Annotated in this window: 52 protein-coding genes (1 of these 52 running past the window's edge); 3 read left to right on the forward strand and 49 right to left on the reverse strand. The window is 38.7% G+C overall.

The window, feature by feature from the left end; translation table 11 throughout:
• The coding region (locus tag ACTQ45_RS08795) for a coiled-coil domain-containing protein (RefSeq protein ID WP_441763473.1) at positions 1-1,062 on the reverse strand (1,062 nt) is incomplete at its 3' end.
• Positions 1,063-1,766: 704 nt separating this feature from the next.
• Here ACTQ45_RS08795 and tyrS point away from each other — a divergent pair.
• Positions 1,767-3,035, forward strand: a complete 1,269-nt coding sequence (gene tyrS, locus ACTQ45_RS08800; RefSeq protein ID WP_441763474.1) for a tyrosine--tRNA ligase — start codon at positions 1,767-1,769, stop codon at positions 3,033-3,035.
• A 110-nt stretch (positions 3,036-3,145) separates the two neighbouring features.
• Here tyrS and ACTQ45_RS08805 read toward each other — a convergent pair whose 3' ends face one another.
• The 38 genes from ACTQ45_RS08805 to ACTQ45_RS08990 all read right to left on the reverse strand — a co-directional run bounded on the left by ACTQ45_RS08805 (position 3,146) and on the right by ACTQ45_RS08990 (position 46,194).
• Positions 3,146-4,054: an ABC transporter ATP-binding protein gene (locus ACTQ45_RS08805; protein ID WP_441752966.1), complete on the reverse strand. Its 909-nt coding sequence runs from the start codon at positions 4,052-4,054 to the stop codon at positions 3,146-3,148.
• Positions 4,047-5,108, reverse strand: a complete 1,062-nt coding sequence (locus ACTQ45_RS08810; protein ID WP_441763475.1) for an ABC transporter ATP-binding protein — start codon at positions 5,106-5,108, stop codon at positions 4,047-4,049. Before ACTQ45_RS08810 ends, ACTQ45_RS08805 begins: the two co-directional genes overlap by 8 nt.
• A gap of 11 nt (positions 5,109-5,119) precedes the next feature.
• Complete coding sequence (locus tag ACTQ45_RS08815; RefSeq protein WP_441752970.1) at positions 5,120-6,043, reverse strand: ABC transporter permease; 924 nt, start codon at positions 6,041-6,043, stop codon at positions 5,120-5,122.
• Positions 6,044-6,976: an ABC transporter permease gene (locus ACTQ45_RS08820; RefSeq protein ID WP_441752972.1), complete on the reverse strand. Its 933-nt coding sequence runs from the start codon at positions 6,974-6,976 to the stop codon at positions 6,044-6,046.
• Between the two features lie 349 nt (positions 6,977-7,325).
• Positions 7,326-8,951: a peptide ABC transporter substrate-binding protein gene (locus ACTQ45_RS08825; protein WP_441763476.1), complete on the reverse strand. Its 1,626-nt coding sequence runs from the start codon at positions 8,949-8,951 to the stop codon at positions 7,326-7,328.
• A 158-nt stretch (positions 8,952-9,109) separates the two neighbouring features.
• Positions 9,110-9,289 carry a hypothetical protein gene (locus ACTQ45_RS08830; RefSeq protein ID WP_441752975.1) on the reverse strand — a complete coding sequence of 60 codons (180 nt, stop codon included), beginning with the start codon at positions 9,287-9,289 and terminating at the stop codon, positions 9,110-9,112.
• Between the two features lie 10 nt (positions 9,290-9,299).
• Complete coding sequence (locus tag ACTQ45_RS08835) at positions 9,300-10,001, reverse strand: NAD(P)H-dependent oxidoreductase (RefSeq protein WP_441752977.1); 702 nt, start codon at positions 9,999-10,001, stop codon at positions 9,300-9,302.
• Positions 10,002-10,161: 160 nt separating this feature from the next.
• A complete protein-coding gene (locus tag ACTQ45_RS08840) occupies positions 10,162-11,319 on the reverse strand; it encodes a hypothetical protein (RefSeq protein WP_441763477.1) in 1,158 nt (385 codons plus the stop codon).
• Between the two features lie 180 nt (positions 11,320-11,499).
• On the reverse strand, positions 11,500-12,915 hold the full coding sequence (locus ACTQ45_RS08845) for an ATP-binding protein (protein WP_441763478.1): 1,416 nt from the start codon (positions 12,913-12,915) through the stop codon (positions 11,500-11,502).
• Positions 12,915-13,628: a response regulator transcription factor gene (locus ACTQ45_RS08850; protein ID WP_441753167.1), complete on the reverse strand. Its 714-nt coding sequence runs from the start codon at positions 13,626-13,628 to the stop codon at positions 12,915-12,917. The genes ACTQ45_RS08845 and ACTQ45_RS08850 overlap by 1 nt, the downstream gene beginning before the upstream one ends.
• A gap of 221 nt (positions 13,629-13,849) precedes the next feature.
• Complete coding sequence (locus ACTQ45_RS08855; protein ID WP_441752983.1) at positions 13,850-14,239, reverse strand: single-stranded DNA-binding protein; 390 nt, start codon at positions 14,237-14,239, stop codon at positions 13,850-13,852.
• Positions 14,240-14,330: 91 nt separating this feature from the next.
• Positions 14,331-15,260 (reverse strand): DNA-binding protein WhiA, encoded by a 930-nt coding sequence (gene whiA / locus ACTQ45_RS08860; protein WP_441752984.1) that lies wholly within the window; start codon positions 15,258-15,260, stop codon positions 14,331-14,333.
• Positions 15,261-15,296: 36 nt separating this feature from the next.
• On the reverse strand, positions 15,297-16,319 hold the full coding sequence (locus tag ACTQ45_RS08865; RefSeq protein ID WP_441752986.1) for a gluconeogenesis factor YvcK family protein: 1,023 nt from the start codon (positions 16,317-16,319) through the stop codon (positions 15,297-15,299).
• Positions 16,319-17,206 (reverse strand): RNase adapter RapZ, encoded by an 888-nt coding sequence (gene rapZ, locus ACTQ45_RS08870; RefSeq protein WP_441752988.1) that lies wholly within the window; start codon positions 17,204-17,206, stop codon positions 16,319-16,321. The genes ACTQ45_RS08865 and rapZ overlap by 1 nt, the downstream gene beginning before the upstream one ends.
• A 375-nt stretch (positions 17,207-17,581) precedes the next feature.
• Positions 17,582-19,303: a phospho-sugar mutase gene (locus ACTQ45_RS08875; protein WP_441763479.1), complete on the reverse strand. Its 1,722-nt coding sequence runs from the start codon at positions 19,301-19,303 to the stop codon at positions 17,582-17,584.
• A gap of 300 nt (positions 19,304-19,603) precedes the next feature.
• Positions 19,604-20,548: a thioredoxin-disulfide reductase gene (gene trxB, locus ACTQ45_RS08880; RefSeq protein ID WP_441752990.1), complete on the reverse strand. Its 945-nt coding sequence runs from the start codon at positions 20,546-20,548 to the stop codon at positions 19,604-19,606.
• A gap of 96 nt (positions 20,549-20,644) precedes the next feature.
• On the reverse strand, positions 20,645-21,676 hold the full coding sequence (locus ACTQ45_RS08885) for an NAD(P)H-dependent glycerol-3-phosphate dehydrogenase (RefSeq protein WP_441752992.1): 1,032 nt from the start codon (positions 21,674-21,676) through the stop codon (positions 20,645-20,647).
• An 11-nt stretch (positions 21,677-21,687) separates the two neighbouring features.
• Entirely contained in the window at positions 21,688-22,539 is an 852-nt protein-coding gene (gene lgt / locus ACTQ45_RS08890) for a prolipoprotein diacylglyceryl transferase (RefSeq protein ID WP_441752994.1), read from the reverse strand.
• A 5-nt stretch (positions 22,540-22,544) separates the two neighbouring features.
• Complete coding sequence (gene hprK, locus ACTQ45_RS08895; protein WP_441752996.1) at positions 22,545-23,477, reverse strand: HPr(Ser) kinase/phosphatase; 933 nt, start codon at positions 23,475-23,477, stop codon at positions 22,545-22,547.
• A gap of 198 nt (positions 23,478-23,675) precedes the next feature.
• Positions 23,676-24,011, reverse strand: coding sequence for a phage holin family protein (locus ACTQ45_RS08900; RefSeq protein WP_441752997.1), 336 nt, complete (start codon positions 24,009-24,011; stop codon positions 23,676-23,678).
• A gap of 31 nt (positions 24,012-24,042) precedes the next feature.
• Positions 24,043-24,348, reverse strand: coding sequence for a PspC domain-containing protein (locus ACTQ45_RS08905; RefSeq protein WP_441763480.1), 306 nt, complete (start codon positions 24,346-24,348; stop codon positions 24,043-24,045).
• A gap of 30 nt (positions 24,349-24,378) precedes the next feature.
• Positions 24,379-24,561 carry a PspC domain-containing protein gene (locus ACTQ45_RS08910; protein WP_441753001.1) on the reverse strand — a complete coding sequence of 61 codons (183 nt, stop codon included), beginning with the start codon at positions 24,559-24,561 and terminating at the stop codon, positions 24,379-24,381.
• A gap of 101 nt (positions 24,562-24,662) precedes the next feature.
• A complete protein-coding gene (locus ACTQ45_RS08915) occupies positions 24,663-26,573 on the reverse strand; it encodes a DUF4097 family beta strand repeat-containing protein (protein WP_441763481.1) in 1,911 nt (636 codons plus the stop codon).
• Between the two features lie 298 nt (positions 26,574-26,871).
• On the reverse strand, positions 26,872-29,700 hold the full coding sequence (uvrA, locus tag ACTQ45_RS08920) for an excinuclease ABC subunit UvrA (protein WP_441763482.1): 2,829 nt from the start codon (positions 29,698-29,700) through the stop codon (positions 26,872-26,874).
• Between the two features lie 258 nt (positions 29,701-29,958).
• Positions 29,959-30,879 carry a substrate-binding domain-containing protein gene (locus tag ACTQ45_RS08925; protein ID WP_441763483.1) on the reverse strand — a complete coding sequence of 307 codons (921 nt, stop codon included), beginning with the start codon at positions 30,877-30,879 and terminating at the stop codon, positions 29,959-29,961.
• Between the two features lie 354 nt (positions 30,880-31,233).
• Positions 31,234-31,884 carry a phosphate signaling complex protein PhoU gene (phoU, locus tag ACTQ45_RS08930; RefSeq protein ID WP_441753169.1) on the reverse strand — a complete coding sequence of 217 codons (651 nt, stop codon included), beginning with the start codon at positions 31,882-31,884 and terminating at the stop codon, positions 31,234-31,236.
• 41 nt (positions 31,885-31,925) lie between these two features.
• On the reverse strand, positions 31,926-32,729 hold the full coding sequence (pstB, locus tag ACTQ45_RS08935; RefSeq protein ID WP_441753170.1) for a phosphate ABC transporter ATP-binding protein PstB: 804 nt from the start codon (positions 32,727-32,729) through the stop codon (positions 31,926-31,928).
• A gap of 13 nt (positions 32,730-32,742) precedes the next feature.
• Positions 32,743-33,561 (reverse strand): phosphate ABC transporter permease PstA, encoded by an 819-nt coding sequence (pstA, locus tag ACTQ45_RS08940; protein ID WP_441753008.1) that lies wholly within the window; start codon positions 33,559-33,561, stop codon positions 32,743-32,745.
• Positions 33,561-34,472, reverse strand: a complete 912-nt coding sequence (gene pstC, locus ACTQ45_RS08945; protein ID WP_441753009.1) for a phosphate ABC transporter permease subunit PstC — start codon at positions 34,470-34,472, stop codon at positions 33,561-33,563. The genes pstA and pstC overlap by 1 nt, the downstream gene beginning before the upstream one ends.
• Before the next feature lie 295 nt (positions 34,473-34,767).
• Positions 34,768-36,537: a two-component system histidine kinase PnpS gene (gene pnpS / locus ACTQ45_RS08950; RefSeq protein WP_441753011.1), complete on the reverse strand. Its 1,770-nt coding sequence runs from the start codon at positions 36,535-36,537 to the stop codon at positions 34,768-34,770.
• A complete protein-coding gene (locus ACTQ45_RS08955) occupies positions 36,534-37,301 on the reverse strand; it encodes a response regulator (protein WP_441753012.1) in 768 nt (255 codons plus the stop codon). Before ACTQ45_RS08955 ends, pnpS begins: the two co-directional genes overlap by 4 nt.
• Positions 37,302-37,492: 191 nt before the next feature.
• Positions 37,493-38,383 carry a permease-like cell division protein FtsX gene (ftsX, locus tag ACTQ45_RS08960; RefSeq protein ID WP_441763484.1) on the reverse strand — a complete coding sequence of 297 codons (891 nt, stop codon included), beginning with the start codon at positions 38,381-38,383 and terminating at the stop codon, positions 37,493-37,495.
• Positions 38,370-39,056 carry a cell division ATP-binding protein FtsE gene (gene ftsE / locus ACTQ45_RS08965; RefSeq protein WP_441763485.1) on the reverse strand — a complete coding sequence of 229 codons (687 nt, stop codon included), beginning with the start codon at positions 39,054-39,056 and terminating at the stop codon, positions 38,370-38,372. Before ftsE ends, ftsX begins: the two co-directional genes overlap by 14 nt.
• A gap of 119 nt (positions 39,057-39,175) precedes the next feature.
• A protein-coding gene (prfB, locus tag ACTQ45_RS08970; RefSeq protein ID WP_441753017.1) for a peptide chain release factor 2 occupies positions 39,176-40,286 on the reverse strand; the annotation gives its coding sequence in 2 pieces (ribosomal slippage) (positions 39,176-40,213 and positions 40,215-40,286; 1,110 coding nt in all).
• A gap of 133 nt (positions 40,287-40,419) precedes the next feature.
• Positions 40,420-42,864 carry a preprotein translocase subunit SecA gene (secA, locus tag ACTQ45_RS08975; protein WP_441753018.1) on the reverse strand — a complete coding sequence of 815 codons (2,445 nt, stop codon included), beginning with the start codon at positions 42,862-42,864 and terminating at the stop codon, positions 40,420-40,422.
• Between the two features lie 237 nt (positions 42,865-43,101).
• Positions 43,102-43,671: a ribosome hibernation-promoting factor, HPF/YfiA family gene (gene hpf / locus ACTQ45_RS08980; RefSeq protein WP_441753020.1), complete on the reverse strand. Its 570-nt coding sequence runs from the start codon at positions 43,669-43,671 to the stop codon at positions 43,102-43,104.
• Between the two features lie 241 nt (positions 43,672-43,912).
• A complete protein-coding gene (locus ACTQ45_RS08985) occupies positions 43,913-44,554 on the reverse strand; it encodes a ComF family protein (RefSeq protein ID WP_441763486.1) in 642 nt (213 codons plus the stop codon).
• Positions 44,555-44,754: 200 nt separating this feature from the next.
• Complete coding sequence (locus tag ACTQ45_RS08990; protein WP_441763539.1) at positions 44,755-46,194, reverse strand: DEAD/DEAH box helicase; 1,440 nt, start codon at positions 46,192-46,194, stop codon at positions 44,755-44,757.
• 189 nt (positions 46,195-46,383) lie between these two features.
• On the opposite strand from ACTQ45_RS08990, the gene ACTQ45_RS08995 reads away from it, so the two are divergent.
• Positions 46,384-47,739 (forward strand): FAD-binding oxidoreductase, encoded by a 1,356-nt coding sequence (locus ACTQ45_RS08995; protein ID WP_441753023.1) that lies wholly within the window; start codon positions 46,384-46,386, stop codon positions 47,737-47,739.
• A gap of 58 nt (positions 47,740-47,797) precedes the next feature.
• Here the strand turns inward: ACTQ45_RS08995 and ACTQ45_RS09000 are convergent, their stop codons facing one another.
• The 5 genes from ACTQ45_RS09000 to ACTQ45_RS09020 all read right to left on the reverse strand — a co-directional run bounded on the left by ACTQ45_RS09000 (position 47,798) and on the right by ACTQ45_RS09020 (position 51,913).
• Positions 47,798-48,007: a hypothetical protein gene (locus tag ACTQ45_RS09000; protein ID WP_441753024.1), complete on the reverse strand. Its 210-nt coding sequence runs from the start codon at positions 48,005-48,007 to the stop codon at positions 47,798-47,800.
• Between the two features lie 36 nt (positions 48,008-48,043).
• The gene (locus tag ACTQ45_RS09005; protein WP_441753026.1) at positions 48,044-48,610 is read right to left on the reverse strand and encodes an NADPH-dependent FMN reductase; all 567 of its coding nucleotides are present in this window, start codon (positions 48,608-48,610) and stop codon (positions 48,044-48,046) included.
• 12 nt (positions 48,611-48,622) lie between these two features.
• Positions 48,623-49,702 carry an LLM class flavin-dependent oxidoreductase gene (locus ACTQ45_RS09010; protein ID WP_441753028.1) on the reverse strand — a complete coding sequence of 360 codons (1,080 nt, stop codon included), beginning with the start codon at positions 49,700-49,702 and terminating at the stop codon, positions 48,623-48,625.
• Positions 49,703-49,959: 257 nt separating this feature from the next.
• Positions 49,960-50,829, reverse strand: coding sequence for a DegV family protein (locus tag ACTQ45_RS09015; protein ID WP_441753030.1), 870 nt, complete (start codon positions 50,827-50,829; stop codon positions 49,960-49,962).
• Between the two features lie 79 nt (positions 50,830-50,908).
• Positions 50,909-51,913 (reverse strand): nucleoside hydrolase, encoded by a 1,005-nt coding sequence (locus ACTQ45_RS09020; protein WP_441763487.1) that lies wholly within the window; start codon positions 51,911-51,913, stop codon positions 50,909-50,911.
• A 121-nt stretch (positions 51,914-52,034) separates the two neighbouring features.
• Here ACTQ45_RS09020 and ACTQ45_RS09025 point away from each other — a divergent pair, with 121 nt between their 5' ends.
• Positions 52,035-52,670, forward strand: coding sequence for a YigZ family protein (locus ACTQ45_RS09025; RefSeq protein WP_441763488.1), 636 nt, complete (start codon positions 52,035-52,037; stop codon positions 52,668-52,670).
• A gap of 59 nt (positions 52,671-52,729) precedes the next feature.
• Here the strand turns inward: ACTQ45_RS09025 and ACTQ45_RS09030 are convergent, their stop codons facing one another.
• From ACTQ45_RS09030 to ACTQ45_RS09050, 5 genes are all read right to left on the reverse strand, one after another.
• The gene (locus ACTQ45_RS09030; protein ID WP_441763489.1) at positions 52,730-53,623 is read right to left on the reverse strand and encodes a DegV family protein; all 894 of its coding nucleotides are present in this window, start codon (positions 53,621-53,623) and stop codon (positions 52,730-52,732) included.
• 85 nt (positions 53,624-53,708) lie between these two features.
• The gene (locus ACTQ45_RS09035) at positions 53,709-54,734 is read right to left on the reverse strand and encodes an MraY family glycosyltransferase (RefSeq protein ID WP_441763490.1); all 1,026 of its coding nucleotides are present in this window, start codon (positions 54,732-54,734) and stop codon (positions 53,709-53,711) included.
• Positions 54,735-54,751: 17 nt separating this feature from the next.
• Positions 54,752-55,582, reverse strand: coding sequence for an ammonia-dependent NAD(+) synthetase (gene nadE / locus ACTQ45_RS09040; protein ID WP_441763491.1), 831 nt, complete (start codon positions 55,580-55,582; stop codon positions 54,752-54,754).
• A 32-nt stretch (positions 55,583-55,614) separates the two neighbouring features.
• Positions 55,615-57,099, reverse strand: coding sequence for a nicotinate phosphoribosyltransferase (locus tag ACTQ45_RS09045; RefSeq protein ID WP_441753039.1), 1,485 nt, complete (start codon positions 57,097-57,099; stop codon positions 55,615-55,617).
• Between the two features lie 205 nt (positions 57,100-57,304).
• A protein-coding gene (locus ACTQ45_RS09050) for a hypothetical protein (protein WP_441763492.1) crosses the window boundary here: on the reverse strand, positions 57,305-57,671 show its end. Its footprint extends 719 nt past the window's final position; only the last 367 of its 1,086 coding nucleotides appear in the window; the start codon falls outside the window, past its right edge; the stop codon is at positions 57,305-57,307.

A 57,671-nucleotide genomic window follows, 5' to 3' on the forward strand; every position in this document is an offset into this window, starting at 1 on the left:
TTCAGGTACTTCTACGACTGGAGTTTCTTCTACTGGCACTTCAACTTCAGGTACTTCTACGACTGGAGTTTCTTCTACTGGCACTTCAACTTCAGGTACTTCTACGACTGGAGTTTCTTCTACTGGCACTTCAACTTCAGGTACTTCTACGACTGGCGCTTCAACAACTTCGCCACCTGCTGCATTTTCTGCTGCTTGTGCTGCTGCATCTGCTGCCGCTTGGGCTTGAGCTGCTGCAATCGCATCAGCTTCCGCTTGTGCTTGTGCGTCTGCTGCTGCTTGAGCTGCCGCCACTGCTTCGGCTTGTGCTTGTGCTTGCGCCGCTGCTGCCGCTTGAGCTGCTGCTGCTTGTTCAGCTGCGATTCTTTGCGCTTCTTCGAAAGCTGCTTTTTCAGCGATTAACGCATCGCGGTTAGCTGCTGCTAAACTAATATCGTTTGTTAGTTGATCATAAACTACTTCTGCTTGTGCAGAACTTACTTCTAATTCATTTTTTAAAGCTTCAAGTTCAACTTTTTTGTCGACTTTAGCTTGTTTAGCTGATTCTGCTTCAACTTTTTTCGTTTCAACTACAGCTTTATCTACTTTTTGAACATCTAATAAGTCTTTGTGTGCTGTAACCATTTTACGTACAACATCTAAACGACCTACAAAGTCACTTACTGATTCTGATGAAGCTACTGCATTTAAATAGTTTGAAGTTCCACCATTCATTTGAATTGAAACTGCTTGTTCAGCAATTAATTCTTGACGTTTTGCGATAATGCTTTCTAGTTCAGAAACTTCTGTTTCTAAGCCATAAATTGTTTCGTCATCTTCGTTGATGTTTTCTAATAAAGTTGTTACCTCTGTTTGTAACACTTCAATTTCAGCGTAAGCTGATGCTAATTCTGCGTATAATACAGTCTGCTCAGCTGACAAGCTATCAATAGCCCATTGTGTTTCACCAATTAAATCGTCATAGCTTTGAGCTGACGCTGCAACTGGTGATGCAACTGATCCTAAAATTACAGCTGATGTCAATAAAGTTTTGAATACGCCTTTACCTAAAGTCTTCTTCATAGTTTATTTGCTCTCCTTGTTTGTTACCTCGAATGTGTTTCGTCTCAATGTTTAAATTCAAAGTTTATTCATAAAATCTTAGAGATAAAATCTTCTAAAATTTTGCCTGAATGTAATATACCATATCCCATAGGACTTTAGGCTGAATTATTCAATTCGTATATGTTCTGTAACACTACTGTAAAGATGTTCCTTTCCCTATGAATTTGAATTTTTTGTGAATAATTCGCATTAACTTTATTCGCTTGTGCACCTTTTTTTTCACTACTGTCATACGAAATTCACCCTCCCCTTATAAAGGTTGATACAATAACGTTTATAGACATTTCAACACTTGCTTGATTTTTTTAATTATGTTAATATGTTCTTAACCTAGTGAAAAGGAGAAAAGACCATGCAACTTTCTATTTGCGCAATGTTACACGCATATTATTATTACTTTTACGCTAATTTTGGTAAAGGTGATTTGTGTTGTGCACAATAGGACGAAATGTAGAGTTTTTCTCGCACTCTCAGACCTAGCAACGCTTGTCATTTGATTGACTCGCCGTGCTAGGTTTTTTTATACGGTTCTGTCATTTTAAATTTGAAGCTGTTCAATGCATTTTACAAGAAACAAAGAAGAGAGAGTTAGGCCGTTGCGTAACTAAGGATTAATGAATATAATTGTAATAATTGAATTTAAAAAAAGAGGAGTGTTTGGCTTGTCAATTTTGAAAGAATTAGAATGGCGTGGTGCCATTAATCAACAAACCAATGCAGAAGGCTTAGAAAAGTTATTAAGTGAGAAAGCTGTCGGTTTATATTGTGGAGTCGACCCGACAGGTGATTCGATGCATATCGGACACTTGATTCCTTTTATGATTTTAAAAAGATTCCAATTAGCAGGCCATAAACCCTTAGTTGTTATTGGTGGTGCGACTGGTTCAATTGGTGACCCAAGTGGTCGTAACAGCGAACGTACGTTACAAACAATGGAAACAATCCAAGAGAACGCTCGTAAACTAACCGCTCAAATGGACAAACTATTCTTAAAAGGTGATGTTGAAGCAAGTGGCTTTAGAATTGTGAATAACTACGATTGGTTGAGTGAATTTTCATTATTAGGTTTCCTACGTGATTATGGAAAACACTTCAATGTTAACCAAATGTTAGCCAAAGATGTTGTTGCAAGTCGTTTAGAATTTGGTATCTCATTCACTGAATTTACTTACCAAATTTTACAATCAATCGACTTCCATCACTTATTCAAGTCAGAAAATATCCAAGTGCAAATTGGTGGCGCTGACCAGTGGGGGAATATCACTGCAGGCCTTGACTTCATTCGCCGTGTTGAAGGTTCTGAAGCTGAAGCTTACGGCTTTACCATTCCATTGATGTTAAAATCAGATGGTACTAAATTTGGTAAATCTGCTGGGGGAGCTATTTGGTTAGACCCAGAACAAACCACTCCTTATGAATTTTATCAATTCTGGTTAAACCAACAGGATGGTGACGTTGTTAAGTTCTTGAAATACTTTACTTTCTTATCTATTGAAGAAATTGAAACTTTAGAAAAAGAAGTGGCTGAGCAACCGCATTTGCGTAATGGTCAAAAACATTTAGCTGAAGAAATTACTCGTTTTGTTCATGGACAAGAAGCTTTAGACGAAGCTTTATTGATTACTGAGGCATTATTTACTGGAAACGTTAAAGACTTAAGCACTAAGCAAATTGCAGAAGGTTTCAAAAACATGCCACACTACACTGCGCCACGCGTCGCTCAAAACTTAGCGATTTGGTTAGTAGATATCGGTTTAATTAGCTCACGTCGCCAAGCACGCGAATTTGTTCAGAATGGGGCAATTTCAATTAATGGGGACAAAATAGCAGATTTAGATTTCGAGATCAGTCCAGAACATGCGATTGGTGAACGATATATTATCGTGCGTCGTGGTAAGAAAAATTACTACTTAGTTACTTTTGAAGATTAAATACTTTTAGCCCTTCTGGCTTTTGCATTCCTTGTAAGCTTTGAAGTCATATTTTGCAAGAAAAAAACCTTCTGACACAGTTCAAACTTGAACTGGTCAGAAGGTTTTTTTTATTTAGTCCATTTGGTGATTTGTTCTTTGGTTGCGAAAACGAAATGTTGCGGGCTTACTTCAATTTCTTCTAAAGTTCCCGTTACTACTTCAGGGACGTATTCTACTCGAGTACGTTTGCTCTCGCTAATTGGATCTGGTTGAGGCACTGCAGATAGCAATGATTTCGTATATGGGTGAACCGGATTTGCATAAATTTCAGCGGCAGGGCCCAATTCGACAATCTTACCATGATGCATTACGGCAATACGATCACTAATGTATTTAACCATGGATAAATCATGGGCAATAAATAGGTAGGTCAGATTTTGCTCGCGTTGCAGTGTCTTTAATAAGTTCACAACTTGCGCTTGAATCGACACATCTAGTGCTGAAATCGGTTCGTCAGCGATGATGAATTTTGGTTTTAAAGAAAGCGCACGGGCAATTCCGATACGTTGTCGTTGTCCACCTGAGAATTCATGCGCATAACGGGTTGCATGCTCACGGTTCAAGCCGACTGATTCAAGTAATTCAGCGATTCGTTCATATCGTTCCTGTTTATTCTTATATAAACCATGGATATCAAAGCCTTCTCCAATGATTTCACTAACCGTCATACGTGGGTTTAACGACGCATAAGGATCTTGGAAAATCATTTGAATACTTTTAGCTAACTCTTTACGTTCTTGTGCAGATTTTTGGTCACTAATCGTTTGTCCTTGATAGACAATCTCGCCATCTGTGATGTCATAAAGACCGATAATTGAACGCCCAGTTGTGGACTTTCCACTACCAGACTCTCCGACCAAACCAAGTACTTCCCCTTCGTAAATATCGAAAGTGATACCATCTACAGCTTTAATTGGAGCTGAACTCTTACCAAAGTATTGCTTTAAGTTTTTAACTTCTAGTAATTTATTAGTCATTGACAGCCCCTCCTTCTAGTTCCAAGTAACGGTTAATTCGTCTTTGAATAACCTCAGGCACTTCGACTTTCGGTGAGTCTGGATGTAATAACCATGTTTTTGCATAATGATTCTCTTTAACTTTATACATTGGTGGTTCCTTTTCATAATCAACAGCCATTGCGTAACGGTTACGCGCCGCAAAAGCGTCTCCTTTTGGAGGGTTAATCATATTCGGTGGGGCACCTGGAATGGTGTATAATTCGTCATTATCATCACTTTCCAAGTCAGGCATTGAGCCTAATAAGCCCCACGTATAAGGATGTTTTGGATTATAGAAAATCTCATTAACATCGCCATACTCCACAATTTGTCCAGCATACATTACCGCTACTTTATCAGCAATGTTGGCTACTACCCCTAAGTCATGGGTAATAAAGATAATTGAGTTTTCATTGCGTGCTTGAATCTCTTTCATTAACTCGATAATTTGCGCTTGAATCGTCACATCTAATGCTGTTGTGGGTTCATCCGCAATTAATAATTTAGGTTCTGCAGCCAAGGCAATCGCAATCACGACACGCTGGCGCATCCCACCTGAGAATTCATGGGGATATTGTTTAAATCGTTGCTCTGGCATCGCAATTCCAACTTCATCTAACAATTCAATTGCGCGCTTTTCAGCTGCTCCACGTGAAATCGATTTGTCGTGAATACGGATGGCTTCAACGATTTGATTTCCGACACGAATGGTTGGGTTTAACGCCGTCATTGGGTCTTGGAAAATCATCGCAATATCATTCCCACGAATTTTCGTCATTTCTTCTTCCGTCTTATCAAGAATATTGACACCGTTTAATAAGATTTCTCCTGCATCATATTGTCCAGGCGGTTCTGGAATTAAGCGCATTAAAGCATTGGCCGTGACACTTTTTCCTGAACCTGACTCTCCAACAATCGCTAACGTTTCACCTTTATTTAAAGTGAAGTTCACGCCACGAACCGCTTGAACCAAACCAGCGTAAGTTTTGAAAGACACGCGTAAATCTTTAACTTCTAATAATAATTCTGACATGTACTTTCCTCCTACTTACGTAATTTTGGATCTAATGCGTCACGCAAGCCGTCGCCGACTGCATTAAAGGCAAAGATCGTGATTGAGATTAATAAAGCTGGGAAAAACAGACGCCAAGGCGCAGTTAAAATTGCTTCGTTACCCTCTGATGCCATCGTACCCCAACTTGCTGTTGGTGGCGTCACACCTAAACCAATATAACTTAAAAATGCCTCAGCAAAGATAGCGCCAGGAATTGTTAATGTCATTGTTACAATAATTGAACCCATTGCATTCGGGATCAAGTGTTTAAAGATTAAGTGATTTGTATTGGCGCCTAAAGTTCTAGCGGCTAATACATATTCTTGATTTTTAATAGATAACACTTCACCACGTACAATCCGAGCCATTCTCACCCAACCAGTAATTGATAAGGCAATAATCATCGTAAATAAACCTTGTTCCATAACGACTAGTAACATAATAACGACTAGAAGGTTTGGAATAGCTGTTAGAATATCACAAATACGCATCATAATGTTGTCTGTTTGTCCGCCTAAAACGCCAGCAACACTCCCATATAACACTCCGATAACAACATCAATTGCTGCTGCGGATAGACCAATTAATAAGGAAATACGCGCACCATACCATGCTCTAACAAAGACATCACGCCCTAGGTTATCAGTTCCAAACCAGTTGGTCATAGTTGGGGCTGCGTTATAGACGCCTGTTTGTTCACTAAATGAATACGGCGATAAAATTGGCACAAAAAGAGCCATGAAAAAGATAATAACTAATAATACTAAGCCAAAAATAGCTAGCTTATTGCGAATAAACGTTTGGAAAACTTCTCCCCAAAAGGAAATTGTTTTCTCACTCAGGACATCCGTTTCATCTTCTTTTATGCCGACAATTCTAAAGTCTTCTGCATTCAATACTTCTTGCTCTTGCATTTAGCTGTCAGCTCCTTCCAATTTAATTCTAGGATCGATCATTACGTAAAGAATGTCTACGACTAATACGGCTATTAATAATAGAATAGCGTAGAAGACAGTTGTTCCCATAATGACCGTGTAGTCACGGTTATTGATACTTGTGACAAAGTGACGACCTAATCCAGGAATTGCAAAGACATTTTCAATAACAAAGCTACCTGTTAAAATCCCCGCTGTTAATGGGCCTAAGTAGCTTACAACCGGTAATAAAGCATTACGCAGTGAATGTTTAAAGACAACTGACCATTTTCTCAACCCTTTAGCTCGTGCCAATTTAACATACTCCGATGTGTTTTGTTCTAATAAACTCGAACGCGTCATTTTAGCAATGTTACCCATATAACTGATTCCTAAAGCAACTGACGGTAGGACAGTACTTGAAAAGTCTCTCCACCCACTAATCGGGAACCAACCTAGTTTTAAACCTAGTGAGTATTGTAATAAACCAGCTAAAACGAAAGAAGGAATCGAGATACCTAAGACAGCGATAATCGTTGCTAGATAATCTCCAGCACGGTTATGATTCATTGCTGAAATTACACCTAATGTAATCCCGCCCCCAATTGCTATCAGTAAGGCCTGACCTCCTAAGACTAATGAAACTGGGAATGATTCAAAAATCATGTCATTCGTTGAACGACCGCGATATTTCATTGATTCCCCGAAATCAAATTTAAGAACATCTACTAAATAATCACGGTATTGGATATACCACGGATTACTTAAACCATATTGCTCATTTAATTGATCTTGAATTGCCTGCGTCATGACTGTTTGCTCACTTGCAAATGGGTTACCTGGTGCTAACCTCATTAGGAAGAAAGTTGCTGTCACGATAAAGAACAATGCAATCGCAATGTAAACAAGGCGCTTTAATACGTATTTTGTCATTGTGTCCTCCTCGTATATTTAAACATCAAAAAACCGCTCCTAAGGAACAGCTTTAGAGATAACATGAATTCGCTAAGTTATAGGTAATATAAATCGCTTCGTTCAAACATTATAAATAATAACTAAGCAAATCTTTTAATTATTCTAATTTATGAGTCAGTAAAATGAAAAAAGTTCATCTTATCTTAATTGATGTCACATAATAAAATCACATAGTAAAATTTAGCTTATTTTATAATCAATGTCAACCACACTGAGCAAATATTAGTCTATTCTGTCAATTCCCTGATTTACATTATAAAAAAGAGAGCTTACTCGCAATGAATAAGCTCTCTTGTGTTAGCAAAATCTATTCACCAGAAGAAATCGATACATCTTTAAGGTTAATGTTTCCTAATGCGTCTGGCGCCATGTTTTCAACATGATCATGAATAACAAATAAGTTAGTGTAGTAATATAAAGGAATAACTGGCATATCTTCCATCATTACTGCTTCAGCTTGTACAAGTAAGTCAGTTCTTGCATCTACATCTTGCTCTGCTGCAGCTTCATCAATTAAAGATTTGAATTCTTCATTTTCCCAACCAGTATCGTTATTACCAGAATCAGCTGTACGATACATATCTAAGAATGAAGAAGCGTCATTAAAGTCTGCAATCCAACCCATACGAGCTGCTTGGAAGTCTAGAACGTTTAGACGCTCTAAGTATACTTGCCATTCAGTGTTATCAATAGCCGCATTGATGCCTAAGTTTTGTGCCCATCCTTCTTGGATAAATTGAGCGATTGTTGAGTGAGCTTCACTTGTGTTGATTGAAATGTTAATAGTTAATTCACTTGGATCAGCTAAGCCTAACTCTTCTAATCCAGCTGCTAAATATTCTTTAGCTAATTCATAATCAGCATCTGCCATATAACCACGGTCTTCTTCAAAACCAGCACTTGTTGGAGGAACTAAACCTAAGGCAGGTAATTGTCCACCTTTAGTTACGTTATCAACTAAAGCTTGACGGTCAACTGCTAAAGCTAAGGCTTTACGGATGTTCACATTAGACATTACTTCGTCTGTTGTGTTCAATTTGTACCAGTAAATCGCTGCATATGGTGCAACGTTTAACTCATCATTTGCTCTATATAAATCAATCGCATCTAATGAAACAGTACTGTAAGGCGCGCCTAGGTAGTCAATACCACCCGCTTGGAATTCAGCGTTTGCTGTAGATTCGGCTTCGATGATTTGTACGTTAACTGTATCTAAAGAAACATTTTCTGTATCCCAGTAGCTGTCACTCTTAACAAGTACATAGTGACTACTGTGTGCCCACTCTGATAATGAGAATGGTCCGTTTGTTACATAAGCGTCACCAGCGTCTAATGCCCAGTCAGCGTCTGCTTCAACTGTTGCTTGGTGAACTGGCATATAGGTATAGAAAGCTGTTAATTCCAAGAAGTATGAAGTAGGGTTAGCTAATTTAACTTCTAATGTTGAATCGTCAACTGCAGTTACACCAACAGCGTCTGCTTCGCCTTCGCCAGCGTTATAAGCTTCTGCACCTTCAAGTACATAAAGAATTGAAGCATATTGTGAAGCTGTTTCAGGATTCAATACACGTTTCCATGCATACTCAAAGTCACTTGCTTTTACAGGGTCACCATTTGACCAAGTGTTACCTTCACGTAATTTGAACGTATACGTTAAACCATCTTCGCTGACTTCCCATGATTCAGCAGCTGCAGGTAAAATTTCACCTTCGTTATCCATTGCTGTTAATCCTTCAAATACGTTTTTAATAATCGCACCTGATGTTGAGTCTGTTGCTAAAGCCGGATCAATTGTTGGTGGTTCAGAACCAATTGCTAAGTTTAGTACTTGTTCTTCCTGAGCGGATACCATTGCTGTTGATAAACTAGTGACTGGACCAAATGCTAACAGTGCCGCACCTAAGATAACAACTTTTTTTAAGAATTTTTTCATAAAATTCCTCCTAAAAATATTTTACCATTACTCCGAATCAGAATGCCCTTTTCGTATTAATAGCTTTTCTAATACTAAATTTAATCCATTTTTATGAGAAAGTCAAATGATTTTCTTAGAAAAGATTAATTATCTTGTTACCATTCTAACATTTAGTGTTAGCTTTCCTTCCATTGCTCAGGACTCCACATCCAACCATCTAAAGTCCCGCGCTCATTTTCGAGCCGACGCTTTTGTTCAGCATAGATAATTGCTGCAGTATGTAACAAAGCTTTAGTCGGATATGTCTTTGCTTGTTCAATCCATTTAGGGATAATTTCTTTTTGCCAAGAATCCATTATATTCCTCCTACCATAAGTCATTTAAATCGTTCAATTCATCTAAATCATCCGCTTGATTAATCAGTTCATTAGTAAACATATCAAACAATAATTGATCGGTTTCAGATAATGCTAATTCATCTTCCGTTAAATTTCCTAACTTTCCAATAATGTAATGTTGAAGCGCAGTAAAACTATTCGCCGCTCCAGTTTCAAGAAAACAGGCATAGCGCATCATCAAGTCAAACTTCATCGCTTCGTCCATGTAATGAAACTGATGAACCGCAAAGGGCATTAAATAAGTCATGCCGAAATGACGAGCAAATAATTCATACGGAGATAAGAGTTCCGATAGAGTCCGCCCTTCTCTTCCTCCTGCTTGATAGTGTTCTACTTTCACTCCTGCAATCACAACCAGTCCCAAACGTTTCCCCTTTAATTCTTGACGAAAGCGTTCGTCATAGAAGTCTGTATCGAATACAATATCTAGCCATATCTTCATTATGGCCGGTGCTTGATACCAATGTAATTGAAACTGAAAAATTATTTGATCAAATGCCAACAAACGTTGACGTTCTGCCTGGACATTAAAGGTTGCACCTTGTTGTTGAAACTCTTCACTTAAGTCAACAAACACCGCTTCAGTATTTGCTTTACCTGAACTCAATAAAAACTGGTGGCTACTCGATTGATCAATATCAGGATGAGCCATATAAACGATCGTACGCATACAAAAAATCTCCTTTATAAAGTTGTTAATTAAAGTTTGTTAGCCTAATGCGGTTAATTAACCGACATATTTATAAAAAAAGCGTACCACATTCCCTTTGAACATGACAATGAAGATGTTCGGGTGGATGTGATACGCTATAGTGTTTATTTAGTCATAGTTAGTCAGTGCTGCTAACCAAATCAGTTTCTCCAGGATTCGGTTCTGGATCCGGTGTATTTGGTGGAGTTGACGATTCCGGCGGAGTTGACGATTCCGGCGGAGTTGACGACTCTGGTGGTGTCGATGACTCTGGTGGCGTCGATGACTCCGGTGGTGTCGATGACTCTGGTGGCGTCCAAGACTCTTCAGGTGGTGTCCAAGTATCTTCTGGCTCAGACCATTCTTCTTCGATGACTGGCGCTTCTGATGACTCTTCAGACGACTCCTCAGAACTTTCTTCAACTGGATTCAATAATGCTTGATTTTCAAGCATAGCCGCTGTCAATAATTGTGAAGGCTCAACAGCTGTTAGAGCTAATTCATAATATTGTGGGATGCTTGTGGTTAATACTTGCATTTCTTGAATAAAGCTTTGAATATATTCTTGAGCTGCTTTTGTTAATTCTTCTTTAGCTGCTGGTAATTTAACGGCTTCTAAAGCAGTTTCGAATCGAGCCATTGCTTGAGCGATGGTGCCAATTTGGCCATCTTCAACAGGCAGTGCTTTCACTTCTTCTAATGCTTTTTTAGCGACATCATATGAACCAAATCCTTCTAAAGCATAATCAATATGCGAATTGATTGCTACTTGGAAAGAATCCAACGTTTCGACTGGTTCTTCTTCAGTTTCTTCTGTTTGAACAGAGTCTGAAGCTGGAACCTCTTCTGCAACAAAGTAGTATGTTTCTTTAGCTACTTGAACGTCTTCAATGGTTAATCCATCTTTAAATGCCAGATTCTCAGCTACTTGATCCTCTTTAATTGCTGGCGTGTCTTCAGGGTAAAAAGCGTTGACTGCTTCTTTAGCTTCCACACGATGAACAATATCATCTAATTGACGATTCAATACGTTTTTATCTAGAGTTGACTCATTTAAATCATCAATTTCATTTCTTAATTCTTCTACATATTCTTCAGTTATCTCTTCACGGACAAAGCCGGTCTGTTCATCAATGTAAAGCCCAGAAATTTTCTCCTGTACGGTTTGACTCACATTGTTTGTAATCGTTGGTTGCTCACTTGTAGAACTGGATTCTAAGAATGTATATAGATTTAAGACAGCTACTAGTATGACAACTAATGCTGCAATAATTAAAATTTTAACCTTATTACTCATCTAGTTTGTTGCTCCTTTTTTCAGAATAGATTGATTTCGTAAAAGTTATATTTACACCATTTCATATATTACCACATAACCTAGTGATTTGAATAGCTAATTATGCATTCAAACGCGATTCTTAGTAAAAACTAATAAAATTCAATGGGTCGTTTTAATTTAAGCTTGATTTTATTCAGTTTATGTAGAGGGTCTATGAGGTAACTTAATGGTGAAAGTAGAACCTTTCTCAAGTTCACTTTCGACTTCAATGCTTCCTTCATGCGCATCTACTAAAGAGTGAACCACCGCTAAACCAATACCTGACTCCCCAAATTGTGTATTCTTGCGCGAGACGTCGACTTTATAAAACCTCTCCCAAATACTTTCAATTTGCTGGGTGTCAATACCGATTCCTGAATCGATGACTTTCAAGATAACAGAATCTTTCGACATTTCACCACTTAGGATAACGTCACTGTTTTCAGAAAACTGAATCGCATTGGTGACTAGGTTAATCAGGATTTGAACAATTCGATCATAATCAGCCCAAATCTCTAAATCATCTGACGCACTAACAATAATATGATTATTTTTTTGTTCCGCTTTGCCACTTAATTGTTCTTTTATTTGATTCAATAAGGGGGAACCTTTAATCACTTGCTTCTTCAAAGTGATTTGACGGCTACGAATCTTCTCGTAATCTAAGTTCTCATTTACCAGACGCGTTAAGCGTTTCGTCTCTTTACTAATCAATTCAAGACTACGTCCGCGTTGCGCTTCTGGAATCATATCATATTGTAGCCCTTCTAACAGCCCACTCATGGTCGTTAAAGGGGTTCGCATTTCATGAGCCGCATCCATCATAAATTGGCGGCGCAAATTCTCTTGACGCTTAATCTCTTCTTGAGAGTGACGCAGTGACTCTGACATCACATCAAAGTCTCGCGCTAAATCGCCAAACTCATCCGCACTTCCCGTATCGACAAGCACCTCATAGTTACCTGACGCAATTTCACGCGTTGCTTGTTGAAGCTTCTTAATTTTACGCGTTTGAACCATCGCATAAAAAACACTCATCACAATTCCAACAATCGTCGCGATGATAAATGACACAAGAATATGATTTTGCGACAGCGTGACTTGTTCCTCTAAGGACTCTAAAGGGGCTCCTAAACTAATAAAACCAGCGGGGAAACCCGCCACTTCGTTTTGAGCTAAAGGAATATAAACGGTTGTCATTTGTAGTTGCGTATCTGGATCAATAAACCGTTGGGCATATTGAAGACCTAAACTAGCCCCTTCTGATATTCTGACTAAATCAGTCTCACTGAGATTGGACCCAAAACGTTGGTCATAGGTTGGATAAATGATACGACCATCTTGTAAATAAACTTGAATGACAATATTCTCGCTGGCTAATAATTGAGACGCCCGAACTAAGTCCGGACGCGTAAAATTATTCGATACTATATTGCGACCGTACTGCAGCAATTGCGCTTCGCGCTCTTTGTAAATTTGAGTCGTCAAATAATTCGAATTACGATAGGCACTAATGGCTAAGGCTGTAATAATAACAATTAAAAAGCCTAAAATCTGTTGCCATAAAAACTTCATTAGGCCTCACCTGGGTCCTCGAATTTATAGCCCACGCCCCAAACGGTTTGAATTAATTGCGGGCCAACCGTTTCAATTTTCTGACGTAATTTTTTAATATGCGCATCCACCGTTCGCTCATCCCCGTAAAAAGGATCTTCCCAAATGCTCTTCAATAACTGATCCCGACTAAAGACACGCTTCGGATTTTTAGAAAACATTACTAACAAATCAAATTCTTTCGGCGTTAAATTCTCAATCGGTTGTTCTAGATAGTATGCCTCACGCGTCACTGTATTAATTTTTACAGTCCCTGCTTCAACATTAAAGGCCGACTCAGCACCATCTTCTGCTTCACTCGGTGCAATTTGAGCACGACGGTGGAGGGCTTTCATTCTTGCTAATAAAGTCAAAGGACTAAAAGGTTTCGTCACATAATCATCTGCGCCCATTTCCAGACCAATCACTTGGTCACTTTCTGAATCTTGAGCAGTTAACATAATAATCGGTGTCTCTTTAGAAATTTCACGCATTTTACGACAAATGGTCATTCCATCCATTGACGGTAAGTTCAAATCTAGAATCACAATATCCCACTCATGCGGCGAATTCTTATAAGCTTCGAAACCCTCAGCACCATCGTGATGAAAAGTCGAAGCAAAGGCTTCTTTCTCGAAAAACATCGACATCATTTCACAAACAGACTCATTATCTTCAATCATTAAAACTTTCATCAACTAAAAACCTCCTTATTTACAATACTCTGCCTCTATAAAACCGGCAGTCACAACACCATTATACAATAATTATCCGATAATAGTTTAACGAAACGATGAAGATTGTGTGAGTTCCCACTACCTGATAGCCGCCTAAGTCACACCCATTGAATCCAAAAAAACCTTAAGCACGCTCGGTGAGGAGCAATTGCTTAAGGCTTCGAATAATGTTTTAGTCGTTAAACTGCTTGTGTTTCTTTTGATACCGGGATATCCTTAGGCACGATTTTTTGATTGTTATCTGTGGCGCGCGTCTTGCGATCAATTAAGGTCACATCCGTTACGAGACATTCCACAACATAAATCGTTTGGTTTTCCTTATTGGTATAATTACGACTTTGCATAATACCGGACAAACTAACTAAAGAACCTTTCTGTGTGTAAGTATCCAACAAATCGGCTAAATGGTCCCAAGCGACAAAGGGAATATAATCAGAAACAACTTCCCCATTACGATCACGGTGCGCACGATTAATAGCAATTGTATTATTCATGACACGATGACTTTCATTAACATTACGAACAGAAACATCTCGACAGAGACGACCAACAAATACAGCTTGATTCATTTTTTTCACTCCTTTTTATGTGTTACTACTAAATACGCAAAAAGGGTGGCAAATCTATTTTTTAAAAGTGAATCTTAACGAAAACTTAATTTTATCGCTCAGTTAAGCGTTCAGCTGTTTCCACGATTTTACGCAAACGATGGTTTACGCCCGACTTTGAAATCGGACCACCGGGGACTTGTTCGCCTAATTCCTTTAAACTTAAGTCTGGATTTTCCAATCGGAAACGAGCCATCACTTGCAGTTTTTGAGGTAGAACCGATAGCCCTTGTGTCGAATCAATTAATCGAATCGCTTCAAGTTGACGCTGCGCCGCATCAATCGTCTTATTTAAGTTAGCGTTCTCCATATTAACCAATCGGTTAACAGAATTGCGCATATCGCGAATAATCCGGATGTCTTCAAACTTCAACATGGCTCTATTGGCCCCGATAACCGCTAGAAATTCAGCGATTTTCTCCGCTTCTTTGATATATGTAATGTACCCGTTACGACGGACAATCGTTTTCGCATTCAAGTTAAAGTCATTCATCATATGACACAAATCATCATTATGCGTTTCGTAATTCGAATAGATTTCTAAATGGTAACTACTGGCTTCCGGGTTATTCACCGATCCGCCTGCTAAAAAAGCCCCCCTTAAATAAGAGCGTTTCTTCTGTTCGTTGGTCATAATTTCTTCGGCGACGTTCGTGTTAATCGATAAGCCGTCAAAAATTCCTAAATCTGATAATAGTTCTTGAACTTTCTGACGACAACGCACAATATAAACGTTATTCTTCTTTAACTTCATTTTCCGACGAACAATCAATTCACTTTCCATTTGATAATGGTCCTTCATTAAGGTGTAAATTCGACGAGCAATGGCGGCGTTTTCACTTTGCACATTCAATATAAAGCGCTGTTGGTACAAACTAACAGCCCCATTCATACGAATAAGGGCAGCTAGTTCAGCTTTAGCGTGTTCTTTGTGTACTTCGAGCAAAGTACATTCTTTCTTGACGTCAGAAGCAAATGTCACCAACGTCACCTCCTATAGTTAATGAACCATCGACTCTTAGTAGGCAATCGAATCTGTCATGTTTTTACGATGTAATTTCGTTGTATTCAGTATATGGCCTAACTCTTCGACGACACGAGCTGTATCGTGGTAAGCTCCTCCGTATTTCATACTTAAAAAATCGCTAGAAATCACACGACAGCCTGCATTACGTAAGCCTTTAAAGTCATGTTTCACTTGTAATAAATATTCTTCGTTCGGTTGCGTTAAAATATAATCGCCTGGTACCTCAGTTGTGTTGACCAGAACAGTATCCACGAAATTTTGACCTAAGTGTTGGTGAAGAACTTCGACGTGATCAGAATCGGTAAAGTTTTCTGTCTCGCCTAATTGAGTCATAATATTACAAATATACACGATTTCTGCTTGTGTTTTAGAGAGTGCTTCACCGATTTCTTTAATCATTAAATTCGGCAGGATACTCGTATATAAACTTCCGGGTCCTAAAACAATCATATCAGCTTCTAGAATGGCTTCAACCACTTTAGGTGAGGCATGAATGGCTTCATCACCTGAAGTCGTCGTTACAATGACTTCTTGAATTTTCTTACGATGATGGGCAATCTTTGATTCTCCAATCGCGATTGTGCCATCTTCAAATAAGGCATTCAGTACTAAGGCTTCTGGCGCTGCTGGTAAAATTTGTCCACTTATTTTCATAAAACGAGAGAGGATCTCAATCGCATCAGACATTGAACCTTTCATTTCTTTTAAGGCTGCAATCAATAAGTTTCCAATCGCATGTCCAGCTAGAAAATCATCTTCTGAATTAAAACGATATTGAAAAAGATCAATTAAGGTTGGATCAGCATCTGAAAGGGCGCACATGCAATTACGTATATCTCCTGGTGGCACGACATTAATATAGTCTCTAATGGCACCACTGCTACCGCCATCATCAGCAACGGTAATAATTGCTGAGATGTTAGCATCCAGTTTCTTCAATCCCTTTAAAATGACTGGCAACCCTGTTCCACCACCGATTACCGCTACATTATAGCGACTTTTAGGTTGTGGCATCATGACCGCGTTGTTGACTCTTTTCGTTTAAATTGATCACGATGAGAGACATTCACCGTGTATTGATCACTTCTCAATCGATCAGTAATTCTTTCAGCTAAGGCAACTGAACGATGTTGACCACCGGTACAGCCAATAGCAATTGTGACACTTGATTTCCCTTCGCGCTTATAACCTGGTAAACAATATTCAATTAAATCGATAAATTTCGTGTAAAAGAGTTCGGTTTCTGGCTGCTTCATCACATAATCATAAACGTCCTGATCTTGACCCGTTAGAGGTTTTAATTCAGGTACATAATGTGGGTTTGGCAAGAAACGTACATCCATCATCACGTCGGCATCAATCGGCGCACCATATTTAAAACCAAAGGACACGACTTCAATATGGAATGTATTATGTTCAATCGATGCGAATTGTTCAGTAATGAAATGGCGTAGTTCTCTTGGTGTTTTATCCGTTGTATCCACAACGATTTGCGCACGTGTACGTAAATCGTGTAAAAGTTCTCGTTCTTTTCTGATTCCTTCCATTACGCGACCTTCGTTCGCTAAAGGATGACTACGTCTTGATTCTTTATAACGTGAGACTAGTGCTTCGTCACTCGCTTCTAAGAATAAAACACGCGTCGTAATAAATTGGGTATTATCTAAAGTTGCAATAATATTCTCTAATTCATTAAAGAAATCACGAGTACGTAAATCAATGACCAGGGCAATTTTTGTAATCTTGCCTGACTCTTTTACCAATTCCCAAAAAGTCGGTAATAAGGTTGGTGGCATATTATCAATACAATAATATCCAAGATCCTCAAAACTTTGAACAGCAACTGTTTTTCCAGCCCCACTCATCCCTGTAATAATGACTAATTCTAAAGTATCTGACATTCTATTCGCCTCGTTTCTGAAAATTTCTGTAGCCTTAGTATAACATATCTGGATGCAATGCGTTATGCCTAGGCTGTTTCGAAACATTTAATATTATACAATTATAATATACTTCTTAACCAATTTAAACACAGATTTCCAGAGATTGAAGGATATACTGCAATAAAAACATTTTATATAACTTCCTATACTCTTGCTACTTGTGCTATTGCTTGACTCATTCTTTGACATGGTCATTTTTTGGGGGACTTCAACCAAATCCAGCTAATTTTTTCTGTTTAACTCCATATCAACAGGAGGTTGTCAGTCTTATTCTGACCAAAGAAAAAGCAAGTGAGGTGTGTTGAGACACTTCACTTGCTTAATTTATTGAAATTACTTCGTTAATTCACGGATATCCGCTTCAACTTTAGCCGCTTTTTCTTCGACTTCCGCTTGCGAATTGCCTTGAACACCTAAGTATAATTTAATTTTCGGTTCAGTTCCACTTGGACGAAAGGCAACCCAACTGCCGTCTTCTAATACATATTTCAGTGCATCAGAAGCTGGGTATGCTAATTTACTTTCTTTTCCATCAGCATACGTCATCGTCGCAGATAAATAGTCAGCTGCTGACACAACTTTCAAGCCACCCATTTCTTTAATTCCTTCTGTACGAATCGTTTGCATAATTTGTTTCATTTGCGCCGCGCCTGATAGGCCTGGGAAAGAAACAGAGATGGTTTTCTCATTGAAGTAACCATATTTTTCATACATCGCTTGTAGTGCGTCACCTAATGTGCGTCCATTTTTCTTGTGATAAGCCGTTAATTCAGCTAAGACGACTAAGGCTTGAATTGCATCTTTATCACGTACAAATGGCTTGATTAAGTATCCGTAACTTTCTTCGAAGCCCATTAAGAAGGTGTGTGCACCTGTTTCTTCGTATTGCTGAATTTTTTCAGCGATGAATTTAAAGCCTGTTAACACTTCAACCATTTCTAAGCCGTAGCTTTCAACAATGGCGTCAGCTAAGTTTGTCGATACCATCGATTTGATTGCCACACCGTTTGCTGGTAAATCACCTTGTGCTTTACGTGCATTTAGAATGTAGTCTAACATAATCGATGCAATTTGGTTTCCAGACAATAACTGGTAAGAGCCATCTGCCGTACGAATCATCGCACCTAAACGGTCTGCATCCGGGTCTGTAGCTAATAGGATATCCGCTTCGACTGTGCGTGCTAATTGCTCCGCTAAATCAAAGACAGCTTCAGACTCTGGATTTGGAGATGAAACCGTTGGGAAGTCTCCATCCGCTTTGGCTTGTTCTTCAACAACATGAACGGACTTGAAGCCCGCTTGTTCGAGAGCTTTCATACCTAAATACATGCCTGTTCCGTGTAAAGGCGTGAAAACAATGTTCACTTTGTCGCTCATCTCATTAACTAACTCTTGATCAACCGTTACTGCTTTAATTTCTTGCAAGTAAGCTTCATCGACACTGTCACCAATGATTTCAATCGTGCCATTACCTAGCAATTTCGTTTTATCGCCGATTGCAACAGTTAATGGATTTTCTACCGCACGAACATAATTCGTTAAGTTGTCAGCGTCTTCCGGTGGCATTTGCCCACCATCTGCACCATATACTTTGTATCCATTATATTCTGCTGGGTTATGACTTGCTGTAATCATGATTCCAGCAAAAGCATTTAAATGTCTAACCGCAAATGATAGCACCGGTGTTGGTCTTAAACTTTCGTACACATAGCTCTTAATCCCATGTTGACCCAATACCATTGCCGCTTCCATCGCAAATTCTGGAGAATAATGTCTTGAATCGTAAGCAATTGCTACTCCACGTTTTTTTGCTTCTTCGCCATTCTGTTCGATTAATGTTGCAAGTCCTTCGGTTGCTTGTCGAATCGTATAAATATTCATACGGTTCGGCCCTGCTCCTAGTAACCCACGCATGCCAGCCGTTCCAAAGCTTAAGCTTGCTCCAAATGCATCGGTTAATGCTTCTTCATCTGTATTAATTGAAAGCTCATCTTTCAAGACTACATCTAAGTCTTCGAAATTTCGCCATAAATCATAAATTTCGCGCCATTCCATTACTTTTCGCCACCTTTCTTTTTATCGCTTTCATTATAACATTTTTTACACATTTATTCGTATTATCTACATTTTTCTTTAATTTTACTTAAAGGTGAGGGTGTTTGAGACTGGTATTAAAGGATTTATACAGAAGTTTAAAGTAGAGTCTGTGAGTATGGTCAAGACCTTCCGCTTTAATCCCCTCCTAAAATATCGAATCGGCAAATTAAACGCAAAGCCTTCCGAAAGTCACTTAAACGCAAAAACGCCACACAACAATTGACAAGCAATTATCGTGTAGCGCCTTTTGTTAAAGGTTTAGTCTTTTAATGATTCGATGTATTGGTAAGCCATGTGGCCTGCTACACTTCCGTCACCAACTGCTGTAGCAATCTGACGTAGAGGTGTTTGTCGCACATCTCCAATGGCAAAGAGTCCTGGAACTGTCGTTTCCATTTTCTCGTTCGTAATAATCCAGCCTTCTTCGTCAGTCACTCCTAAATCAGCAACAACAGAAGAGTTTGGAATAATTCCGACATAAACGAAAACGCCGTCTGCTGTAAAGTCGCTGACTTCGCCCGTTTTCACGTTTCGAAGTTGAACCGCACTGACTGCATTATCTCCCTTAATTTCTTCAATAACTGAATCCCAAATAAACTCAACTTTTTCATTTGCGAAGGCACGATCTTGTAATACTTTTTGCGCACGCAATTCATCACGACGGTGAATAATCGTTACTTTATCTGCAAAGTTGGTTAAGTATGTTCCTTCTTCTACCGCGGAATCTCCGCCTCCAACGACGACTAAATTCTTATTACGGAAGAAGAAACCGTCACACACTGCACAGTATGAAACACCTTGTCCAGCCAAACGGTCTTCACCATCAACCGCTAATTTACGGTGATGAGCCCCTGTTGCAATAACAACCACGGCTGCTACATATACTTTATCTGCTGTATGTACGTGCTTTTCCTTACCATGGTCTTCAATATGTGAGACATCTGCGTAAGCATGATCTGCACCAAAACGCATCGCGCCTTCATACATATTGGTTGCCAGCTCAGGTCCGCTAATTAATGAATAGCCAGGATAGTTTTCCACTTCAGCCGTATTAATTAGTTCTCCCCCTGGGGCACCCTTTTCTAATAAAATTGTTTTTAAATTCGCGCGTGAAGCATATAAAGCGGCAGTTAAACCTCCCGGTCCAGCTCCGATAACAATCACATCTGCTTCAATACGTTCTTTAGTTATTTGTTCTGTCAATTTCAACTCTCCTATTCATTCAAATGGTCATCGGAATAATTATAACAAAATAGCACCCGCATGCCTAGTAGCAAAACTTAGGCTCTCTTTTATTAATTATTCGCCTCGTAAATGCTCTTGTAAAGATACTTCTTGCTTGCCTTCGCGCATCATGAGCGCCTCTAAACTTTCAGCCACCGAGGCTCCTTCATACAAGCGTCGGTACAATGCTTCCGTAATTGGCATTTCAATTTGCTGCTCTTGAGCAAGCTCATAAGCGGCTTTACACGTCAATATACCTTCAACAACCATTTGAACTTCTGCAAAAATTTCTTCACGACCATAACCTTGGGCAATCAAACGCCCCGCTCGCCAGTTTCGTGAATGGGGACTTGTACACGTTACAATCAAATCTCCCACACCACTTAAACCGATAAACGTTAAGGGATCAGCGCCTAATTTTACACCTAGGCGGCTAATTTCAGCCAAACCACGGGTAATTAAAGCGGCCTTGGCATTGTCTCCATAACCCAATTCTTGAATTAGCCCTGCGCCTAACGCAATGATATTCTTCAAAGCAGCACCCAATTCAACACCAATCACATCATTATTCGTATACACACGGAAGTATTTATTCATAAAGACTGCTTGTACTTCTTCAGCTGCAGGTAATGCATGACTGGCAACAGCAACCGTCGTAATATCTTGACGTGCAACCTCTTCTGCATGACTCGGTCCCGAAAGGACAACCAGTGCCTCATAGAGGCTAACATCTAACACTTCTTCAATCACTTGGCTGATTCTCAACTTGCTACCTTGTTCCAAGCCTTTTGTGGCATGAACGATAATAGGTCGTTGACCCTCTTTCAACAGATGATTTAAAGTTTCCATCGTTTGTCGGATAACGCTTGTTGGTAAGACAACTAGAATAATGCGAGCATCTGAAATTGTCGCTGCTAAGTCCGTCGTAGCAAAGATATTCTTCGGGATAAGTGTTCCTGGAAGATACTTTGCATTGATGTGTGTTTGATTAATTTGTCTTGCTTGTTCCTCATCGCGTCCCCAAAGGTGGACGTCATGGCCATTCTCCGCTAATACTTTCGCTAGAGCTGTTCCCCATGATCCAGAACCTAATACTGCAATTTTCACTGTTTCACCTCTTATGCCTTGCGGCTTATTTCATCCTCTTCGTAATAAGGAATTTCTGGGAAGCTTTGTTTACGTCGATAAATCACAAAAACTAACCCTGCCACAACTAAAATCATCGATAACCATTGCGACACACGCAACGGCCCTAAATATAAACTGTCTGTACGCATCCCTTCAATAAAGGCGCGCCCGATCCCATACCAAATAACGTAAGTTGCTGCGATTTCTCCTTGTCGGAAAAACTTTGGTTTGCGTCTTAAAACGAGTATCAGAATTAAACCAAGTAAATTCCAGACGGATTCATATAAGAAAGTCGGATGGTGGTAGACTCCATTCACATTCATCTGTTCAATAATGACATTCGGCAAATACAGGCTTTCTAGGAAGCTACGTGAGACTTCGCCACCGTAGGCTTCTTGGTTGATAAAGTTCCCCCAACGCCCTAATGCTTGCGCCAACATAATCGCTGGAGCCGTTATATCAAAAACAGATGCTGGATTTAATTGGCTGCGTTTACTCATGACATAAATTGTCACAGCTCCGGCAATAATTCCTCCATAGATGGCGATTCCACCTTGCCAAATCATGATGATTTGAGCAGGGTTTGCTAAATAATGTTCTAACCTAAAAGCGACATAGTAAAGTCTTGCGCCGATATAACCGATCACCACCATCCAAAACAAGAGATTGAATAATGTATCTTCATCGATTCCTTTACGTTTACCTTCGCGACTAAAAATGACATAAGCAATTAATATACATAAGCCCATTATTAGCCCATACCAATGCACTGGCCAACCGCCGATATCAAAGGCTATTCGGTCAATGGCTGCAAAAAGTCCTAGATTGATTAATGTCTTCACTTCACTTAAGCCTCACGATTCTTCATGATTAAACGATCTAACTTCTCATTAAATGCTTCCGTTGCATTATAGCCCATTGAATTGGCACGAAAGTTCATAGCAGCAGATTCAACAATCGCAGCTAAATTCCGTCCTGTTTTAACAGGGATTTTAATTTTCGGTACTTGAACTTCAAATATTTGTTCATACTCTCTTTGCGAACCTAAGCGGTCATATTCGATTGTGCCATCATCAATCACTAAGTCAATAATCACTTCTAATTTCTTAGAACGACGGATGGCTGCAACACCATAAAGGCTCATGACATCAATAATTCCTAAACCACGTATTTCTAATAAGTTTTGTAAAATTTCTGGTGCTTCACCAATTAAAGTTAATTCATCAATCATGAACAGATCAACTCGATCATCCGAAATCAAACGGTGTCCTCTTTGAATTAATTCAAGGCCAGTTTCTGATTTACCAACACCGCTGGCTCCCACAAGTAGGACCCCCATTCCAAAAACTTCTACAAACACACCATGTTTCGAGAAACGTTCAGCTAAACGACCTTCTAAAAAATTCGTCATATTCGATAAGACACGACTTGTTTTCGATCGTGAGCCCAAAATAGGGATTTGCAATTCTTGTGTAATTGGAATCAAAGCTGGAGGAACTTCTATTCCACGGCTGACTACAATTGCAGGTGTATCTTCATGACATAATAAGCGGAAAATTTCTTCACATTCTTCTTCTGTTTTTGAATTGATATATGAAATCTCAGTGCGACCAATTAATTGGATCCGCTCATGGGGGTAAAAATTCTTGTATCCCGTTAAAACTAAACCTGGTCTTGAAACCTCACTCGATGTAATATCACGAGCTTTAAACTCCTCACCAAATAGAATTTCTATATCTAGCGTGCTTACTAGCTCTTCTACTGTAACGCTTTTATCCATAACGCTTCGACCTCCGTGACTTTCTTCGTTTTTGGGCATTCTTTACTAATTTATGGTATCACACAAAGCCCTTTATGACTAGAAATAATCTGGTAAGGTCAAGGCTCACTCTCAATCATTCCCAATCTAGAGTATACCCCTAAATATAAAAAAACCGCCTGCTTCATGCAAACGGTCCTAGCTTGATTTATATATTTTCTAACGGTGTTCTTGGCTATCTTGTTTGAATAAGATTGATTGAATGAAGCCTAATATAACTGACGCGAAGACCGCAACTCCAAATGAGCTGATAGCGAAACCGCCAACTAAGCCACTCGTCATATATAAAATAAGCCCTCCAATTAAAACATTCACTATACCCAGCGTTAAAATATTTAAAGGAATGGCGATGAATTTAAGAATTGAACCAACAAAAAAGCTCAAGATTCCATACACAATCGCGCCAAATAACGCCGCCCAGATTCCCGTTATTTGAAGACCTGGGATAATCGCAGCCAAGGCAAGAAAGATAAACGCATTAATCATTATTTTCATATGTTTCTCCCCTTAATGAATGTCATTGTTTTTAAAAGTCGCTCCAGTCATCTTCTTTAAGATTAGGTGTAACATCTTTTCGTTCATTTTTGGTGAAGCGATTTGTTTGACTTGATGCTGAGTTGGTTCGCTTTTGAACATAGCCGTCCACTTGGTAATCATAAGGTAAAACAAGCCCTAAAATGATGTAAAACCAAAAACCAACGCTGCCCATAAAGAATAAGACTAAAAACAGTACTCGCAAGATGGTTGGATCTAAGTTTAAGTATTCACCTAAACCGCCACATACACCCATGACTTGTTTATCTGTTGATGATTTAAATAATCTTTTTTTCATATTGGTATCCTCCTAAGTTTAAGTGTTCAATTAGCTATTAGCCTGCATAACAAATCCAATCAGTAAGTAGGCAATAATACCTACACCACCAAAAATCGCCATTAGAATGTAGAGAACGCGTACGATTGTCGAATCAATATTAAAATATTCTGCTAATCCTCCGCAAACTCCCATAAGTACTTGATCGCTGGTGGATACTTTTAATTTTTTCATGATGTTTCCCCTTTCTATGTGCAATTTTTTCGGGTGACTCACCCACTAGTCAGCTCTTCGCCCAACCTATTCTTTTAGGCTGAGCAAATGACTGAATTGAATTATTTGTCGGAATCTTTCAAGAAGACATCACCTGTTGTAAGTGAAACGTCAATGTCTACTTGTTCAGTTGCTGAATTTAATAGACGTTGCATTTCAGTATGTGATTTACTTTTCACGATGTCTGATACGTTACTTAATCGGTGATGAATGTCTCCAAAGCTTACTTTACAGTCTGCTTCTAAATTCAATTGACTTGGAAGGGATATTTTAACATCGCCGTTCACGCCTTTAATTTTAATTTTGGAAGGTGTTGTATTACGTTTAGTAATAAAGTAGTCAGCGTTGACTGTGTTAGAAATAACGTTTCCTACATTGCCTGCCATTCTAAAATCACCATTTAAATTTTTCAAGCTAATGTCTGCGATATCACTTTCCTTAATCGTTACATCGCCGTTTAATAAATCGAGTTCTAATAATTGAGCTGTTGCATGTTTTAATTTAATATCGCCATTTTTATTCTCAACTAGTAAATCTTTTACATCGATGTGTTTAAACTTTAAGTCACCATTAACAGCTACTACCTTTAATTCATTATAAAGGTGTTTAGGCAATTTAACCACACCATCTAATGAGATTTTCGCATGATTTACATGGAAAAACAACTGTTCTGGTGTATGAGAGATCGTACTTAACTCTATCAAGCGTTCGACCGAAACACTTGGATGATTGCCATGAAAACGAATCTCGCTCTCGATTATAATTGACTCTTCGTCATGGCCAACAAATTCTAATGATCCATTCGTTACTTTGAAATCAAGTATTGTCAAATCACTGGCTGGGTAAACAAATGTGTGGGTTAGCGTTTGAGTTTTTACCCATGGGACATTGACTGATAGATTAACTTCCTTCATGTTGAAATTATTCATCATATCTTTAAACTGACCGCCCATTAATTTACCAAAACTTTTACCTTCTTTTAAAGCGTCTGAACTGATTTGGCTCGCTGCTTCAGATACTTTTTCTGATGCTGAATCAACGAAATGTTTCACTTGATCTTTATATCGGTTAATTTGCGACGCATATAACTCTTCTTGTTCTTGCTTGGTGTCGTGTAATTCTGTCTTAATCGACTCAATCTTCACTTCTAATTCACGAACTTTTACTTCCAAACGGTTTTGTTGCTCAGCCATTTCTTCAGTTAATTCATCTAGTTCAGCAAAAATTTCAATTTCACGTAAACGTTGTTTAGCAATTGTTAAGGCTTCTTCTTTTTTCTGAAGCGTGTCATTTAAGACATCAATCTTAGCCGATAATTCACCCGATTTTTCAGCGACCTTAGCCACTCGTTCTTCTTCGTCAAGTGTTTCACCTTCTAACAATTCTAATTCCTGTTCAGTTGCTTCTATTTCTAATTCTGCGTCTTCTAATTCTTGTTCTAACGCTTCATAGCGTAACTCATCTAAGCCTGGAACATCCATGTCAATTTGGATTTCACGAATTCGTTCTTGCGTTTCAGCAAGTTGATTTTTCAATGCTTGGAGACGTTCTGCTGCTTTGACAACATCCGAAGCGTTCTCGCGCACTGCTTCCTCAACTTCAGTTTGAGCTTGGCGATATTCTTCACTGTAATCTGTTTCGCTTGATTCAGTTTCCTGAGTTGACCCAGTCTCTTTTACATCGTTTGTCACTTTAGATACATAATCCGTTACATTACGTGCGACATTTAAACTTTGATCGACAACTTCCGAAATAATTGAAGAAAACTGTTTACCATAATTAACTTTTGTTTGGCGTTCGTTTGCTTCAGTTTTTTCAGTCGTGTCTGTCGTTTTTTCTGCTTCAACCACTTTGCTTGTTTCGGTTTCTGGAGTGGGACTTGATGTCTGACCAGCTTCTAATAATCTCAATGCCTCGTCCATCGTAATAATATTCTGACGAACTAGTTCAATAATACGTTCTTTCTCATTCATACGAAATGCCTCCTTAAATTTTCCAGTGCTATTTGGTTAGTTTCTATATATCTTCCGTCTACAATACCTATTATGCCAAGAATGTCGCCACATGACATAGGACTAGAGGCCGATATTTATGCAAATACTACTAAAGACTGATAGGATATACTGTTGATTTATTTTTAGGCGATTGTTACGGTCAAAGAAGAGTGAAATTAACATCATGAGTCGAAAATTCAGGCGATACATTACAGCCCTACCCACCATTCAAAAAAAAAAAGAGAACCGCACAATGTGCAGCTCTCAAACTAAGGAACTATTTTGCCTTCTTTAAAATGTCTTTTAAGTATTGTCCAGTATAACTGCCACTGACTTCGGCTACTTCCTCAGGTGTACCAGTCGCAATGATTTCACCACCATTGACACCACCTTCGGGACCTAAGTCAATGACATAGTCAGCAATTTTAATGACATCTAGATTGTGTTCAATGATGACAATCGTATTCCCCGCTTCAACCAAGCGATTAATCACTTTGATTAAACGACGGATATCATGATGATGAAGTCCTGTCGTCGGTTCATCGAGGATATAGAATGTATTACCTGTTGACACTCGCTGAAGTTCAGCGGCCAGTTTCATACGTTGCGCCTCACCACCAGATAAAGTCGTGGCTGATTGTCCCAAACGAATATAGCCTAGGCCGACGTCAATCAGAGTTTGAAGCTTTCTCGCAATTTTAGGATGAGCAGAGAAATACTCTACCCCTTCATCAATTGTCATATTTAAAACATCTGAAATGTTTTTGCCTCTGTATTTAATCTCCAATGTTTCGGAGTTATAGCGAGCACCGCCACACACTTCACACGGAACATAAACGTCTGGTAAGAAGTGCATCTCAATCTTATTAATTCCGCCACCCTGACAGGCTTCACAGCGACCGCCTTTGACGTTAAAACTGAAGCGTCCTTTGCTATAGCCGCGTAGTTTGGCTTCGTTAGTCATCGCAAACAACGCACGAATATCATCAAAAACACTCGTGTAAGTCGCTGGGTTACTTCGTGGGGTTCGTCCAATCGGTGATTGATCGATATCGATAACTTTCTCTATACTTTCATAACCTGAGATTGAATCAAATTTACCCGGTCTTTCTTTCGTGCTTGTCGTTAACTTCGTCAAAGCAACTTTTGCGATACGGTTAACTAACGTACTTTTACCAGAACCCGATACACCGGTGACACACGTCAAACGCCCAATTGGAAATTCAACATCAACGTCTTTCAAGTTGTTCTCGCTCGCGCCAGTAATTTTGACCCAGCCATGGTCTTCTACACGACGTTCGGTTGGTAATGGAATCTTCTCCACACCTGATAGATACTTGCCGGTTAAAGAGGCTGGATTTTTCATGACCTCTTCCGGTGTTCCTTGAGCGACGATTTCGCCACCTTTTTCTCCGGCTCCAGGCCCAATATCTATTAGGTAATCGGCAGCTAGCATCGTTTCTTCATCGTGTTCCACAACAATTAAAGTATTACCTAAATCACGCATTGTTTGCAAAGAATCAATTAAACGCGCATTATCTCTTTGATGAAGACCAATTGACGGTTCATCAAGAATATACATTACCCCACTCAATTGCGAGCCAATTTGCGTCGCCAAACGAATTCGTTGCGCCTCTCCACCCGAAAGTGAGCCCGCGATACGATTCATCGTCAAATAATCTAGACCAACATTCTCTAAGAATGACAAACGGTCCCTGATTTCTTTAATGATTGGTTCCGAAATAATCGATTGACTCGTTGTAAAAGTCATTTCTGCAAAATAGTCTAACGCATCACCGATCGATAATTCTGATACTTCCGCAATATTCTTTTCTCCAACCCTAACTGATAAGGCTGAGTCATTCAGACGTTGCCCATGACATGTTGGACACTCCAACTCAAACATATATTGACGCATGACATCGCGCGTGAAGTCCGACGACGTGTCATTATAACGTCGTTCAACGTTGTTAAATATTCCTTCAAACACATGGTCAACAGTTCTTTGTGCACCTGACATTTGTTTATAAGTGAATTTAAAGTTAGCCGTTGGAGAACCATATTTAAGGAGTTCTTGTGTTTCTGTCGGCAAGTCCTTATAAGGAACATCCATTGGAATGTTACGACTTTTAGCAAATTGCTCTAACATTGACGGATAATAATTTGAGCTAATCGACTGCCATGGTACAAATGCGCCTTCTTCTAATGTTAAATTCTCATCAGGAATCACTAATTCTGGATCGACTGTTAAACGTGAGCCGATACCATCACAACTCGCACACGCACCAAAAGGCGCATTAAACGAAAAGAGGCGCGGCTCTAACTGATCTACAGAAAAGTCACAGAAAGGACAAGCATAATGTTCATTGAAATAAAGCGGTTCTTCTCCCATCACATCAATCACAAGATAACCATCTGAGAATCTTAGTGCTTGTTCAACCGAGTCATATAAACGTGAGCGAATGCCTTCCTTCATAACTAAACGGTCGACTACCACTTCAATCGTATGCTTTTTATTTTTGGATAATTCTGGCACTTCACTCACATCATAGATTTCGCCATCGACACGTACGCGCACAAAACCGTCTTTGTTAATCTGTTCCAACAATTTTTTATGCTGTCCTCTTTGATTACGAACGGCTGGTGTCATGATTTGGATACGTGTTTTATCGGGTAATTCAAGAATTCGATCAACCATTTGTTCAGCAGATTGTCGCTCGATTGGGATATGATGCGTTGGACAATAAGGCACACCAACTCGTGCATATAATAACCTTAAATAATCATTGATTTCGGTCGCAGTTCCGACAGTCGAGCGTGGGTTATGACTCGTCGTTTTCTGATCAATAGATATTGCTGGACTTAACCCTTCGATTGAGTCCACATCTGGTTTATCCATTTGCCCTAAAAACTGGCGTGCATAAGCGGATAAACTCTCAACATAGCGTCTTTGCCCTTCCGCATACAGCGTATCAAAGGCTAAAGAACTTTTCCCCGAACCAGATAGTCCTGTCATAACGACTAATTGATCTCGAGGAATTTCTACATCGATGTTTTTTAAGTTGTGTGACCGTGCACCACGCACGATTATTTTATCTTTTGCCATCTCGAAGTGTCCCCATTTCATCTTTTTCAAATTTACTATGTTATTATATCACAACTTCTCTGCTAAAACAGAATGTATGTTCGCATTTATTAAAAAATTATACTTTTGACTATCTATATTAATATTAGTACAAATCTCGTTTTATACCAAATAATCTGCTAGCTCTTTGGCCAGAATAATTTTTTCAATCTTTTCTAAAAAAAATACGCCCCGCACAAAGGCGGTAGCGTATTAGGAGTTTTTAATCTTCAGTTTAAATTATTGAGCGACTTCTTCCCACTCAGTTACTTCACCTAAGAAGATTTGTTTAACGTGGTCTAATGAAATATCAGATAATGGGTTTTCAGGGTGAACAATTACTGCGATACCATCGATAGCAACAGCATCGTAGTTTAACGCTTCTTTTTCATCATCAGATAAATCACGAGAAGCCATACCTAATTCAGCTGTTCCGTTCATTGCTGCTTCCATACCTGCAGAAGAACCGTTTGATGTAATATTAATTGTTACACCTTCGTTTAATTCTGAGTAAGCTTCAGCTAATTTCTCCATGATTGGGCTCACTGATGTCGATCCAACGACTTCGATTGTTCCTTCTAAACCAGCTGCTTCATAAGAAGGTAATTCTACAGCTTCTTCTGTTGCTGCTTCTTCTGTTGACTCTTCAGTAGCTTCTTCTTCTCCAGCTGAACGAGTAACTTGTACGTAACCTTCTTCTTCAACGATCGCTTGTCCTTGTGCAGAGTATACGAAGTCCAAGAAATCTACTGCAACTTCAGATAATTCAGCATCTTTAGTCCAAGCAACGTTAAATGGACGAGCAATTGGGTAAGAACCATTTGTAACGTTTTCCGATGACACTTCAACACCGTCAACCGCTAAACCTTTAACTTCATCACCTAATGATCCTAATGAAATATAACCGATTGATTGAACATCACCTGCAACAGTTTGCATAACACCGTTTGTAGAGTTTTGGATAACTGCGTCTAATGTAGTCATGTCATTATCGTCTTCGTCAACTACACCAACGATTTCAACGAATGCGCCACGAGTTCCTGAACCGTCTTCACGTGAAACTACACCGATATATCCTTCTTGTGCTAAAACTGGTGTTACCGCAGAAAATGCTAATCCTGCAACTGCTAATAATGGTAAAGCCTTTAATGATTTTTTCATTAAGTACATCTCCTTTAAATTTGAAATTCTTATTGACTCTCGACAACTAAATCAATCGTCTAATAAGTAATCACTTATCAGTACACCTTGTATTATAGCGAGGGAATATAAATTCGGTGTAAATGTTATGTAAATTTTGTGTAAAGCTCAATTAACGTTGCATTATAAGGAACAAGCTTTATTTCCAAAGGAAATGATGGTGCTAAGAGGAGCGATTTTATATTTACAAATAGTGTTGACTATCCATAACGCCAGAGTAATCCCAACTTAAGAAGTCATTCTTCTTTATGCCATAAAGAAACCGCCTAACGTCGAATGACGCCAGGCGGTTTCTAAAGTGATTGCTTATACCCACTATTTATTTAATTCGATAATCTCGCCCGTATTCAAGTAAACGATACGTTCACAAATATTTGTTACGTAGTCACCAATACGTTCTAAACTGTTTCCAATATTAATGTAGCTGATTCCACTTGGCACCATCTCTGTGTTCTTCTGCATGCGTCTAGCACTCTCGTTGTAAATTTCTTTCAAACCAGCATCAACCACTTCATCAAGCATCGCAACTTTTCTAGCGGTTGCTGCATCACGATTAACAAATGCATCCATCGCATCTGAAATCATTGTTTGGGCTGTTTCTGCCATTCTATTCACGACATCGTTTAATTGATCGACTTGTTGTTCCGTTTCTTGACGGCGAATTACTGCACGACCAATAGAAACCGCATGATCAGCTATTCGTTCAATATCGAGACTCGCTGTTAAAACTGTAAAGACTAAACGTAAATCTGAAGCAACTGGTTGTTGCAAGGCAATAATACGAAAAGCTTCTTTTTCAATTTCAACGGTCAACGCATTGATTCTTAAATCATCCGCAAATAATTCCTTTGCCAATTCTTTATCACTGGTGTTGTGAGCTTTAATCGCTTTATGAACTGACTCATTTGCTGCAATACCTAATTTTGTTAAATGGACGAATAAAGATTTTAATTCTTCTTCAAACACTTTTCTCAAAATTAACCCTCCTAATTTAGCTATTAAATAGTTTAACCGAAACGACCTGAAATATAATCATTAGTTCTTTGATCCTTTGGGTTACTGAAAATAGATTCAGTATCGTTAAATTCTATCACTTCTCCATTCAAGAAGAAAGCGGTTTTATCCGAAATTCGTGCGGCTTGTTGCATATTATGAGTAACAATTACAACAGTATATTTCTCTTTTAGTTCATCAATTAAGTCTTCAACCTTGTTAGTCGAAATTGGGTCTAGTGCCGAAGTCGGTTCATCCATTAATAACACTTCTGGATCATTAGCAATTGCACGTGCAATACAAATACGTTGTTGTTGCCCTCCAGAAATATCCGTTGCTTTACGATGGAGTTTGTCTTTCACTTCATCCCAGATAGCAGCTCCGCGAAGGCTCTCTTCAACAATTTGGTCTAACTGTGCAGAATCTTTTACCCCATGAGTACGCGGTCCGTAAGCAATATTATCATAAATACTCTTAGGAAATGGGTTAGGGTGTTGGAAAACCATTCCGACGCGTTTTCTTAGTTCATTGACATCATAATTTTTTTGATGAATATCTTGACCATCTAAAGAAATTAAGCCTTGATGTTTAGCATAAGGTACTAAATCTTGCATTCTATTCAATGTTTTGATAAAGGTTGATTTACCACATCCTGAAGGTCCAATAAAAGCTGTTACGAGATTTTCTTCAATATCCATATTGATGTTTTTCAACGCATGAAAATCACCATAGTAAAAATCAAGATCACTAATTTTAAATTTAACTTTTCCAGCACCATTCGTAGCGTTCGCATCTTTTGCTTTTAATGTCACAGACATATTATTCGCCATATTATTTTCCTCCTGAACCTATTTTTTTACCGATAAGCGTTGATAAGCCATTAATAATTAACACGATGACAATCAATACAGTCGCAGTTGCGTAAGCTTCATTCACGTGAAAGCCTTCGTTTGATAAAACATACATATGAACCGCTAACGTACGTCCAGATGACGTTAAGCCATTGATCATACCACTTGAAGATCCCATCGTATAAAGCAAGGCAGCCGATTCACCAACGATACGGCCAATTGCTAGAATAATACCAGAGATAATACCCGGCATTGCGACTGGTAAAACGACTGTAAAAATGGTTCTTAACTGACCGGCACCTAGTGCTAAACTCCCCATTCTTAATGAGTTATCTACTGAAAGTAAAGCTTCTTCAGTTGATGAAATAATCACAGGTAAAATCATAATTGTGAGCGTAAGAATCCCTGCAATATGCGAATACCCCATATCCATTTGAATGACAAAGAATAACATCCCGAATAACCCAAATACGATAGACGGAACAGCTGCTAGCGTATCCGTTGCTAAACGAATCACTTTAAGAAAACGACTGCCACGGTTAGCATACTCGACTAAATAAAAGGCAGTAAACACACCAATTGGTGCTGCAAATAACAATGAGAGTCCAATCATTATTAATGTCGAAATAATCGCTGGCATCATTGAAACGTTGTTAGAGGTATACTTCCATTCAAATAATCCCCAATTCATTGCTGGAATACCATTCCATAATATAAACAGAATAATATAAGCGAGCGTGCCAAGCGTAAACAAAGCGGCTGCCCAAACAAGAAACTTAGTTAAATTAAATTTTCCCATTATCGTTGCTCTCCTCTCGCCTTAATTACCATGAAGACTGAGTTAATAATAATGATAAAGATGAACAAGACTGCTGCAGTAGCAATTAACGCTTGTCTGTGGTCTCCAGAAGCATAACCCATCTCTAAGACAATATTGGTTGTTAACGTACGCACGCCATCAGTCAAGCTATCTGGAATTCTTGGTTGATTACCAGCCACTAATACAACAGCCATTGTCTCGCCGATTGCTCGACCAATACCTAGAATTATCGATGACAGAATGCCTGAACTCGCTGCGGGTACAACCACTCGCATTACTGAGCGTTCATGTGTCGCACCTAAGCCAACACTTGCTTGATAATAAGAATCAGGCACCGCACGAATCGATGCTTCAGACATCCCGATAATTGTCGGTAAAATCATGATTCCTAAAAGGATCGACGCAGTTACCATATTCATACCATTACCTGGCATAATATTTCTCATCAACGGCACTAAGATTTGTAACGCAAAGAAACCGTAAACGATCGATGGAATTGCAGCCATCAAATTAATTGCTGGCTTAAATAATTTATATAATGAAGGCGGGCAGAATTTAGCCATAAAGATTGCCGTTAGAACGCCAATCGGCACACCGACTACAATTGCACCTACTGTAACTAAAACCGACCCAATAATCATTGGTAAAATACCAAATGATGGAGTCGATGCATTTGGTCTCCAGTTAGTACCAAAAATCACATCAAAGAAGCCTTTTTCTGCTAAAAAAGGTAAGCCTCCATCAAATTCTAAGAGACGTCCATCTGGTGTATCAACGACTCTACCTCCAATAAAAATAAAGTAGAAAATCAATAAGATTGAGATAATTGAAATGAGTGCACAGAACATGAACACATATTTCATAAACTTCTCGCTAAAATCACGTTGCATATTTTCTCTCCTTCACATGTTTACACATACGATGACAACTTGGCCAGCATAATTTAAGTAATTCTAGTACATTGTACCCGTGGATTGTAAATTTAATGTAAATTTTGTGTAAATTTTGTGTCAACTGGAAAGTTTCATCTCAGTTTAATTTTTAAATGTTTTTATTGAAAAATGTAAGGCTATTATGTTTTTGTACAATAAAAAAAAGCCATGAGCACTTCACTCGTAGCTTTATCTTTATTTATATGCATTTATTGAATTGTAAATATAGTAACAGCAGTTAGTTGAATTAATCTTATTCTTTCGGAAGCGTAACGGTAAAGGTTGATCCTTTTCCAGCTTCACTCTCTAATTCAATTTTTCCGTTTAGGTTTTTTATCAAGTTACGTACAATTGACAAACCTAAACCGGTTCCTCCTGAGTTACGGCTACGCCCTTTATCTACACGATAAAAGCGCTCAAAAATCCTTTCCAAATTCTCTTCTGGAATTCCAATCCCTGTATCACTCACTGAAAACTTAACCTGATGTTTTTTATTCCAAACCTGAATGTTAATTTTACTATTTACGTCTGAGTAATTAATCGCATTGTCAATTAAATTAGTAAAAATTTGTTCAATCCGATGTTGATCACCTGTATATAAAACCGGTTCTTCTGCTGATATGGAAATTAAAATATTCTTCTTTCCGGCTTTTTTTAAGAAAAAATCAGTCATCGAATGAGCAACTTCAACCACATCAAATTGTGCGTTAATTAAAGGCACCGTCCGCTTTTCAACTCGAGATAACTCTAGAATATCGTTAATAATCACTTCTAGACGATTACTTTCATTTGCAATAATCTCTACAAAATTATTTGCTAACTTGGGATTATCTAAAGCTCCAGATAGTAAGGTTTCTGCAAAACCTTTAATCGCAGTCACCGGTGTACGCAACTCATGCGACGCGTTCGCCACAAATTCTGTTCGCACGTTTTCTAAGCGATGAATTTCTGTCACATCATATAATAAAACTAACACTGATCCATGGGTCCTAATATCCTCTTGTGTGAAAGGAATGATATTGACATCGATGTAACGAGACTTGGGAATAAACATCTCCACCTCATCACTCATCGCGATACCGGAGTCTGCTACTATTTTTATCATATTAATTAACAGAAAACTTTTAATAACCGACTCATAAGAACGACCAATCGCTGTCCCATCCAAGACTAACATCTTCTTAGCCGCTGGATTATACAATTCAATTTTTCCATTCTGATTGACTACTACCACCCCTAAAATCAAGTGGTCCAATAAAAGCGATAATTGTTGTTGACTCATGAATAAGACACTACGCTGATTAGCTAACTTCTTTACTACTTGATTCGTCGTCTGACCTAAATGATTAATAGCCGGTAAATTGACTCCGGTATATTCAAATGAAAAATCAGCATCTAACAAGCCTTTAATACCTTCTTCGATTTTATCCAAAGGTTCATTCACATTATGTAACATTTCTTTATAAATAATGACCGTTAAAAAGATAATCATCATTATCATTAATAGTAACGTTGTCCAAAAGGCTCGCTGGTGCGTGCGAAAGAAGCTTGCGGGTACCGTCTCAATAACCCATAAATCTAGAGCGTCATCTCCAATGCGATAGGCAATTCCATTGATTCGTTGGTCTTTCCAATGAACAACAGTATCTTCCGCTTGCGTAATTGCCTGTTTAATCGCATTAATTTGCGGACGTGTGATGACTTGAGCACTCTTGTCAATAAATAAAAATTCTGGCACTGCTTTAGTAACAATCTGTTCACGCTCAACGAGTCCGACGGCCCGATTATCTGGCAAACGATTTGAATAGAGCTTCACCTGTTTGATATATTCTTGTGCTGTTTCTTTTTCGATCCCCGCCTCAATACTTTGAGAATGAATTCTTGCATTCTCTACTAATGACTCTTCCAAACCTGCTTTAATGCTATTTTGTAACCCTCGTGAAAAAATCAAGACTAAACTAAAAATAGCGAGCAAACCCACTAATAATCGACGATTGCGTTGCAAAGTTTGGCGGAAAATCATTCTTCAGGCACCTCAAATTTATAACCAAAACCACGAACTGTTTTGATATACTCTGGATTTTTCGTATCTTTTTCAATTTTTTCTCTTAAATGACTAATGTGAACATCTACAATACGAGTTTCGCCAGCATAATCGAAATTCCAAATTCGATTCAATAACTGATCTCGACTTAAAATGCGCCCTTTGCGTGTTGCCATATAAAGTAGCAGTTCAAATTCTTTAGGCGTCACTTCAATTTCTTTATCCGCTATCCTAACTTCATAGCGATCTGAATAAATTTCAAGTTCCCCAATTTTAATCACTTCTTCAGCTTCTTCGTCTGTATCCATCGCAAACTTCTTGTCTGCTTCATCATTTATATTACTTGTTACTGACTGACTTGAATCCAGATCAAGTTCGACATCAGTTCTTCTAAAAATTGCTTTAATCCTCGCTAGTACCTCTCGTGGACTAAAAGGTTTCGTCATGTAGTCATCTGCCCCTAATTCTAAGCCGATAATTTTATCATACTCATCATCTTTAGCAGTTAACATTAGGATTGGTGTGTTAATTCGATCGCGCCTCACTCGGCGGCAAACATCCATTCCATCCATTCCAGGCAACATAATATCCAATATAATAAAATCAAACGTCTCTTTTTTGATTAACTTATACGCGGTTTTACCGTCCATGGCAGTCACCACTTCATAACCCGACTGCGCTAAATTGTACTCCAGTAGCGTTAAAATAGATTGCTCATCATCAACTATTAGAACCTTCTTCATTCTTGGCCTCCTATAAGTCAGCAAACAAATTAATGTGCTGGGATAGTGATCGATATCATACCTCTCTTATCCTATCAAATTAAATGTAAGAAGAAAAGAAATCAATAATATTCCAAAGATATAAACAAAAATAGTTCGACCAACAGCAAAAGAAGGATACTTTGCTAATTGACCGAACATTTCTTTTTTATTTAATTGACTAATAATGATTTTACGGAACGTCTCGCTCCAACGACGCCCAACACCATGCCCAAAGCGACCATGCCCAAACCGATATAAATAATAGAGGGTAAGGTGGGGATAAGAAAACTCGTATTAATTGCAAATAGTTCGGCGGCCGCGTTTTGTAAACCTTGATACACTGCGTATAAAACAGCAATTGCAAAGCCTGAACCGACAATACCGATTATGGCACCTTCATAAACAAATGGCGCACGAATAAAACTATTTTTGGCTCCTACTAGACGCATAATTTCTATTTCAGTTTGACGCGCATAAACGGTCAAGCGAATCGTATTAGAAATTAAAAGGACGGCAATGACCACAAACACGGCAGCCAATAACGCTAAAACGTACCTCGTCACTTCAATCGCATTAATTAAACCACTCAAATCAATTGAGCCTAAGTTAGCCACTAATACGTAATCTAATGCATTGATTTCTTCAACGACTGATTCGATATTCTGTGGCCCTGATACATGCACTAAATACATATTATTTAATGGATTAGAGTCCCCTTCTAATTCATCGAAGTTATTGGTAATTATTTCCTGATATTCAGCCAACTCGTCTTCTTTAGAACGGTAAACAACCTCTTCGACATTTTCAATCGCAGCGATTCGCTCCTCTAGAAGCGCTTCGTTTTCTTGGCTAGCTACTGGATCAATGTTGACACGAATCTGAATTTCTTGTTCAACTTCTGTTGTCAACTTTTGAATATTTGAAAAAACTAATACCAAGCTACCAACCATAAACATTGTCACAGTCATCGCTAAAATCGACGCAGTTGTCATCCAGCCATTTCTAAAGAGATTTCGGAAAGCATCGCGAATATGACGAAAGAAATTTCTAATTAATTTCACGATAATCCCCCTTATATAAATCACTAATCAAACGGCCCTGTTCTAAGCGAAGAACGCGATGCTTGCGTTGATTCACTAAATAATCGTTATGAGTTCCCATAATAACCGTTGTACCAGATTGGTTGATATCTTCTAATATTTGCATAATCTCCATTGCAGTATCCGGATCCAAGTTTCCAGTCGGTTCATCTGCTACTAATACTTTGGGTTTATTAGCAATCGCTCGCGCAATTGCAATTCTTTGCTGCTCTCCACCTGATAGTTCATCGGGATACTGGTGAACCTTATGGCTCAAACCAATTAAATTCAGCACTTCATTCACGCGTTGTTTAATCTCTTTACCACTTGCCCCAGTCACTTCTAGTGCATAGGCAATATTTTCAAAAGCAGTTAAATTGGGTAATAGTTTAAAATCTTGAAAAACTACCCCCACATCCCGACGTAAAAAAGGTAGTTGTTTCTTTTTAATTTTACTAACATTAAACTTACCGACAACCATTTTTCCTGCAGTTGCTATTACTTCTCGATTGAGTAATTTCATAAACGTTGATTTACCCGAACCACTTGGTCCAATCACATAAACAAACTCTCCCTGTTCGATTCGTAGAGTTATGTCATTAACCGCAACAATACCATTATCATATTGCTTGCTTACATTCGTTAATTGAATCATTTTTGTCTCACTTTCTATCGCTTCTGTTTAGTGCCACTATCATACCATATCATGTTTCGACCGTGAACTTATCACAAACGAATAACAGTAGATTAACGAATTCTTACAATTGTAATCACTTAATCGTTATCGACAAGCGACCATTTTAGATAGGCATCGATAAATCCGGTCAACTCGCCGTCCATCACCGCTTGTGTATTACCTACTTCAAAATCTGTACGGTGATCTTTAACCATTGAGTATGGATGAAAAACATATGATCTAATCTGTGAACCCCAAGCGATTTCTTTTTGCTCACCTTTAATGGCTGCCATTTCTTGCGCCTTTAATTCTTCTTCGCGTTGATATAACTTTGCTTTCAACATGTTCATCGCTAAATCTCGGTTTTGGAACTGTGATCGCTGGGACTGACTTTGAGTCACTAGGCCCGTTGGAATATGTGTAATTCGGATGGCAGAGGACGTTTTGTTAACGTGCTGTCCTCCTGCACCACTCGCACGGTAAGTATCAATACGTAGATCATCCGGATTAATTTCTATCTCAATGCTATCATCTAACATTGGCGTCACCTCAATCGAACAAAACGATGTATGACGACGGCTATTAGAATCAAATGGCGAGATTCTCACTAAACGATGAACACCCTTTTCGGATTTCAAATAACCGTAAGCATTATGACCTTCTATTTCTAAGGTCACACTCTTGATCCCCGCTTCCTCACCATCTTGATAATCGAGTATATTCACCTTATAGCCTTGTTTTTCAGCATAACGTTGGTACATCCGTAACAACATACTGCCCCAATCTTGAGATTCTGTTCCTCCAGCTCCTGGATGGATTTCTAGAACGGCATTGTTGCCATCAAGTGGATTAGACAATAACATTTTCATCTCATAATCATTGATTTTCGCTCTTAAAACTTGCGATTGCTCAGCGGCCTCAGTGAATAAATCAGCATCTTGAGATTCTTCATATAATTCTAAAGCCATCTCAATCTCTTCTAATTGGCTTTGTAAATCATTAATTGTTTGATAAGAGTCTTTTGCTACATTCAATTGTGCAATGACTTTTTGGGCTTTTTCATTGTCATCCCAAAAATCGCTCGCAGTCATTTGATCTTCATAGGCTGCTATATCTGACTCGAGTTGTTCTAAGTCAAAGAGACCCCCTAAAACTTGATAACGATTGGTTAGCAGAATCAATAAATTGTTTTATTTCATATAATTCCATTTAATCAGCTCCTCAGCTTGAAAAGTTTACGTGTAAATTCACCTAATATTCTACTCTTATTTTCTCACTAAAATGAGGATAAGAACAGGAAAAACCGTAGCATCTGCATACGGTTCTTCGACAGTTTATAAAACTAGTTAGTTGTTGTTTTTCTTACTTGCGTTGGTAGCGAGCCAGGACGACCTTTAACGACTGTCGTGTTCACTTGCTCTCTTTCCAAGTTTTGACGAATTTGAGCTTTCATCACATAGCGTGTAATGTCATATTCGATGGCTGCAATCATTTCTTGGAAACGATCGTAACCTTCTGTTTGATACTCAGTTAATGGGTTCGTTTGAGCATAAGCACGCAAGCCAACACCTTGACGTAAGTGATCCATCATATCAATATGATCTGTCCACTTAGAATCAACCACACGTAAGATAATTACTTTTTCAAATTCTGCTACTTGATCTGGACCGTTAAGTTCAGCAATTTTTGCATCATAAGCAGTTTCAGATTTAGAATATAAGAAGTTCACTAAGTCAGCTGAAGATTTACCTTCTAAATCATTCATAGTGATACTTTCTGGTGATAGCAAAGCTGCATGAGCAAAATCTAGTAAGCTAGCTAATTTCCAGTTTTTCTTCTCACCTTCAGTAGCAATCGCTACTTGTCTTTCAATCGTACGTTTAACCATGCTTTTAACATATGGTGTTAAACCGCCTTCTGATTGAATAACTTCCATACGTTGCCCATAGATGACCTCACGTTGTTCACGCATCACTTCGTCATACTCAAGAACGTTTTTCCGTGTATCGTAGTTGTTACCTTCCACACGTTTTTGAGCGGATTCAACTTGCTTAGATAACATCCCACTTTGAATAGCCATGTCATCCGCTTCGTCATCCATGTTTAATTTTTGCCAGATAGCTTGGATACGATCAGAACCGAAACGTCTCATTAAGTCGTCTTCTAAAGATAAGTAGAATTGTGAAGCTCCTGGGTCACCTTGACGCCCAGCACGTCCACGTAATTGGTTATCAATACGGCGTGATTCATGACGCTCAGTACCTAATACAGCTAAACCGCCGGCTTCAATGACTCCACTACCTAATTTAATATCCGTTCCACGACCAGCCATGTTTGTTGCAATGGTAACCGCTCCACGTTGACCAGCTTGCATAATAATTTCTGCTTCTTTAAAGTGGTTTTTAGCGTTCAAGACTTCGTGAGGAATACCCGCTTGGTTTAATAACTTAGATAAGTATTCAGACGTTTCTACTGCTACAGTACCAACCAGTACAGGTTGCCCTTTAGCATGACGTTCTTTAATGTCGGTTACGACTGCTCTAAATTTAGACTTTAGGTTTGGATACAACAAATCAGGCGCATCATCACGAACAACGGGTCTATTCGTTGGAATAGACGTAACGTTCATATTGTAAATTTCACGGAACTCTTCTTCCTCAGTCTTCGCCGTTCCTGTCATTCCTGACAATTTTGAGTACATACGGAAGTAGTTTTGGAAAGTGATCGTTGCCATTGTTTTAGATTCATCTTCAATTGCGACAGCTTCCTTTGCTTCAATCGCTTGGTGTAGACCGTCAGAGTAACGACGTCCTTCCATAATACGACCCGTAAAACCATCGACAATTTTAACTTTCCCTTCATCCACAACGTAGTCTATGTCATGCAACATAATATAATTTGCACGCAAGGCTTGATCGATATGATGAACCAGAGAAGAGTTATCAATGTCATATAAGTTTGATAGACGGAATACCTTCTCAGCCTTATCTACACCTGTATCAGTTAATACAATTGTTTTTGATGTTAAGTCAATTGTATAATCTTCATCCTTGCGTAAACCTTTTGCAAAATAATCTGCGCGAGTATATAATGCTGTTGATTTTTCACCTTGTCCTGAAATAATCAGTGGTGTACGAGCCTCGTCGATTAAAATCGAGTCAACCTCATCAACAACCGCAAAGTTTAAGTTACGTTGAACCATTTGTTTTTTGTATACGACCATGTTATCACGTAAGTAGTCGAATCCTAATTCGTTATTCGTACTATAAGTGACATCACAGTTATATGCTTCGCGTTTTTCAGTAGCGTTCATACTATTTAAGTTTAAACCAACTGATAAACCTAAGAAACGGTAGACTTCACCCATCTCTTTGGAGTCACGAGTCGCTAAGTATTCGTTGACCGTGACAACATGCACTCCTTTTCCTGATAAAGCATTCAAATAGACAGGTAAGGTTGCTGTAAGCGTCTTACCTTCACCAGTCTTCATTTCAGCAATATCACCATTATGGATAACAAAGCCACCTTGGATTTGAACTTTATATGGGAATAATCCTAATACACGTTTAGCAGCTTCACGAACAGTCGCGAATGCTTCAATTTGAATGTCTTCTAGTGTAGCACCTTTGCTTAAACGATCTCTAAAATCAGTCGTTTTTGCACGTAATTGTTCATCTGACAGAGCAGCATATTCAGACTCTAATGCCATTACTTGATCGGCAAGCTTACTCGTACGCTTTAATTCTGCTTTGTCATTTTCGAATATATTCTTTAGAAAATTAGCCATTACTTTGCTCCTTTAGTATATCTTATCAATATTAATCGCTAAACATATAGTTTTTGTTATGTTTAAAAATCATTCACTATTGTAGTTTACCATGATAAACCGCAAAAATGAAACATTATTTAGCTTCTTTTAATAGAATTATCAATATTTGAAGAGAATAAATACCGAAATTGAAAACGCTAGTTACTCAATAAAAATGTATTGAGTAACTAGCGTATAATTAAAAACTAATTAAATTTATAGTGAAGATGTTTCGATCAAGCCATAACGGCCATCTTTACGACGATAAACAATACTAATTTCCATTGTTTCTGCATCTGTATAGATGAAGAAGTCGTGACCTAACATATTCATTTGTAAGACTGCTTCTTCGCTATCCATTGGTTTTAAATCAATTCGTTTTGAACGAACAATTTCCAACTCTGGCTCTTCTCCTGAATTATCTGAAGAAGTCAGTGCGTCGTCAGCTACATCTGCTTGCTTAATCCCGTCAAAGCCTTTTTCTCTAGACTTGCGGTTAATTTTAGTTTTATATTTACGAACTTGTCGTTCTAACTTATCCACCACAAAATCAATACTTGCGTATAAATCCGGTGTCGTTTCCTCTGCTCGTAATACTAAGAATGATAGCGGAATAGTTACTTCTGCTTTTGCTGTTTTATCGGGATAAACTTTTAAGTTAACATAAGCAGTTGCATCGGGAACATCTGTGAAAAAGCGCTCTAGTTTAGCGACCTTTTTTTCCGCGTAGTCTCGAATAGCCTTTGTAACTTCAATATTTTCTCCTCGAACGTTATAATTAAACATCCTAATCCCTCATTTCACATATATTTTCTAACGGTTAAAACTAATTAGCATTATGTTTATGGAAAAGAGTTATGCTTTCAACACTCAATCAAGCGACTCTAAACAATACACAATAATGTTTGCTTAGTTTTGTACTGTTAGTGTAAAAAAGCTAGATTGCTTCGCTTTTTATAATTATAACATAATAGGACAAAATTGAAAACGCAAACACTTGTTTATTTTCATTTCTTCTCATTTAATTTTAATTTTTCCGAGCAATAACTTGACTGTCCCTCGCTAAACTTAGGCTTATAATCGTTAATTTATCGGTAGTTGTGTCAATTCCTTGGTTTTTTTCTGACAAAATATGTTTCGCCGAAATTAGTGTGGCTCCTGTTGTATAAACATCATCAAAAATCAGTAATTTTCTTGATAATTTTTCAAAAGTTTCACGCCTTATTTCAAAAGGGGGAAGTAAATTAATTCGTTCTAAACGATTTTTTTGGGCCTGTTTTCGACCATCTCCGATATAAGTAAAAGGATTTAGAAAAGGAATCTCTGCTGCTTCTAAAAGTCCAGCAGTTGCATGAAAGCGACGTTCTCGTAAACTGTTAGGGGAACTTGGTAATACTAGCCATTGGTAGTCTTTATATTGTTGGTAGGCGGCCTTTAATGGATTCACGACTATTTGCCTTAAGCGATAGTCTCCTCGATATTTATAGCGATATAACCATTCACGAAAGTCTTCATTATACTCTAACACTGCGTCGTGGATTAATAATTCTAGCGGATAACGTTGTAGCCATCGAATGCAGTCAAAACAGAGTGTCTTTTGTGAGTCGACTCCTTCGATTACACCAACCACTTCAAAACCATAATGAAAATTAGTCTCATGCGAAATCACCCTATCCCAAGCGTCTCGGCATAATTCAACTGCTCGTCCACACGTTTGACAGGACACTTCTGGTCGTTGGTAGGCAATAAATAACCCACGACAAACAGCGCATAAACAATCAAAACTAAGTGGTTGAAAACGAAAAATTTGTTGCCACGTTAAGTCTCGCTTGAGGGCTATATTACACCACACGCAATTTTTACACTGACTCATCCTATGACCAAGCCTCGCTCTCTCGCTTCTAAATTCATTTGTAAAATTTGTTTTTCTGCCTGTTTCATCGCCCAACTAACCCCTTGATGAGCATAGACTAGCTCGCCGCTAGGGAAATCTTGTTTACGCCCTACTCGGCCACTCATTTGTACTAAAGCAGCCGTCGTGAATAAGCGACTTTCAGCTCCCAGTATACATACTTGGCAATTGGTAAAAGTAACGCCTCTTTCTAAAATTGTCGTGGAAAGAAGCAATTCAATGTCTCCATCGCGAACCATTTGTACTTTCTGTTTTCTCATCGGATCTTTCGAGTGGACACAGGCAACTTTTACAAATGTTAACTCACTGTCTAGCCACTGAAATAACAGCTCTGCCATATGAATATTCGGAAGGAAAATCAGTTTTACTCCAGTTAATTGACTAAACTTCAATAAGAATTGCCACAACCTTGATGATTGTTGCCTTTGGTGAATACTACGACGCCAATCACCAACCCAATAAAAACTCGGTTCTGGTAAAGGATAGCCGTGATAACGAGCAGGCAATAATGTCTGTGTCATTTCATCAGCTTCAATGGCTTTATTTAATGTTTTGTCAGGAGTGGCTGTCAAATAGACTAACTTCCCTTGAGTTTTCACTGCACGTTTGACAGCAAAGTGCAGACTATCATCTCCGGCATAAGGAAAGGCATCCACTTCATCAACGATTAACAAATCAAAGGCTTCTTTAAAGCGTAGAAGTTGGTGAGTCGTACTGATGACAAGTGAAGTATAACGATAGGCCTCTTCAGTGCCACCATATAGCAAAGTCATATCTACTGATTCAAAGGCTCTTTGTAAACGCGGGAAAAGTTCAAGACAAACATCTATCCTTGGTGATGCAATCGCGACACGCCCACCTTGTAAAAGCACCTGTTGAATCACAGGGAAAATCATCTCCGTTTTCCCTGCCCCCGTGACTGCTATGATACTATGAGGTTTGTCTATCTCTTCTAGACTAGCGATTAAATCTGCAGCCGCTCGGTTTTGCTCTGGCGACAGCTGTCCTTTCCAAGTAAGTAAAGGTTTGTCAAACGACTGTTGTTTGATAGGGGGACTAGGAAGAAAGTATAACTGATCCCCTTGTATAATCCTCCCCATATTTAAACAATTGAGACAATAGACGGTTGTTGCTTGTTCTTCTAGAGTAGGTAATTCAGAAAAATCTGACAGCGTTTGGTTATTACATCGATTACAAGTAAATCCTGGCCCTTCGACTGCAGGTAACTTCTCTACACTATCCAATAACGCCTCCAGACAACTATCCAAACCATGCTGTCTCAAGGTAGACACCATTTCATGGTAGGTAATCAAGCGTCCCCATAACAGTGATTTAGCCACTTCTATCCCTTCCTCTTTTTCTTTCACCCTTTTTTCACTACTTTCCATAATATTCATCAACAGTTTACCACCTTTCAAATCATAATGAATCGTGCCTTTATTTATAAATACACATTTCAGGGCGAAATATGCTTTTTTAGTTTATAAAATTTTCTTATGTTTTATGAAAGGTCTTAAAAGGTATTTTCAGAAGATTCTGTTATACTGATTTTAACCAAAGAAAACCACAAGAATGGAGTGTAAAATGTGAATTTAAAAGAAATTATCCAAGATACCGACAGACTCTTTATAGGCAGCGACATACCCAGTGACTATGTGTCCCAAAAGCAGCCACATGCTCATCAACTGCATGCCTTAGCCTATCCGCTAACACGCGATGAAGTCGTTGCTTTAATGCATTACGCTAAAGAAAATCAATTAATTGTGATTCCTTCCGGCGCCAACTCTGGGTTAGCACATGCGACACAAGCACACGAAGGGGAGCTATTGGTTGATTTCAGTCGAATGAATCGCATTCTTGATTTTGATTTAGACACATTAACCTTAAGCGTTGAACCAGGCATTACCATTGGCGAAGTTCAAAAATATGTTCAAAAGAGAGGTTTTTTCTACCCACCTGATCCAGCTTCTAAACACTCTACAATTGGGGGCAACGTTTCAACGAACGCGGGTGGTATGCGAGCAGTTAAATATGGAACGACACGTGATTATGTACGCCGTATGGAAGTTGTCTTAATTTCTGGAGAAGTCTTAGAGTTAGGCAGTATCGCCATAAAGAACAGCTCTGGCTATAACCTGAAACAATTATTTATCGGAAGCGAAGGCACTTTAGGTTTGACCACTCGTATCGAGTTAAAAGTGATTCCATTACCACTAATTAATCAATCAGTGATTGCCGCTTTTCCTACCTTAACTGCTGCTTGTGAGGCGGTTATTTCGATTATGAGAGCTGGTTTGGACATTACTGCTTGTGAATTTTTCGAACGCGAGGCTATTTCACTTAGCGAACAGATGTTAGCAACCCCGTTCCCAAGTCAAAAGGGTCAAGCCTATCTATTAATGACATTCGACGGGTCATCTGCAGAGGCAATTTCTGCAGAAATTAGTCGCCTACAAACGGTTATTGACCATCACCACCCGGATGAAATCCTCTTACTAGATGAACAAGATACGGTGACTGCTTGGAGATTACGCGACAGTATTTTGACGGCGGTCGTTGAATTGTCAGAAAATGAACCCTTAGATTTATCAGTGCCAACTAATAAAATTGCGACATTATTCGCTTATACAAAAGATGTTGAAGCTAAGAGTGGTTTACGCTTTGTTAGTTTCGGTCATGCGGGTGACGGTAATATTCATTCGTGTATCTTGCGAGGCGAGCTAAGCGATGACGAATGGGCAACTAAGCGTCATCAAATCCTCTCAGAATTGTATCAATATGTTCATGATATTGGTGGCTTACCTTCAGCTGAACACGGTATCGGTTTGACAAAAAAACCTTATTTTGACCAAGTCTTTGACGAGAGTTATCGTCATTATTTGAAACAAATAAAATTAACATTTGATCCTGAAAACAGATTGAATCCTGGTAAACTTGTTTAATTAATAAACAAAAATACTCCTAACTAGTCCAATTGACTAGCTAGGAGTGTTTTTACTTTTAGTCACAAATAATTTTTCCATCTACAAATTGACAGGCTGCACCCGCATCGCCAAAACTAACTAAATTCGTTATCGGCTTGACAGTTTGACTCGCTGCTTTGTCACTTATTTTGTCAGTCGCTTTGTCAAAAGATCGTTGGTTTGACTCTAGTTTTTTTGTTGCTAATAAATCAGTTGCCTGCACTTCTTCCAACTGCTTGTCTTTCATTTTTACCCTCCTTCTAAAAACTGCTTATCAATCCCATTAAAAGCCAAATAGGGCTTCTTTTGCTTGTAAAACCTGTAGGTAAGTTTCTCCTAACATGACTGTGTCTGACACTAAGCTTTCTAAACGGAAGAAGACATCATCATTTTCAATGCCTTCCAAGCCGTAATCAACGTCACGAATAAAGGCATAGGTTTGTAGAACATTCGCCTTCATATAGCTCAGAATCGGTTTGAGTTGTTGTTCAGCAACTAAGAAGTGTTTATCCGAACCAGCCGTTATAATCATACTGACTGTTTTATCACGCAAAGCGTTCTGAGGCAATAAATCAAATAAATTTTTCAAGACACCTGGAATCGAAGCTTGAAAAATCGGTGAGCCTAACATTAGGACATCTGTCGCCATCACTGCTTGAGTTACTTCGGCTGTATCACCGTGATAATCTAAATAATGACGCCCATCACTAAACACTAATTCTTTATCTTTTAGATTAATGTAACTTAATTCATGTTCTGGATAATTTTTTTCTAATAGTCGATAGGCTTCTTTGGTTGCAATGCCAGTTTTACTGCCAACATTAGAAGCTGATAGTACAAGTATTTTCACTTAATTTGCTCCTCATTTATCTTTTGTATATTGTTTAATTTTAGGCAATATTTTATTCCCTATAATATCAATCGTCCGTTTAATATCATCCATACTGACACCGCCCGAATCAATTTGAGCGACATACCGTTGGTGATTGAACAATTCGTGCTGATATAGTATTTTTTCGATTACTAATTCTGGATCGCCCACATTAACGATACTACGTACATCCTGCCCCTGGGCAAAGGCACGTTTGGAAAAGCCATAACCGTTAGTCAATTTCATACCTTCATTAATATGAGGGTAATATTCTCGGTAAGCATCTAGTTTATTCTCGCGAACATAAAAGAAGCCTGCCGTTGTAATAGGAATTGCATTCGCATCATAACCCGCTTCATTTGCTGCTTGCCTAAATTTATTCATCCGATTCTGGTAGACAGAAGCTGCTCCACCTAAATGTGCTTGGTACATCGGCACACCAAAACTCCCAGCCTTCTGAGCTGAAGCAAGTGAATTACCAACCGCTCGCCAAATCGGCAAACCTTTTTCGGGACGATTAGGACGCGGTAGTACTTGTGCTTCTTTCAAAGGTGGCCGAAATTTACCCGACCAATTAACTTTTTCATTTTCATTGATACGAAGTAGCAACTCGAATTTCTCTTCGAATAACTCTTCGTAATCCTCTTTATTGTAACCTAATAAATCATACAGGCCTGTGCGTGACGCTCGCCCAGCCACTAGCTCCATTCGTCCATCGGATAATAAATCAATTGTTGCAGCATCCTCGAAAGCTCTGAGCGGATCCAAGGTACTAATAATCGTCGCGGAACTACCTAACTTTATGCGAGACGTCGCCTGGGCAATCGCCGCTAAAATAATGAAGTGCGACTGCGAGACGAAATGCTCTTGGTGAGATTCACCTAATTGAAAAATAGCCATCCCTGCTTGTTCAGCCAATTCAGCCATTTCAATAATATTTTTAATTCTCTCTTGAGCCGACGCCTTTTTACCCGTATAGGGGTTAGGTACATGCTCACCTAACGTATAAAGCCCAAACTCTAATCCTTCCTCTGGATTAAATCGAGGCATAATATGAGGGTTTTCTTCCATCATAGTCACTCCCATTCATCACTGACTCTATTATACATTATTCAAGCAATCATTTGAAGGTGTTCTTTTCGTGACATATTTTACTAAACATTCGGGTCGTTTTTAAAGATCAGAGGACGGCTTCATGATGACATTTATTATCTTTCCCGAGAAAATCAATGTTATATAAGTCTTTATATTTGCCCATTAAAGTTTGACCAACATGGGCAAACAAAAAAAAGCCGCAAAAGCGGCTTGAATAAAATAATATAATAGCATTAGGATGCTGCAATTGGAATAATGGCACAGCCTTTGGTTCCAGCCCCTGTATGAGTACCGACCACTGGGCCAAGTCCAGAAATATGATATGAAATGTCTGGTAAATCTTTTTTAAACATGTCGCGAACTTTTTCAGTTTCTTCTAAGGCGTTTGAATGCGCAAAGGAAACTTGAATACCATTCGGAAATAATTCACGTCGCTCTTTCGCAAGCTCAAGCCAACGTTGATAGACCTTTTTGTTCGTACGAATTTTTTCGAAGACTACAATTTTTCCATCGCCGTCGAAAAACAATATTGGCCGAATCTTTAATAAACTTCCCACTAAAGCACCCGCTGCATTGAGTCGACCACCTTTTACGAGGTTGTTCAAATCTTCTACCATCAAGAAAATACGTGTGTTTTCTGCAACCCACTGTAGTTTTTCTTGGACTTCCTCATATGTTAAACCAGCCTCTAGTAGTGTAAAAGCTTGTTCAACTAGACTCTCCATGACGACTGACGCTGCCTTGGAATCGATACAGAAGACTTTAATGCGATCCGCATATTCACTCGTTACCATCTGAGCCGTTTGAAACGTCCCACTGATAGCAGAGGATAAATGGATACTAAAGACAGCCTCATATCCCTGAGCAACTATCTCATCCATCACCTTGTAATAATCACCCGGTGTAGGTTGTGAAGTAGTTGGCAGAGTTTGCTCAGTTTGTAAACGACAATAAAATTCTTTCTGATCGTTTAAATCTTGTACATCCATCCCAATAGAGTTGTCGCTGTAGTTCACGGTTAAGTCGACGCGATAAACATCAGGATGCTGAGCAGTTTTACCACTTAGATAGGCAGTGCTATCTACAATAATTGCTGTTCTCATGATAATTTCCTTTCAGAATAATAAATAATAAAAAAATAGGAATAGCCAAATTATAGCAAACTCTTCAGCAAATGTCTTGCTAACTCATTGATTTTACACGTTTCTTATAATCTTCGGCTACTTCCTCACCAAATAAGACGGCCATAATTTTTTCTTTATAGAATCTAATATTTGCTGACATTGGGATATAAGCATTTTTTTCCCAATTAAATTGATTATGTAAATCGACAATACACTGACCTTTTGCCAGTACACTATCATTAACACATCGTAAGTTAGCATGATGAATCTCTTGATACATTTCAGGGTAAATGTAACCAATCATCGCCATTAAATCATGGACAACTGCACCCATATAGCCATTTTGATGCCAGTAAGTATTCACATAAAATTGCATCATTTCAAAAATAAGTTCGCCTAATTCACCACCGGCCATTTTCATAAAGGTTAAATCATTTAAGTCTGTAATTCCTTGATGGGTGACATCTAAACCAATCATCCAAATCGGAACATGCGGTCCTAGTTGAGTATATAACATATCAACGGCCGTTGGATCGAACCAATAATTAAATTCTGCAACGGGTGAGCGATTTCCACGGTGAACACCACCGCCCATACTATGAATTGTGCGAACTTGTTTCATGGTCTCTAAGTCTTTCTCAAGGCATAAAGCTAAATTAGTCACTGGGCCTAATGCAATAATATCTACTTCTCCTGGATAGGCTTTGATTGTTTCTAAAATAAAATCAATCGCCCCTCTCTCTCCATGAACAACAGGATCAATTGGCAATTCGACCGAACCAAGTCCACTTGCACCATGAACAAAACCTGCTTCATCCGCTCGCTCACCTTTACCTGCTTTTAGGGACAAGTAATCATTTGTCGCCCCTCGATACACCTTGATGTCACTTTCAAATAAGGTTAATAAACGAGCGGCATTATCTGTTGTAAAATGAATCCCTTTATTTCCTGCTACTGAAGTTAAACCTAACACATCTAAGTCTGGATGTTGCAATGCCGCCATAATGGCGAGTGCATCATCGATTCCTGGATCTGTGTCAATAATCACTTTTCTCTTTGTCATGGTTTGCTCCTTTTAAACATTTTCTCTATCAGCTATTATACTCGATTGGCGAACCTAATGGCGATGAAATTGTCACTAAAGCATGCTACAATGAAATGAAAGAGAAAGAAAGTGAGCGACTATGGTAAATTATTACAGTATTCAAGACCCGATTATTCATGAAATTGATATCAAAAAATCGCGCTTCATTACCTATTTATTTCCCATTCGAAGCGAAGAAGAATTTCAAGAGCATCTCGCTGCGATTCGTAAAGAGCACTATAAAGCGACACATCATTGCCAAGCCTTTATCCTTGGCGAAGATTCAATGACTCAACGAATGAGTGATGACGGAGAACCTGCAGGTACTGCCGGTGTTCCGATGCTTGAAGTCTTAAAGCAAGAGAACTTAACCTTTATGATGGCCATTGTTGTCAGATATTTTGGTGGAATTAAATTAGGCAGTGGCGGTTTAATACGCGCTTATAGTAATGCCGTCAGTGAAGCCCTAAAAGAAGCACAAATAATTAAAAATATTGACCAAATGATGGTAGCACTTGAATTACGCTATGATCAAATGGATAGTTTTACTTACTTTTTAAGTCAGACAAAGCACCCCGTCACACTACATGATACACAGTACACTGATTCTGTGACGTTTACTTTAGCAATCAATCTAGAGGCAACCGAAGAGGTCCATAAAGAAGTGACGAATCGCTTCAGTGGACAAATCGAATGGATTGAATTGGGCCAAGAGACCGTCGACATCCCAGTTTAACCAACTTATTTATGATGATAAATCAACCAGTAGGAAGCTTACTACTGGTTGATTTTATCTTAAGAAGCCGGGTCAATGATTTCCTTATAGCGCTTGGCTAATGGTATGATTCCCAGCCCTTTACAACCTTTCCCACCATGTACGCCCAATACTGGTGTTAAATAACCTACTCGATAGGAAATTCCAGGGAATTCAGCCTGAATAATTGCTTTGATCGATAGAATCTCTTCTTCAGCATCACCATGGGCAAACACTATTTCGATACCGTCTGGATACTCTTTTACCGCTTCTCGCACTAATTCTTGCCACCGTTTGACAACTCGCTTCGTCGTTCTAACCTTCTCGAACACTTTCACTTCGCCTTCGTCGAAATAAACAGTCGGTTTAATTTTAAGCGCACTGCCTAAAAACCCACTGATCGTTCCAATACGACCGCCTTTGACAAGATTGCTTAATGTTTCAAACATGACATAAATCTTTGCACAATCAGCCACCCATTCTAATTGGCTTTGAATCTCTTCGCTTTCTACTCCCGCGTCAATCATTGTTAATGCTTGTTTTACCATACTTTCGATAATGAAAGACGTTCCTTTTGAATCCACCATATATACGTTGATTGCATCAAGGAATTCATTGGTAATCATGCGACTCGTTTTAAAGGTCCCGCTAATTTTATCTGATAAATGAATACAGAAAACTGAATCATAGCCTTTTTCAATAATAATCTCCATCACTCGATAAAGGTGAATCGGCTCCGGCTGTGACGTCTTAGGCAGCTCCTTATCATGTATCATTCTTTCATAAAACGCCTGCAACACCGCGGGTTCTGTTGTATCCTTGATGACTTCACCATTTGAATAGGTTACAAGTAAATCCACTTGATAAATATCAGGATGATTCTTTAAATCTTCTGATAAACTCGCTGTACTATCCACCACAATCGCTGTTTTCATTTTACTCCATCCTTACTTTTAATTTCGTAATAATAATGTATCAGATGTAAACAAACTGAATATGAACAAAAAAAAATCAGACACCCTATTTTTTAGGAGTATCTGATAATCTGATCATGGTGATAAACATTAAAATAACAATCACAATGGCGAGGCCAAGAATGTAATTCCTCCAATGAGGATACGCATGTGAGAGGATAGCTAATGTTGAAAATATCGAAGTGACACCTAACATAATAATCACAACACGCGGTTCGCTCATTCCCAATCGCAATAAACGATGATGCACATGATCTTCATCACGTTCAATCATCGAACGGCCAGTCATCAATCGTCTAAAGATAGCATAAGACGTATCAAAAAGTGGCACGATGTATAAAATGATTGGCACAATCATAGAGAAAAACGACGCATTCTTCAAGTTAGTTACGGTCAAGGTGGCATACATAAAGCCGATAAACAAAGCGCCCGTATCTCCTAAGTAAATCTTTGCCTTATACCAGTTAAAAGGTAAAAAGCCTAACATCGCTGCTGCGAGCAATACTAACATCGTCAAAAAAGCGACTCGAATCGACAGACTGAAAAAGTAGGTCGTGATTGCGAGTGTTAATAAACTGACAATCGAAACACTACTGGCTAAACCGTCCAAACCATCCAATAAGTTAATCGCATTTGTGACAAAGTAAATCCACATAATCGTTAAGACATAGGACAGAATATTGAATACATCAGGTGAAATCGCAGGCAATAAAGCCGTAGAAAATTCAATATCAGCCATAAAATATACAATATTAGCCGCAAGAAGAATGCCGATTGATTTCTGATAAGGTTTCAACACAACAAAGTCATCGATTATCCCCGTCAGTAGAATGACACTCGATGCGATAAACAGCATCCATTGACTGCTATTAAACAACAAGGTAGGAAAGAGATAAAAGAAGCCACTCCAAAAACTGATGAAGATAGCTAGACCTCCCAAAGGCGGGACTGTGTGTTTTCCAATAACAATCATTCGTTTGCTTTGATGCAGTTTTATTAAAAGAAACGTTAACGCAGCTGAAAAAAGCGCCGTCGTTAAAAAAACAGACCCATTACTCATTAGAAAACTCACGAAGTCCTCCTTCCCGACTATTTATACCAAAAATCATCAAAAAGAGTGATTGGCAAATGTCGCTTATGTTGTGATTTTAAATACCAGTTTTCAATCGTTTCTGCTTCGCTATCTGATACATCCTGGCCTGTTAAGTACGCATCAATTGCTTCATAACTGACACCAAGAACCACTTCATCAGGCTGCATTGGCTTATTATCTTCTAAATCGGCCGTTGGAACTTTTAAATACAAGCCTTTCGGTGCCTTTAAATAGGCTAACATCTCTCGCCCTTGTTGCTTGGTTAACCGCCATAAAGGTACAATGTCGGCCGCTCCATCACCAAATTTAGTATAAAAGCCAGTGACAGCCTCCGCTGCATGATCCGTTCCAATGACAGCTCCTGCTGTTTGACCAGCAATCGCATATTGGGCAATCATCCGTTGACGTGCTTTAATATTGCCATTGTTATAGTCACTGATTTCAAGCCCGTTGGCTTCAAGCGCTGAACGCATAGCGTCACTCGCTTCAGCAATATTCACGGTCATCACCCGGTCTGGTTGAATAAAGCCTAATGCGGCTTGCGCATCTGCTTCGTCTACTTGAACCCCATAAGGCAGACGTACGGCGATAAATTGATAACTTGAATCACCGGTATCCTCACGTAAACCTTCAATTGCTAACTGAGCAATTCTACCTGCTAGAGTGGAGTCTTGTCCACCACTAATACCAAGCACATAACTAGTTAGACCCTTGTGGGCTAACATATAATCTTTTAAAAGCTTCACACTTTTTTCTACTTCAATAGCTGGATCAATTTCAGGCTGAACTTTCAAAGCTGAAATAATTTCTTTTTGTAACGGTCTCATATCTACACCCCTTCACTTAAACAATTCGGTGATTAATTATCTAAGTCCAAATCTTTAGTTTTATTTTTTACACTATCGCGAATAACTCGAATACTATCCATCTTATTATCATAAAGTTTCTGTGATAAATCGACTGGATACTGCTCTGGGTTAAGAATCCGTTTGTATTCATCCCATAATTGAGAAACATTTTGTTCTGCATAGTGTCTAATTTCGGTTAACTCTGGTGAGTGATACACCTGTTCACCATCTTTATAAATATCTTGTAACAATGGACGTGCCGTAAAGTTTGTCACTGTCTTATTAATATAGGTATGAACTGGGTGGAACATAAAGAGTGACTCCAATTGATCAGGTCTTTCTTCAAGCAAAGCGACATAATCACCTTCAGATTTGCCATCGTGATTACGAGTAATACGCCAAACTTGTTTCACTCCTGGAGTAGACATCTTAGCAGCATTACTTGAAATCTTCATTGTCGGTACCATTTGACCATTCTCATCTTCAATACTCACTAATTTATAAACACCGCCTAAAGATGGTTGGTCAAAGGCTGTAATTAACTTGGTCCCCACACCCCAGTCATTGATTTTTGCCCCTTGCATGCGTAAGTTTAAAATCGTCAATTCGTCTAAATCATTTGATGCAATAATATGGGCATCTGGGAAACCAGCTTCATCTAATAATTTACGGATTTTCTTTGATTGATAAGCCATATCGCCTGAATCAATCCGAACACCAAGAAAGTTGATTTTATCGCCCATTTCTTTGGCGACCTTGATTGCCGTTGGAACACCTGAACGTAATGTGTCATAAGTATCTACCAAGAATACAACATCTTTATGTGTTTCAGCGTAGGCTTTGAAAGCCTCGTATTCGTCACGGTAAGCTTGGACTAATGAGTGCGCATGGGTACCTGAAACAGGGATACCAAACAGTTTTCCTGCCCGTACATTACTTGTATTGTCAAAGCCACCAATATAGGCCGCACGCGTTCCCCAAATCGCTGCATCCATCTCTTGAGCTCGACGTGTACCAAATTCAGACAACTTATCGCCTTCACCAATCACACTACGCATTCTTGCTGCTTTCGTAGCGATTAAGGTTTGATAATTCAGTATATTTAGTAAGGCAGTTTCGATTAATTGACACTCTCCTAATGGGCCTTCCACTTGAATTAGTGGCTCATTTGCAAAGCACAATTCGCCTTCTACCATCGAACGAAGTGTACAGGTAAACTTTAGTTCGGCTAAGTAAGTCAAAAACTCTTCAGGATAAATTGATAAGCCACGTAAATAGTCAATATCTGATTCAGTGAATTTCAATCGATTCACATATTGAATAATTCGTTCTAACCCTACAAAAATCGCAAAGCCATTCTGGAAAGGATTGCTACGAAAATAAGCCTCAAAAACTGCTCGTTTTTTGTCCATGCCTTTTTCCCAATACGTTTTCAACATGTTAATTTGATATAAATCTGTATGTGTCATTAAACTATCATCTTCAAAATTATACATTGTCTCAAGCTCCTTTATTAGCTTTCATTCATTTAATCGCTATAAAACTTTCCCTTATTGTAACACACAATAGCGATAAATATAACGCGTAAGAGCCTATCTCATCACAAACGAGCATTGATTCACCAGCTCTTTATACAAAAAAACTGGTTTGGCTAAATAGCTGCCAAACCAGTCTTTTTATTCATAACTATTAAACAGTCGCTTACTCAGCGTCTGTTTCCTCTGTTGTTTCTTCTACTGAATCTTCAGTTGTTTCTTCTACTGAATCTTCTGTTGTTTCTTCAGTCGTTTCTTCTACTGAATCTTCTGTTGTTTCTTCAGCAGGAACTTCTTCAGTTTCAGTTGGAGCTGTCAAAGCTTCTTCTGGAACTACGATATCGAATTCTTGTCCATGACTATCAAATGTCATTTCCATAGTTACGATCATTGTTTCTGGTAAACCAGCTTCAGCAGCTTCTTCTTCAGTTGCTTCAACAAATTCGTTAGGGTTAATTGTTAATACCATAGACATAGCTGTTAACTTGTAATCGTCTTTGCTGTAGCTTACAGAAAGTACTGGGTTTGTTGCT

This window comes from Fundicoccus sp. Sow4_D5 (genome assembly GCF_052116365.1).
Taxonomy (GTDB): domain Bacteria; phylum Bacillota; class Bacilli; order Lactobacillales; family Aerococcaceae; genus Fundicoccus.

Bases quoted from the DNA above. Each gene is read 5' to 3' on its own strand.
- secA (WP_441753018.1), bottom strand. From the start codon at position 42,864: ATGGCTAATTTTCTAAAGAATATATTCGAAAATGACAAAGCAGAATTA.
- ACTQ45_RS08910 (WP_441753001.1), bottom strand. From the start codon at position 24,561: ATGAAAAAATTAAAAGTATCCACCAGCGATCAAGTACTTATGGGAGTT.
- ACTQ45_RS08805 (WP_441752966.1), bottom strand. From the start codon at position 4,054: ATGACTAATAAATTACTAGAAGTTAAAAACTTAAAGCAATACTTTGGT.
- ACTQ45_RS09015 (WP_441753030.1), bottom strand. From the start codon at position 50,829: ATGAGAACAGCAATTATTGTAGATAGCACTGCCTATCTAAGTGGTAAA.
- ACTQ45_RS08865 (WP_441752986.1), bottom strand. From the start codon at position 16,319: ATGCCACAACCTAAAAGTCGCTATAATGTAGCGGTAATCGGTGGTGGA.
- ACTQ45_RS08855 (WP_441752983.1), bottom strand. From the start codon at position 14,239: ATGAATCAAGCTGTATTTGTTGGTCGTCTCTGTCGAGATGTTTCTGTT.
- pstB (WP_441753170.1), bottom strand. From the start codon at position 32,729: ATGTCTGTGACATTAAAAGCAAAAGATGCGAACGCTACGAATGGTGCT.
- ACTQ45_RS09030 (WP_441763489.1), bottom strand. From the start codon at position 53,623: ATGAAAACAGCGATTGTGGTGGATAGTACAGCGAGTTTATCAGAAGAT.
- ACTQ45_RS09020 (WP_441763487.1), bottom strand. From the start codon at position 51,913: ATGACAAAGAGAAAAGTGATTATTGACACAGATCCAGGAATCGATGAT.
- pnpS (WP_441753011.1), bottom strand. From the start codon at position 36,537: ATGATTTTCCGCCAAACTTTGCAACGCAATCGTCGATTATTAGTGGGT.
- ACTQ45_RS08850 (WP_441753167.1), bottom strand. From the start codon at position 13,628: ATGAAAGTTTTAATGATTGAAGATAATGAGTCTGTTTGTGAAATGATG.
- ACTQ45_RS08955 (WP_441753012.1), bottom strand. From the start codon at position 37,301: ATGAAGAAGGTTCTAATAGTTGATGATGAGCAATCTATTTTAACGCTA.
- ACTQ45_RS08835 (WP_441752977.1), bottom strand. From the start codon at position 10,001: ATGCGTACGATCGTTTATATGGCTCATCCTGATATTGATCAATCGAGT.
- ACTQ45_RS08875 (WP_441763479.1), bottom strand. From the start codon at position 19,303: ATGGAATGGCGCGAAATTTATGATTTATGGCGAAATTTCGAAGACTTA.
- hprK (WP_441752996.1), bottom strand. From the start codon at position 23,477: ATGGATAAAAGCGTTACAGTAGAAGAGCTAGTAAGCACGCTAGATATA.
- ACTQ45_RS08900 (WP_441752997.1), bottom strand. From the start codon at position 24,011: ATGAAAATAATGATTAATGCGTTTATCTTTCTTGCCTTGGCTGCGATT.
- ACTQ45_RS08845 (WP_441763478.1), bottom strand. From the start codon at position 12,915: ATGAAGTTTTTATGGCAACAGATTTTAGGCTTTTTAATTGTTATTATT.
- ACTQ45_RS09025 (WP_441763488.1), top strand. From the start codon at position 52,035: ATGGTAAATTATTACAGTATTCAAGACCCGATTATTCATGAAATTGAT.
- hpf (WP_441753020.1), bottom strand. From the start codon at position 43,671: ATGTTTAATTATAACGTTCGAGGAGAAAATATTGAAGTTACAAAGGCT.
- rapZ (WP_441752988.1), bottom strand. From the start codon at position 17,206: ATGTCAGATACTTTAGAATTAGTCATTATTACAGGGATGAGTGGGGCT.
- ACTQ45_RS08820 (WP_441752972.1), bottom strand. From the start codon at position 6,976: ATGACAAAATACGTATTAAAGCGCCTTGTTTACATTGCGATTGCATTG.
- ACTQ45_RS08825 (WP_441763476.1), bottom strand. From the start codon at position 8,951: ATGAAAAAATTCTTAAAAAAAGTTGTTATCTTAGGTGCGGCACTGTTA.
- ACTQ45_RS08925 (WP_441763483.1), bottom strand. From the start codon at position 30,879: ATGAAAAAATCATTAAAGGCTTTACCATTATTAGCAGTTGCAGGATTA.
- ACTQ45_RS09045 (WP_441753039.1), bottom strand. From the start codon at position 57,099: ATGTATAATTTTGAAGATGATAGTTTAATGACACATACAGATTTATAT.
- ACTQ45_RS09000 (WP_441753024.1), bottom strand. From the start codon at position 48,007: ATGAAAGACAAGCAGTTGGAAGAAGTGCAGGCAACTGATTTATTAGCA.
- ACTQ45_RS08915 (WP_441763481.1), bottom strand. From the start codon at position 26,573: ATGAATGAGAAAGAACGTATTATTGAACTAGTTCGTCAGAATATTATT.
- ACTQ45_RS08815 (WP_441752970.1), bottom strand. From the start codon at position 6,043: ATGCAAGAGCAAGAAGTATTGAATGCAGAAGACTTTAGAATTGTCGGC.
- ACTQ45_RS08830 (WP_441752975.1), bottom strand. From the start codon at position 9,289: ATGGATTCTTGGCAAAAAGAAATTATCCCTAAATGGATTGAACAAGCA.
- uvrA (WP_441763482.1), bottom strand. From the start codon at position 29,700: ATGGCAAAAGATAAAATAATCGTGCGTGGTGCACGGTCACACAACTTA.
- ACTQ45_RS08840 (WP_441763477.1), bottom strand. From the start codon at position 11,319: ATGAGTAATAAGGTTAAAATTTTAATTATTGCAGCATTAGTTGTCATA.
- ACTQ45_RS08905 (WP_441763480.1), bottom strand. From the start codon at position 24,348: ATGAAAAAAAGATTATTTAAATCATCAACAGATAAACAAGTCATGGGT.
- pstA (WP_441753008.1), bottom strand. From the start codon at position 33,561: ATGGGAAAATTTAATTTAACTAAGTTTCTTGTTTGGGCAGCCGCTTTG.
- nadE (WP_441763491.1), bottom strand. From the start codon at position 55,582: ATGAGACCGTTACAAAAAGAAATTATTTCAGCTTTGAAAGTTCAGCCT.
- pstC (WP_441753009.1), bottom strand. From the start codon at position 34,472: ATGCAACGTGATTTTAGCGAGAAGTTTATGAAATATGTGTTCATGTTC.
- ACTQ45_RS08990 (WP_441763539.1), bottom strand. From the start codon at position 46,194: ATGAATATTATGGAAAGTAGTGAAAAAAGGGTGAAAGAAAAAGAGGAA.
- ACTQ45_RS08810 (WP_441763475.1), bottom strand. From the start codon at position 5,108: ATGTCAGAATTATTATTAGAAGTTAAAGATTTACGCGTGTCTTTCAAA.
- ftsE (WP_441763485.1), bottom strand. From the start codon at position 39,056: ATGATTCAATTAACGAATGTAAGCAAGCAATATGATAATGGTATTGTT.
- ACTQ45_RS09010 (WP_441753028.1), bottom strand. From the start codon at position 49,702: ATGGAAGAAAACCCTCATATTATGCCTCGATTTAATCCAGAGGAAGGA.